At 70.6% G+C, this 55,169-nt stretch carries 59 protein-coding genes and 1 riboswitch (2 of these 60 only partly in view); of the genes, 11 read left to right on the forward strand and 48 right to left on the reverse strand.

Translation table 11 applies throughout. From position 1 onward, the window contains the following. From EER30_RS08130 to EER30_RS08145, 4 genes are all read right to left on the reverse strand, one after another. Positions 1 to 681, reverse strand: partial view of an ATP-binding cassette domain-containing protein gene (locus EER30_RS08130; protein ID WP_127499731.1) — the 5' portion only. The gene continues 135 nt to the left of window position 1, outside the view; only the first 681 of its 816 coding nucleotides appear in the window; it begins with the start codon at positions 679 to 681; the stop codon falls past the left edge of the window. A 158-nt stretch (positions 682 to 839) separates the two neighbouring features. Then, positions 840 to 1,946, reverse strand: coding sequence for a sugar ABC transporter substrate-binding protein (locus tag EER30_RS08135; RefSeq protein WP_127499732.1), 1,107 nt, complete (start codon positions 1,944 to 1,946; stop codon positions 840 to 842). Positions 1,947 to 2,330: 384 nt separating this feature from the next. Continuing rightward, a complete protein-coding gene (gene ybaK, locus EER30_RS08140; protein WP_127499733.1) occupies positions 2,331 to 2,816 on the reverse strand; it encodes a Cys-tRNA(Pro) deacylase in 486 nt (161 codons plus the stop codon). A gap of 70 nt (positions 2,817 to 2,886) precedes the next feature. Next, positions 2,887 to 4,062, reverse strand: coding sequence for a class I SAM-dependent methyltransferase (locus tag EER30_RS08145; protein ID WP_127499734.1), 1,176 nt, complete (start codon positions 4,060 to 4,062; stop codon positions 2,887 to 2,889). A 227-nt stretch (positions 4,063 to 4,289) separates the two neighbouring features. On the opposite strand from EER30_RS08145, the gene groES reads away from it, so the two are divergent. Further along, positions 4,290 to 4,604, forward strand: coding sequence for a co-chaperone GroES (gene groES, locus EER30_RS08150; RefSeq protein ID WP_082771855.1), 315 nt, complete (start codon positions 4,290 to 4,292; stop codon positions 4,602 to 4,604). A gap of 72 nt (positions 4,605 to 4,676) precedes the next feature. Further along, entirely contained in the window at positions 4,677 to 6,323 is a 1,647-nt protein-coding gene (gene groL, locus EER30_RS08155; RefSeq protein ID WP_127499735.1) for a chaperonin GroEL, read from the forward strand. A gap of 54 nt (positions 6,324 to 6,377) precedes the next feature. Here groL and EER30_RS08160 read toward each other — a convergent pair whose 3' ends face one another. From EER30_RS08160 to EER30_RS08215, 12 genes are all read right to left on the reverse strand, one after another. After that, entirely contained in the window at positions 6,378 to 8,153 is a 1,776-nt protein-coding gene (locus EER30_RS08160; RefSeq protein WP_127499736.1) for an ABC transporter ATP-binding protein, read from the reverse strand. After that, on the reverse strand, positions 8,150 to 9,841 hold the full coding sequence (locus EER30_RS08165; protein ID WP_127499737.1) for an ABC transporter transmembrane domain-containing protein: 1,692 nt from the start codon (positions 9,839 to 9,841) through the stop codon (positions 8,150 to 8,152). Before EER30_RS08165 ends, EER30_RS08160 begins: the two co-directional genes overlap by 4 nt. 75 nt (positions 9,842 to 9,916) lie before the next feature. Next, positions 9,917 to 10,171, reverse strand: coding sequence for a hypothetical protein (locus tag EER30_RS08170; RefSeq protein WP_127499738.1), 255 nt, complete (start codon positions 10,169 to 10,171; stop codon positions 9,917 to 9,919). A gap of 9 nt (positions 10,172 to 10,180) precedes the next feature. After that, complete coding sequence (gene tsaD / locus EER30_RS08175; protein WP_127499739.1) at positions 10,181 to 11,233, reverse strand: tRNA (adenosine(37)-N6)-threonylcarbamoyltransferase complex transferase subunit TsaD; 1,053 nt, start codon at positions 11,231 to 11,233, stop codon at positions 10,181 to 10,183. Continuing rightward, on the reverse strand, positions 11,226 to 11,660 hold the full coding sequence (gene rimI, locus EER30_RS08180) for a ribosomal protein S18-alanine N-acetyltransferase (RefSeq protein ID WP_127499740.1): 435 nt from the start codon (positions 11,658 to 11,660) through the stop codon (positions 11,226 to 11,228). The genes tsaD and rimI overlap by 8 nt, the downstream gene beginning before the upstream one ends. Beyond that, a complete protein-coding gene (gene tsaB / locus EER30_RS08185) occupies positions 11,660 to 12,577 on the reverse strand; it encodes a tRNA (adenosine(37)-N6)-threonylcarbamoyltransferase complex dimerization subunit type 1 TsaB (protein WP_127499741.1) in 918 nt (305 codons plus the stop codon). The genes rimI and tsaB overlap by 1 nt, the downstream gene beginning before the upstream one ends. 84 nt (positions 12,578 to 12,661) lie before the next feature. Then, entirely contained in the window at positions 12,662 to 13,336 is a 675-nt protein-coding gene (gene ung, locus EER30_RS08190; RefSeq protein ID WP_127500231.1) for a uracil-DNA glycosylase, read from the reverse strand. 27 nt (positions 13,337 to 13,363) lie between these two features. Then, a complete protein-coding gene (gene tsaE, locus EER30_RS08195) occupies positions 13,364 to 13,876 on the reverse strand; it encodes a tRNA (adenosine(37)-N6)-threonylcarbamoyltransferase complex ATPase subunit type 1 TsaE (protein WP_127499742.1) in 513 nt (170 codons plus the stop codon). Then, entirely contained in the window at positions 13,873 to 14,949 is a 1,077-nt protein-coding gene (locus tag EER30_RS08200) for an alpha/beta fold hydrolase (protein WP_127499743.1), read from the reverse strand. Before EER30_RS08200 ends, tsaE begins: the two co-directional genes overlap by 4 nt. Next, positions 14,946 to 16,073, reverse strand: coding sequence for an alanine racemase (gene alr, locus EER30_RS08205; RefSeq protein ID WP_127499744.1), 1,128 nt, complete (start codon positions 16,071 to 16,073; stop codon positions 14,946 to 14,948). Before alr ends, EER30_RS08200 begins: the two co-directional genes overlap by 4 nt. Positions 16,074 to 16,118: 45 nt before the next feature. After that, on the reverse strand, positions 16,119 to 17,576 hold the full coding sequence (locus tag EER30_RS08210) for an NAD(P)H-hydrate dehydratase (protein WP_127499745.1): 1,458 nt from the start codon (positions 17,574 to 17,576) through the stop codon (positions 16,119 to 16,121). An 82-nt stretch (positions 17,577 to 17,658) separates the two neighbouring features. Continuing rightward, positions 17,659 to 18,027 carry a holo-ACP synthase gene (locus tag EER30_RS08215; protein WP_127499746.1) on the reverse strand — a complete coding sequence of 123 codons (369 nt, stop codon included), beginning with the start codon at positions 18,025 to 18,027 and terminating at the stop codon, positions 17,659 to 17,661. A gap of 155 nt (positions 18,028 to 18,182) precedes the next feature. Here EER30_RS08215 and EER30_RS08220 point away from each other — a divergent pair, with 155 nt between their 5' ends. Together EER30_RS08220 and EER30_RS08225 are read left to right on the forward strand one after the other, a co-directional pair. Further along, positions 18,183 to 18,470, forward strand: coding sequence for a hypothetical protein (locus tag EER30_RS08220; RefSeq protein ID WP_127499747.1), 288 nt, complete (start codon positions 18,183 to 18,185; stop codon positions 18,468 to 18,470). Next, positions 18,467 to 19,915 carry an alpha/beta hydrolase gene (locus tag EER30_RS08225; RefSeq protein WP_127499748.1) on the forward strand — a complete coding sequence of 483 codons (1,449 nt, stop codon included), beginning with the start codon at positions 18,467 to 18,469 and terminating at the stop codon, positions 19,913 to 19,915. Before EER30_RS08220 ends, EER30_RS08225 begins: the two co-directional genes overlap by 4 nt. An 8-nt stretch (positions 19,916 to 19,923) precedes the next feature. On the opposite strand, the gene glmS is transcribed toward EER30_RS08225, so the two are convergent. Continuing rightward, the gene (gene glmS, locus EER30_RS08230) at positions 19,924 to 21,807 is read right to left on the reverse strand and encodes a glutamine--fructose-6-phosphate transaminase (isomerizing) (protein WP_127499749.1); all 1,884 of its coding nucleotides are present in this window, start codon (positions 21,805 to 21,807) and stop codon (positions 19,924 to 19,926) included. Between the two features lie 168 nt (positions 21,808 to 21,975). On the opposite strand from glmS, the gene EER30_RS08235 reads away from it, so the two are divergent. Together EER30_RS08235 and EER30_RS08240 are read left to right on the forward strand one after the other, a co-directional pair. Next, complete coding sequence (locus EER30_RS08235; protein ID WP_127499750.1) at positions 21,976 to 22,863, forward strand: MmpS family transport accessory protein; 888 nt, start codon at positions 21,976 to 21,978, stop codon at positions 22,861 to 22,863. Between the two features lie 16 nt (positions 22,864 to 22,879). Beyond that, a complete protein-coding gene (locus tag EER30_RS08240; RefSeq protein WP_127499751.1) occupies positions 22,880 to 24,058 on the forward strand; it encodes a pyridoxal phosphate-dependent aminotransferase in 1,179 nt (392 codons plus the stop codon). A 69-nt stretch (positions 24,059 to 24,127) separates the two neighbouring features. On the opposite strand, the gene glmM is transcribed toward EER30_RS08240, so the two are convergent. The 3 genes from glmM to rplM all read right to left on the reverse strand — a co-directional run bounded on the left by glmM (position 24,128) and on the right by rplM (position 26,571). Next, positions 24,128 to 25,477, reverse strand: coding sequence for a phosphoglucosamine mutase (gene glmM / locus EER30_RS08245; RefSeq protein WP_127499752.1), 1,350 nt, complete (start codon positions 25,475 to 25,477; stop codon positions 24,128 to 24,130). A gap of 132 nt (positions 25,478 to 25,609) precedes the next feature. After that, complete coding sequence (rpsI, locus tag EER30_RS08250) at positions 25,610 to 26,107, reverse strand: 30S ribosomal protein S9 (RefSeq protein WP_127499753.1); 498 nt, start codon at positions 26,105 to 26,107, stop codon at positions 25,610 to 25,612. A 20-nt stretch (positions 26,108 to 26,127) separates the two neighbouring features. Then, on the reverse strand, positions 26,128 to 26,571 hold the full coding sequence (gene rplM / locus EER30_RS08255) for a 50S ribosomal protein L13 (RefSeq protein WP_127499754.1): 444 nt from the start codon (positions 26,569 to 26,571) through the stop codon (positions 26,128 to 26,130). 679 nt (positions 26,572 to 27,250) lie between these two features. On the opposite strand from rplM, the gene EER30_RS08260 reads away from it, so the two are divergent. Further along, positions 27,251 to 28,393, forward strand: a complete 1,143-nt coding sequence (locus EER30_RS08260) for a uroporphyrinogen-III synthase (protein ID WP_127499755.1) — start codon at positions 27,251 to 27,253, stop codon at positions 28,391 to 28,393. A 149-nt stretch (positions 28,394 to 28,542) separates the two neighbouring features. Here the strand turns inward: EER30_RS08260 and EER30_RS08265 are convergent, their stop codons facing one another. Genes EER30_RS08265 through EER30_RS08280 form a run of 4 tightly spaced genes read right to left on the reverse strand, consistent with a single transcriptional unit; the run spans position 28,543 to position 32,911 of the window. After that, entirely contained in the window at positions 28,543 to 29,163 is a 621-nt protein-coding gene (locus EER30_RS08265; protein ID WP_127499756.1) for a GTP-binding protein, read from the reverse strand. Then, the gene (locus EER30_RS08270) at positions 29,144 to 29,506 is read right to left on the reverse strand and encodes a DUF742 domain-containing protein (protein ID WP_127499757.1); all 363 of its coding nucleotides are present in this window, start codon (positions 29,504 to 29,506) and stop codon (positions 29,144 to 29,146) included. Before EER30_RS08270 ends, EER30_RS08265 begins: the two co-directional genes overlap by 20 nt. A 31-nt stretch (positions 29,507 to 29,537) precedes the next feature. Continuing rightward, positions 29,538 to 29,945, reverse strand: a complete 408-nt coding sequence (locus EER30_RS08275) for a roadblock/LC7 domain-containing protein (RefSeq protein ID WP_127499758.1) — start codon at positions 29,943 to 29,945, stop codon at positions 29,538 to 29,540. Beyond that, positions 29,942 to 32,911: a nitrate- and nitrite sensing domain-containing protein gene (locus EER30_RS08280; protein ID WP_240669885.1), complete on the reverse strand. Its 2,970-nt coding sequence runs from the start codon at positions 32,909 to 32,911 to the stop codon at positions 29,942 to 29,944. Before EER30_RS08280 ends, EER30_RS08275 begins: the two co-directional genes overlap by 4 nt. A 416-nt stretch (positions 32,912 to 33,327) precedes the next feature. On the opposite strand from EER30_RS08280, the gene EER30_RS08285 reads away from it, so the two are divergent. The 3 genes from EER30_RS08285 (at position 33,328) to EER30_RS08295 (ending at position 36,533) form a co-directional block, all read left to right on the forward strand. Next, positions 33,328 to 34,485: an ABC transporter substrate-binding protein gene (locus EER30_RS08285; protein ID WP_240669886.1), complete on the forward strand. Its 1,158-nt coding sequence runs from the start codon at positions 33,328 to 33,330 to the stop codon at positions 34,483 to 34,485. Next, positions 34,482 to 35,231: an ABC transporter ATP-binding protein gene (locus EER30_RS08290; RefSeq protein ID WP_127499760.1), complete on the forward strand. Its 750-nt coding sequence runs from the start codon at positions 34,482 to 34,484 to the stop codon at positions 35,229 to 35,231. The genes EER30_RS08285 and EER30_RS08290 overlap by 4 nt, the downstream gene beginning before the upstream one ends. Before the next feature lie 93 nt (positions 35,232 to 35,324). Beyond that, complete coding sequence (locus EER30_RS08295) at positions 35,325 to 36,533, forward strand: hypothetical protein (RefSeq protein WP_127499761.1); 1,209 nt, start codon at positions 35,325 to 35,327, stop codon at positions 36,531 to 36,533. A 41-nt stretch (positions 36,534 to 36,574) separates the two neighbouring features. On the opposite strand, the gene thiC is transcribed toward EER30_RS08295, so the two are convergent. The 9 genes from thiC to EER30_RS08340 form a co-directional block, all read right to left on the reverse strand. Beyond that, entirely contained in the window at positions 36,575 to 38,095 is a 1,521-nt protein-coding gene (gene thiC, locus EER30_RS08300) for a phosphomethylpyrimidine synthase ThiC (protein WP_127499762.1), read from the reverse strand. Positions 38,096 to 38,162: 67 nt separating this feature from the next. Continuing rightward, positions 38,163 to 38,924, reverse strand: coding sequence for a bifunctional hydroxymethylpyrimidine kinase/phosphomethylpyrimidine kinase (thiD, locus tag EER30_RS08305; RefSeq protein ID WP_127499763.1), 762 nt, complete (start codon positions 38,922 to 38,924; stop codon positions 38,163 to 38,165). Then, the gene (locus tag EER30_RS08310) at positions 38,921 to 39,493 is read right to left on the reverse strand and encodes a thiamine phosphate synthase (RefSeq protein ID WP_127499764.1); all 573 of its coding nucleotides are present in this window, start codon (positions 39,491 to 39,493) and stop codon (positions 38,921 to 38,923) included. Before EER30_RS08310 ends, thiD begins: the two co-directional genes overlap by 4 nt. Further along, complete coding sequence (locus EER30_RS08315; protein ID WP_127499765.1) at positions 39,487 to 40,269, reverse strand: thiazole synthase; 783 nt, start codon at positions 40,267 to 40,269, stop codon at positions 39,487 to 39,489. The genes EER30_RS08310 and EER30_RS08315 overlap by 7 nt, the downstream gene beginning before the upstream one ends. Before the next feature lie 2 nt (positions 40,270 to 40,271). Then, complete coding sequence (gene thiS, locus EER30_RS08320) at positions 40,272 to 40,472, reverse strand: sulfur carrier protein ThiS (protein ID WP_127499766.1); 201 nt, start codon at positions 40,470 to 40,472, stop codon at positions 40,272 to 40,274. Then, complete coding sequence (gene thiO, locus EER30_RS08325) at positions 40,469 to 41,476, reverse strand: glycine oxidase ThiO (protein WP_240669887.1); 1,008 nt, start codon at positions 41,474 to 41,476, stop codon at positions 40,469 to 40,471. The genes thiS and thiO overlap by 4 nt, the downstream gene beginning before the upstream one ends. Beyond that, the gene (locus tag EER30_RS08330) at positions 41,473 to 42,114 is read right to left on the reverse strand and encodes a thiamine phosphate synthase (protein WP_240669888.1); all 642 of its coding nucleotides are present in this window, start codon (positions 42,112 to 42,114) and stop codon (positions 41,473 to 41,475) included. The genes thiO and EER30_RS08330 overlap by 4 nt, the downstream gene beginning before the upstream one ends. Beyond that, positions 42,108 to 42,219: riboswitch (TPP riboswitch) on the reverse strand. It overlaps the preceding gene by 7 nt. Positions 42,220 to 42,251: 32 nt before the next feature. Continuing rightward, a complete protein-coding gene (locus EER30_RS08335) occupies positions 42,252 to 43,898 on the reverse strand; it encodes an ABC-F family ATP-binding cassette domain-containing protein (protein WP_127499767.1) in 1,647 nt (548 codons plus the stop codon). Positions 43,899 to 43,930: 32 nt separating this feature from the next. Further along, positions 43,931 to 44,545 (reverse strand): class I SAM-dependent methyltransferase, encoded by a 615-nt coding sequence (locus tag EER30_RS08340; protein ID WP_127499768.1) that lies wholly within the window; start codon positions 44,543 to 44,545, stop codon positions 43,931 to 43,933. 96 nt (positions 44,546 to 44,641) lie between these two features. Between EER30_RS08340 and EER30_RS08345 the strand changes: the two genes are divergently transcribed. Then, on the forward strand, positions 44,642 to 45,424 hold the full coding sequence (locus EER30_RS08345) for a hypothetical protein (RefSeq protein WP_127499769.1): 783 nt from the start codon (positions 44,642 to 44,644) through the stop codon (positions 45,422 to 45,424). Here EER30_RS08345 and truA read toward each other — a convergent pair. The 15 genes from truA to rpmD all read right to left on the reverse strand — a co-directional run. Continuing rightward, positions 45,402 to 46,214 carry a tRNA pseudouridine(38-40) synthase TruA gene (gene truA, locus EER30_RS08350; RefSeq protein WP_127499770.1) on the reverse strand — a complete coding sequence of 271 codons (813 nt, stop codon included), beginning with the start codon at positions 46,212 to 46,214 and terminating at the stop codon, positions 45,402 to 45,404. The two genes, EER30_RS08345 and truA, sit on opposite strands and share 23 nt — an antisense overlap. A 134-nt stretch (positions 46,215 to 46,348) precedes the next feature. Continuing rightward, complete coding sequence (gene rplQ / locus EER30_RS08355) at positions 46,349 to 46,885, reverse strand: 50S ribosomal protein L17 (protein WP_127499771.1); 537 nt, start codon at positions 46,883 to 46,885, stop codon at positions 46,349 to 46,351. Positions 46,886 to 46,918: 33 nt separating this feature from the next. Further along, on the reverse strand, positions 46,919 to 47,941 hold the full coding sequence (locus EER30_RS08360; protein WP_127499772.1) for a DNA-directed RNA polymerase subunit alpha: 1,023 nt from the start codon (positions 47,939 to 47,941) through the stop codon (positions 46,919 to 46,921). A gap of 83 nt (positions 47,942 to 48,024) precedes the next feature. After that, positions 48,025 to 48,651 carry a 30S ribosomal protein S4 gene (gene rpsD / locus EER30_RS08365; protein WP_127499773.1) on the reverse strand — a complete coding sequence of 209 codons (627 nt, stop codon included), beginning with the start codon at positions 48,649 to 48,651 and terminating at the stop codon, positions 48,025 to 48,027. Between the two features lie 15 nt (positions 48,652 to 48,666). Continuing rightward, positions 48,667 to 49,074: a 30S ribosomal protein S11 gene (gene rpsK, locus EER30_RS08370; protein ID WP_014440747.1), complete on the reverse strand. Its 408-nt coding sequence runs from the start codon at positions 49,072 to 49,074 to the stop codon at positions 48,667 to 48,669. A 17-nt stretch (positions 49,075 to 49,091) separates the two neighbouring features. Next, positions 49,092 to 49,472 (reverse strand): 30S ribosomal protein S13, encoded by a 381-nt coding sequence (gene rpsM / locus EER30_RS08375; protein ID WP_127499774.1) that lies wholly within the window; start codon positions 49,470 to 49,472, stop codon positions 49,092 to 49,094. A gap of 150 nt (positions 49,473 to 49,622) precedes the next feature. Then, positions 49,623 to 49,739 (reverse strand): 50S ribosomal protein L36, encoded by a 117-nt coding sequence (gene rpmJ / locus EER30_RS08380; protein ID WP_015619018.1) that lies wholly within the window; start codon positions 49,737 to 49,739, stop codon positions 49,623 to 49,625. A gap of 49 nt (positions 49,740 to 49,788) precedes the next feature. Then, positions 49,789 to 50,010 carry a translation initiation factor IF-1 gene (infA, locus tag EER30_RS08385; RefSeq protein WP_007073013.1) on the reverse strand — a complete coding sequence of 74 codons (222 nt, stop codon included), beginning with the start codon at positions 50,008 to 50,010 and terminating at the stop codon, positions 49,789 to 49,791. A gap of 236 nt (positions 50,011 to 50,246) precedes the next feature. Further along, a complete protein-coding gene (locus EER30_RS08390) occupies positions 50,247 to 50,870 on the reverse strand; it encodes a DUF1707 SHOCT-like domain-containing protein (RefSeq protein WP_240669889.1) in 624 nt (207 codons plus the stop codon). 40 nt (positions 50,871 to 50,910) lie between these two features. Continuing rightward, positions 50,911 to 51,363, reverse strand: a complete 453-nt coding sequence (locus EER30_RS08395; RefSeq protein WP_240669890.1) for a DUF1707 SHOCT-like domain-containing protein — start codon at positions 51,361 to 51,363, stop codon at positions 50,911 to 50,913. A gap of 55 nt (positions 51,364 to 51,418) precedes the next feature. After that, the gene (gene map / locus EER30_RS08400; protein WP_127499775.1) at positions 51,419 to 52,252 is read right to left on the reverse strand and encodes a type I methionyl aminopeptidase; all 834 of its coding nucleotides are present in this window, start codon (positions 52,250 to 52,252) and stop codon (positions 51,419 to 51,421) included. A 1-nt stretch (position 52,253) separates the two neighbouring features. Continuing rightward, positions 52,254 to 52,907: an adenylate kinase gene (locus EER30_RS08405; RefSeq protein ID WP_020513606.1), complete on the reverse strand. Its 654-nt coding sequence runs from the start codon at positions 52,905 to 52,907 to the stop codon at positions 52,254 to 52,256. A 68-nt stretch (positions 52,908 to 52,975) separates the two neighbouring features. Continuing rightward, complete coding sequence (gene secY, locus EER30_RS08410) at positions 52,976 to 54,322, reverse strand: preprotein translocase subunit SecY (protein WP_127500237.1); 1,347 nt, start codon at positions 54,320 to 54,322, stop codon at positions 52,976 to 52,978. A gap of 241 nt (positions 54,323 to 54,563) precedes the next feature. Then, complete coding sequence (rplO, locus tag EER30_RS08415) at positions 54,564 to 55,013, reverse strand: 50S ribosomal protein L15 (protein ID WP_127499776.1); 450 nt, start codon at positions 55,011 to 55,013, stop codon at positions 54,564 to 54,566. Continuing rightward, on the reverse strand, positions 55,013 to 55,169 hold the 3' portion of the coding sequence (gene rpmD / locus EER30_RS08420) for a 50S ribosomal protein L30 (RefSeq protein WP_127499777.1). It continues 26 nt past the right edge of the window; 157 of the gene's 183 nt are visible here — the last part of the coding sequence; the start codon falls outside the window, past its right edge; its stop codon occupies positions 55,013 to 55,015. Before rpmD ends, rplO begins: the two co-directional genes overlap by 1 nt.

Raw genomic sequence — 55,169 nt, forward strand, 5'->3', positions numbered from 1 at the left:
CTTCACCTGGGCCGCCATGCGACCGAGGTAAAGAGCGGCGATGCGGTCGGAGACCGCGAACACGTCGTTCATGTTGTGCGAGATCAGCACGACGCCCAGGCCGTTGTCGGCCAGGCGACGCACCAGCTCGAGGACCTGAGCGGTCTGCGCCACACCGAGGGCGGCGGTCGGCTCGTCCAGGATGACGACCTTGGAGTTCCAGAGCACGGCCTTGGCGATCGCCACGGTCTGCCGCTGCCCACCGGAGAGGCTGGCGACGAGCTGCCGCAGCGACTTCACGGTGCGCACCGAAAGGCTGGCGAGCGTGTCACCGGCCATCTGCTCCATCGTCGGCTCGTCGAGCACGATGCCGCGCTTCTTCTCCCGGCCGAGGAACATGTTCTGGACGATGTCCAGGTTGTCGCAGAGCGCGAGGTCCTGGTAGACGACCTCGATGCCGAGGGCGCTGGCGTCGCGGGGGCCGTGGATGGCGACCTGGTTGCCGTCGTACGTGATCGTGCCCGAGTCGATCGTGTAGATACCACTGATGCACTTGACCAGCGTCGACTTGCCGGCGCCGTTGTCGCCGACGAGGGCGGTGACCTCGCCGGGGTAAACACTCAAACCGACGTCGTGCAGAACCTGCACGGCGCCGAAGCCCTTGTTGATTCCGCTGAGCTCCAAGAGGGGTGTCGCGGCCACGGTGGTTCTCCTTCGCTTAGTGACCGGGTTTGCCGCCCATGGCGAGGCCAGGGCGGCGGAATGGGGGGTCCCGACTCCGGCGCCGTTCACCTCCCCTTGCGGAGAGGTGAACGGCGCCGTCGTCATTTCGGGTCTAACCCGCCATCAGTTGAGGAATCTCAGATTCCCGCGTCGGTGCAGGCCTTGGCGAAGTCGGCGGTGCAGACCTCCGCCTTGGTCACGAAGCCATCAGCGATGACGTCCTTGACGTTGGCCTTGGTGATCGACTGGGGCTCCAGCAGCACCGAGGGGACGTCCTTGCCCGACTCCGGGTCCTTGGTGACGCCGGTGGCCGTGGTCGGCTTCTCACCCTTGGCCAGCGCGATCGCCAGCTGCGAGGCCGCGTCGGCCTCCTTCTTGATCGCCTTGTAGACCGTCATGCACTGGTCGCCGACGAGGATGTTCTGCAGACCCTGAACGGTCGCGTCCTGGCCGGTGACCGGGACCTGGCCGTTCAGCTTGTTGCGCTTGAGCACCGAGATGACCGCGTTGCCGAGGCCGTCGTTCGCCGCGAGAACACCCTTGATGTTCTTGTTCGCGGTCAGCATCTGCTCGAAGATCGTGCCGGCCTGCGCGTTGTCCCAGTCCGGAACCGGCTGGTTCGGGCCCTTGACGAAGGTGCCGTCGGCGTACTTCGGGTTCAGGACGCCGTCGTAGCCCTCGGCGAACAGCGTCGCGTTGTTGTCGGTCGGGGAGCCGTTGAGCTCGGCGACGACCGGCTTGACGTACTTCTTGTCGGCCAGGCACTGCACGAGGCCCTCGCCCTGCAGCTTCCCGACCGCCACGTTGTCGAACGACACGTAGTAGTTGGCGCCGCCGCCCAGGGTCAGACGGTCGTAGTCGATCGTCGCGATACCGGCCTTCTGGGCCTTCTCGAGGACGGCCTTACCGGTGCCGGAGTCCAGGTTGACGATGACCAGAACCTTGACGCCGCTGGCGATCATGCCGTCGGCGATCGTCTGGAACTGGGTCTTGTCACCCTGCGCGTTCTGGATCTCGGCCGGAACACCGGCCGCCTTGAACGCCTCGCTGAGGAACTTCTGGTCAGCCGTCGCCCAGCGCGCCGAGCTCTTGGTGTCGGGGAGGATGACACCGACCTTGCCGGCGGACGCGGTGCTGCCCGTGCCACTGCCGGAGTCGTTACCACTGTCGTCGCCGCCACAGGCGGCCATGCTGCCGGTCGCCAGGAGGCCAACCGCGGCAAGGGCGAACAGTCCCTTACGCATTCCTAGTGTCCTTTCGGGTAAATCCGGGCATTCGATCGGATTCGATGGTGTGCGCTGCGGGAGTGTCGCTCCCCGAGACGCCGAGTGATCAAGGTGATCGAGTAATCAGGAGCTAGTTTGTTGTGTCCGGCAACGTATTCCCGTCGAAGCCGGTTACACAAGCGATGTCGCCGGGCTATCTCGTAACCGGGCATAACAATCCGGCAACACAGCGGTGATAGGGGCAGAAAGCCCCTCGGCTCGCCCACCCGATCGATCGCTGACGTGGTTCACCTTGTGACGCTAAGTCACTTCGCCGTCCGATTCGCCCGGTTCAGGGGAGAAAGGCCACCTCGCCGAGTAACGTTGTCGTAACGGCTTGCTGCGGTTCGGCAGTATCGCCGGTTATGTCCGGATGGTGGCGGTCACGGCCTCGGTGAGACGGATCAGGTCGCCCGGAGCAAGGGCCACCTGAAGGCCCCGGCGACCCGCCGAGACATACATCACGTCGAGCCCGAGCGCCGAGTCGTCGACCACTGTGGCCAGTCGCTTGCGCTGCCCCAGCGGGCTGATCCCGCCGCGCACGTAACCGCTGCTCCGCTCGGCGGCGGCCCGGTCGGCGAGAGCGCCCCGCTTGCCCCCGGCGGCCTGCGCGAGCGCCTTGAGGTCGAGATCGCCGGTCACCGGCACCACGCCCACGACAAGCACGCCGTCGACCTCGGCGATCAAGGTCTTGAAGACCCGTTCGGCCCCCACCCCCAGGGCCTGCGCCACGAGCGCGCCGTAGTTGGGAGCGTCGGGCGAGACGTCGTAGGGGTGCAGCGTGTGCGCGACCTTCTGCGCGTTCAGCAGCGCGGTGGCCGGCGTGCCGGCGGCGGCTTTCTTAGCCATGCCGCGAACGGTACCGAAGGGCAGAGCTGCCCTCCGTGCCCCCACGGCCTTCCCCACGTGCCCCAGCGGCTCACGGCTTGACGAGGATGACGGTGGGCACTCCGGCCACCCGGGTCAGCACCAGCGAGGCCGCGGCCGAGCCGGACAGTCTCAAGTCGCGCCGCAACTGCTCGGGTTCGAGCGCCGAACCGCGCTTGCGGATCTCCAGGCGGCCCACGCCGCGCTCGCGCAGCAGGGCGCGCAACCGCTTGAGCGAGAACGGCAGCACGTCGGTGATCTCGAGGCGACGGGCGAATGGGGTGTCGACGGACTCGCCGGAGTAGACGTAGGCGATCTCGGGGTCGGCCAGGTGGCCGCCGACGGTCTCGGCGAACTCGGCGACCAGGTGGGAACGGACCACCGCGGGGTCCGGGTCGTAGAGATAGCCGGCCACCGCGCCGACCTGCCCCTTCCGCGTGCCCGATCCGGTCAGTTCGTTGTCCGTTCTGTCGCTCAAGAGCGTCGCGCGGCGCGGCACCTCGGCGAGCGGGCCGCACCAGAACGCCGCCTCGACGAGATCGCCGCCGACGCTGACCCACTCCCCCTCGGCGCCCGGTGGCAGCAACTCGTGGTCGATTCCCGGGGCCAGTTTGAGTACGGTCCTCGGCACGCGCTCGGGCAGAGCGGCGATGAAGTCCCAGGGCGGGGAGTACGACCGAGGGTCGAAGACACGGCCTCGGCCGGCCCGCCGCCGTGCAGGATCGGCGAAGACGGCGTCGTAGTCCTCGACACGTACGGTCGTGGCGTCAGCGCACTCGACCGTGACCCGGTCGGCCAGGCCCAGCGCCTCCACGTTCGCCGCGGCGATCTCGGCGGTGGCCGGGTCGGCGTCGACGGCGTACACCCGGATGCCGGCGCGGGCCGCCGCGAGCGCGTCGGAGCCGAGGCCGCAGCCGAGGTCGGCCAGGGTCGTCACACCGGCCGCGGCGAGGCGGGCGGCACGGCGGACCGCCACGACCGCCCGGGTGGCCTGTTCGAGGCCGGCGCGGGTGAAGAACATCCGCTCGGCGTCCGGGCCGAACTTGGCGGCCGCGCGACGCCGCAGATCGACCTGGGTGAGCGCGGCGGCGGCCAGGGCGGGCGGGACCCCGGCGGAACGCAGCGCACTCGCGGCGGCCAGGGGGTCGCCCCCGGTCAGCGCACCGGCGGCGGCCAGGGCATTCACCCCTTCGGGCGTACGCAGGAGGGCGGTCGGCTCAGCGGTCACGCAGGCATTCTCCACGGCGTGCGAGAGTTGGCACTCTGGTTGACGGAGTGCTAGTTCCGGCCTAATCTCCGATTAGCACTCTCAACATGAGGGTGCCAGCTGTGAGCCCATCCGGGCCCGCGGCTTGGCACCAGGCGGACCGGCACCCGCGACGACGGCCCCGCCCGGTGGCATGAGGCATGAGCCCGGCCAGATTCTCTGGTCGGCAAACCTGTACCCAGGAGGGTATGCCCGTGACTACCGCGACCAAGGTTGCGATCAAGCCGCTCGAGGACCGCATCGTGGTCCAGGCGAACGAGGCTGAGACGACCACGGCGTCGGGCATCGTGATCCCCGACACCGCCAAGGAGAAGCCGCAGGAGGGCACCGTCCTCGCTGTGGGCCCCGGCCGCATCGACGACAAGGGCAACCGCATCCCGGTTGACGTGAAGGTCGGCGAGACGGTCCTCTACTCGAAGTACGGCGGCACCGAGGTCAAGTACGCCGGCGAGGAGTACCTGGTGCTCTCCGCCCGCGACGTCCTCGCGGTCATCGAGAAGTGACCTACTGACAGTGCTTTCCGCCCTGGCCCGCCACGTGTGGGTCAGGGCGGTGGTGCGTGAAGGGACCTAATAATGGCGAAGATTCTCAGCTTCTCTGACGACGCCCGCCACCTGCTCGAGCACGGCGTCAACACGCTCGCCGACACGGTCAAGGTCACCCTCGGCCCGCGCGGCCGCAACGTCGTCCTGGACAAGAAGTTCGGCGCGCCCACGATCACCAACGACGGCGTCACCATCGCCAAGGAGATCGAGCTCACCGACCCGTACCAGAACCTCGGCGCCCAGCTGGTCAAGGAGGTGGCGACCAAGACCAACGACGTCGCCGGCGACGGGACCACCACCGCGACGGTGCTCGCCCAGGCGCTGGTGCGCGAGGGCCTGCGCAACGTCACCGCGGGTGCCAACCCGATCGGCCTCAAGCGCGGCATGGACCAGGCCGCCGAGGTCGTCTCCAAGGCGCTGCTGGCCAAGGCCGTCGAGGTCGCCGACCACAAGGCGATCGCGAACGTGGCCACCATCTCGGCCCAGGACTCGGCCATCGGCGAGCTCATCGCCGAGGCGATGGACCGGGTCGGCCGCGACGGCGTCATCACCGTCGAGGAGGGCTCGGCGATGCTGACCGAGCTCGACGTGACCGAGGGCCTGCAGTTCGACAAGGGCTTCATCTCCCCGAACTTCGTGACCGACGCCGAGTCGCAGGAGGCCGTCCTCGAGGACGCGCACATCCTGATCACGACCCAGAAGATCTCCAGCATCGAAGAAATGCTCCCGCTGCTGGAGAAGGTCCTGCAGTCGGGCAAGCCGCTGCTGATCATCGCCGAGGACGTCGAGGGCCAGGCCCTGTCCACGCTGGTGGTCAACGCGATCCGCAAGACCCTCAAGGTCGTCGCGGTCAAGGCCCCCGGCTTCGGTGACCGCCGCAAGGCGATGCTGCAGGACATGGCGATCGCCACCGGTGGCGAGCTGATCGCCCCCGAGCTCGGCTACAAGCTCGACCAGGTCACCCTCGACATGCTGGGCTCCGCCCGGCGCATCGTGGTCGACAAGGAGAACACCACGATCGTCGACGGCGGCGGCAAGTCCGCCGACATCACCGACCGGGTCTCTCAGATCCGCAAGGAGATCGAGGCCTCTGACTCCGACTGGGACCGCGAGAAGCTCCAGGAGCGCCTCGCGAAGCTCGGCGGCGGCATCGCGGTGATCAAGGTCGGCGCCGCGACCGAGGTCGAGATGAAGGAGCGCAAGCACCGCATCGAGGACGCCATCGCGGCGACCAAGGCCGCGGTCGAGGAGGGCACCGTCCCCGGCGGCGGCGCCGCCCTCGCCCAGGTGGCCACGGAGCTCGACGGCGGTCTGGGCCTCACCGGCGAGGAGGCGATCGGCGTCTCGATCGTCCGCAAGGCGCTGGTGGAGCCGCTGCGCTGGATCGCGCAGAACGCCGGACACGACGGCTACGTCGTGGTGGGCAAGGTCGCCGAGCTGGGCTGGGGCCACGGCCTCAACGCGGCCACCGACGAATACGTCGACCTGGCCGCCGCCGGCATCATCGACCCGGTCAAGGTGACCCGCAACGCGGTCTCCAACGCCGTGTCGATCGCCGGTCTGCTGCTGACCACGGAAAGCCTCGTGGTCGACAAGCCGGCCGAGCCGGAGCCGGCCGCGGGTGGCCACGGGCACAGCCACGGTGGCCACGGCCACCAGCACGGCCCGGGCTTCTGATCCACTGAAACACCGCGAAGGGCGCGCTCCTCGGAGCGCGCCCTTTCGCTTGCGTCAGCGGCCGCCGTGGTCGGCCGGTTCGGGTATGCGCTCGCCGTGCCAGGACCGCCAGAGGGCCGCGTAGGGGCCGCCGGCGGCGACCAGGTCGTCGTGGGAGCCGAGTTCGGTGATGCGGCCGTCCTCGACCACGGCGACGCGGTCGGCGTCGTGGGCCGAGAAGAGGCGGTGGGCGATCGCGACGACCGTGCGGCCGTGCAGCACGGCGGCCAGCGACCGCTCCAGATCACGGGCCGCGCGGGGGTCGAGCAGGGAGGTCGCCTCGTCGAGGACCAGGGTGTGCGGGTCGGCCAGGACCAGCCGGGCCAGGGCGAGCTGCTGGGCCTGGGCGGCCGACAGGGGGTGGCCGCCGACGCCGACGATCGTGCCGAGCCCGTCGGGCAGGGATTCGGCCCAGTCGAGGGCGTGCACGGCGGACAGGGCTGTGCGAACCTCGTCGTCGCCGGCGCCTGGGCGCACCATCGCCACGTTGTCGCGCACCGTGCCGATGAAGACGTGATGTTCCTGGGTCACCAGGGCCACCTCGGTACGCAGGCGGTCGAGTGGCAGGTCGTGCAGCGGTGCCCCGCCCACGGTGATCGTCCCGCGGGTCGGCTCGTGCACGCCGGCGAGCAACCGGCCGAGCGTCGACTTGCCCACGCCGGACGGCCCGACGACAGCCAGGCGCTCCCCCGGTTCGAGCGTCAGGTCGATGCCGTGCAGCACCTCACGACCGGGCACATAGGAGAAGCGGACGTCGCGTACCTCGATGCGGGCCCCGGCCGGATCCGCCCCGGCGACTGCCGGCTCCTCGCCGGGTTCGGCCGCGACGCCGAGCAGGCGGGCCAGCGACGCGGCGCCGATCTGCACCTCGTCGAGCCAGCCGAGCAGCCGGTCGAGCGGGTCGATCAGGAGCTGCACATAGATCACCGCGGCGGTCAGCTGACCGAGCGACACCGTGCCGTGAACGTAGAGCCACCCGCCGATGAGCAGCGTCGCCACCACCGGCAGCACATAGCTCACCTCGATGACGGGGAACCACACCGTACGCAGGAAAAGCGTGTACTTTTCGGCGATCCACGACCGGCGTAGATCGGCGTCGGAGCGGTCGACGCGCTGTTGCTCGCGGCGCAGCGCGTCGACCGTGCGGGCGCCCTCGACCGTCTCGGCGAGCCCGTCGGTCACCGTCGAATAGACCGCGTTCTGCCGCAGGTAGCCGGCGGGGGCCCGCCGCAGGTACCACTTCGTGCCGACCACGATGACCGGCGCCGCGACCAGCAACGGCAGCGCGAGCAGCGGGCCGGTGACGACCAGCGCCCCGACCACCAGCACCACAGTGATCAGCGCGATCATCGTCTCGGGAACGGCGAGGCGCACGCATCGCGACAGCGCGTCGACGTCGCGGGTCGTGCGGGTCAGCAGGTCGCCCGAGCCGGCGCGCTCCACGGTGGACAGCGGCAGCGCGAGCACCCGGTCGACGAACTCTTCGCGCAGCCGGGCCAGCACCTGCTCGCCGAGCCGGGCCGAGGCCAGATAGGCGAACCGCACCAGAATCGCCTGCACCACGACGAAAGCGGCGATGGCGGCGGCCAGCCGGTCGACCACGCCGACACCCTTACCGTGCCGGATCGCCTCGACGAGGTCGCCGAGCAGCCGCGGCCCGACCAGCCCGGCGACGGCCGCGAACACGTGCAGCCCGACCGTGAGGGCGAGCTCGCGCGGGTGCTGGCGGAACAGGTCGCGCGCGTAGCGCCGCACCCTCGGCCCGTCGGCCACCGGCAGCAGGTTGTTCACTGGTCCCCCTCGCGCAGCACCGTGCGGGCGTAGGCCGGCTCGCACGCCAGCAGGTCGCGGTGGGTGCCGTCGGCCACGACCCGGCCGTGCTCGACGAAGAGCACCCGGTCGGTGCGGTCGAGCACCAGCGGGCTGGACGTGCAGATCACCGTCGTGCGGCCCGCGCGGGCCTCGGCCAGGCGGTCGGCGACGCGCGCCTCGGTGTGCGCGTCGACGGCGCTGGTCGGTTCGATCAGGATCAGCGTGCCGGGGTCGGCGATCAGCGCGCGCACGAGCCGCAACCGTTGCTGCTGGCCGCCCGAAAACGTGCGCCCACGCTCGGCGACCTCGCTGTCGAGCCCGCCGGGCAGCGCCTCGACGATGTCGGTCGCCGCGGCCGTGTGCAGTGCCGCCGCCAGCCCGCCGCGGTCGTGCGGGTCGAGATCGGCGCGCATCGGGCCGGTGAACAGGCGGGCGTCGTTGTCGGCCACCAGCACGCGTTCCCGCACGGCGGCGAGCTCGAACGCCCCCAGAGCGATGCCGTCGACGGTGGCGCCCTCGGCGTAGCGGCCGAGACGATCAGCGATGGCGGCCGCCTCGGCGGGCACGGCGGCGACGATCGCGGTGAGCTCGCCGGGCCGGACCGTCACGCCGGACGCGGGGTCGGCCAGCTCGCCGTGGAACCGCTCGGCGGGCACCGGGTCGGCGGGGTCGGGCAGGTCGGTCTCGGACCGCAGCATCTCGACGACGCGACGGGCCGAGACGTGGCCGCGGGTCAGCTTGTCGATCGCCTCGGTGAGCTGGCGCAACGGCGTGACAAGAAAGGCCGCGTACGCGTAGAAGGAGACGAGCTGGCCGACGGTGATGCGGCCGTCGAGCGCGAAATGGGCGCCCAGCCAGGTGACCAGCACCAGGAAGACGCCCGGCAGCAGCACCTGGGCCGCCTCGAGCAGCGACTCGACCCGGGCCGTACGCACCCCGGCGACGCGCAGCCGCTGGGACTCTTCGCGGTAGCGCGCGCCCATCACCGCCTCACCGCCGACGCCCCGCAACACCCGCAGACCGCCGACCAGGTCGGCCGCGCGGCCGGTGAGCAGGCCCTGCTGCTCGCGGGACGCGTGCTGCAGGCGGTGCAGCGGGCGGATCAGCAGGCCGACGATCGCCATCAGCAGCGGCACGCCGAGCACGACCACGAGGCCGAGCGGCACCGAGGCGGTGAGCAGGATGACCGACACGGTGACCACCGCGACCAGCGAACCGGTGCCGCGGGCCGTGATGTCGATCGCCGAGCCGATCTGGCGGATGTCGGACGTGCCGATCGCGACGAACTCACCGGTGTCGAGACGACGGGAGAGCGCCGAACCGAGACGGCCGGCCTGACGAACCGTGACCTGGACGGTGGTGAACATGCCGCCCAGGAAGTTGACGACCGCGAACCGGTGACGCAGGACGCCGGACACGGCCTGCCCGACGCCGGCGGCGAGCAGCACGAGGCTCCACATCAGCAGGTCGTGGCGGTTGTGGGCGGTGGCCGCGTCGATCGCCCGGCCGACGATCGCGGGGACGAAGGCCTGGCCGAGCATCCAGAGGACGGCGAACGCGATGGCCGCGTACACCGACCTCCAATAGCGACGGACGAGCCATCGAAGATAGGCGACGGCCGATCGCTTGTCTGGGGTGCCGGGGTCGGGGCCGGGGAGATTTCGCATCAGGGCCCCGACGTTACGGGCGGGGTCCGACAGTCCGCGAAGGGTTTTCCCCGGGCCGTGACCCGGCTCACGAACCTAGCGGTCGACCGGGGTGAAGTCCCAGACGTGCGGCGCGCGGGCGATCAGCTTGGGCGGCGGCGCGGGCAGGTTCTCGGGGCTGTGGCGCCACTTCGAGATGACCACGATGCGGTTGTCGGTCGACGAGAAGACCTCGCTCGACACGTGTTGCGGCAACACCTCGACGCGCGGCACCGCCACGTCACAGACCCAGGCCAGCAGCTCGTCGAAGCCGCTGAGCGAGGCCCGAATCTCCCACATCCGCGCGATCATGTTCGCTTCCTACCCCGCCACGCTGACCGCGGTCAATGACATCGCGGAATCGGCCGGCAGATCGAGACGACTCGGGGCGACCCCGGCCGCGACCAGACGCGAGCCGAGCGCCGCGACCATGGCGCCGTTGTCGGTGCACAACTGCGGACGGGGCACACGCACCTCGATGCCGTGCTTGGCGGCACGCTCCTCGGCCAGCACACGCAGGCGAGAGTTGGCCGCGACGCCACCGCCGATCACCAGGGTGCGTACGCCGTTGGTGCGGCACGCCTCGATCGCCTTGGCCGTGAGCACGTCGCACACCGCCTCCTGGAACGAGGCGGACACGTCGGCGATCGGCACCGGCTCGCCGTCGCGCTCGTGTGCCTCGACCCAGCGGGCCACCGCGGTCTTCAGACCCGAGAAGGAGAAGTCGAAACGGTGGGCGGCAAGGTCTTTCGGCGCGGTCAGTCCACGAGGGAAGGCGATGGCCTTGCGGTCGCCGTCCCTCGCCGTACGGTCGATGATCGGACCCCCGGGGAAGCCCAGGCCAAGCAGACGTGCGACCTTGTCGAACGCCTCGCCGGCGGCGTCGTCGATCGTGGCGCCGAGCGGCGTGACCCCGTTGGTGAGGTCGTCGACCAGCAGCAGCGAGGAGTGCCCGCCGGAGACGAGCATCGCGACCGCCGGCTCGGGCAGAGGGCCGTGCTCGAGGGTGTCGACGGCCACGTGGGCGGCGAGGTGGTTGACGCCGTACAGGGGCTTCTCGGCGGCCAAGGCGTACCCCTTGGCCGCGGCGACGCCGACGAGCAGGGCGCCCGCGAGGCCGGGGCCACTGGTGACGGCGATCGCGTCGATGTCGGCCAGGGTGACCTTGGCCTCGTCGAGGGCGCGCTGCATGGTCGGCACGAGCGCCTCGAGGTGCGCGCGGCTGGCGACCTCGGGCACGACGCCCCCGAACCGTGCGTGCTGATCCACACTGGACGCGAGCGCGTCGGCCAGCAGGGTGTGGCCGCGCACGATGCCGATGCCGGTCTCGTCGCAGGAGGTCTCGATGCCGAGGACCAGGGGTTCGTCAGGCATTGCGCATCATCACCAGGGCGTCCGTGTTGCTCGGTTGGTAGTAGCCGCGCCGGATCCCGACGGGCTCGAAATCGTACGTCGCGTACAGGTGCTGGGCGGGGGCGTTGTCGACCGCGACCTCGAGCAGCGTCTGCTTGATGCCGAGGCGGGCCGACTCGGCCAGCAGCGCCTCGAGCAGCACCCGGCCGGTGCCGCGGCGCTGCCCGTCACGGCGTACGGCGATGTTCTGCACCCACGACTCGTCCTGCGTGGCGGCCAGACCGGCGTAGCCGAGCAGATCGTCGCCCTCGACCGCGACGACGTAGAAGTTACGCTGCGCCAGCTCGTTCCAGAACATGGCGGACGACCACTTCTCGTCGCCGAACAGGTCCTCCTCGATCCGCAGCACCTCGGCGATGTGCCACCAGCGGAACCGCTCGATCATCATCAGGTGAGCACCGGCTTGCGGCCCACGGGTTCGACGGCGTCGGGGCGACGCAGGTAGAGCGGGGTGAGCACCTCGCTGGGCGCGGCGGCGCGGATGCGGTCGGCGGCCAGGGCCACCAGGGCGGCGCCGGGCGGGTAGAGCAGGTGCTCCTCGACCGGGACGCCGAAGACGTCGCCGTATTTGAGCGCGCCCTCGCCGACCGCCCGGTCGACCAGGCCGTGGACCGAGGACAGCCCGGCCGGGTCTCGCTGGACGGGCTCGCGGCCGGTCAGGTCGACGCCGCCGTCGCGGAACGTGGCCTGGCCGATCAGGGCGGCAGCCTCGGCGCGGGCCAGCGCAGCGGCGACCCGGGCGGCGTCGGCGCCGGCCAGCGCGGTGGCGGCTTCGAGCGTCTCGGACTCGGCCAGGGCGGCCGCGTCGGTGGCGGCGCTGTTGCGGGCACGGCTGCGGGTGGCCGTGCCGGCCCGCACGATCGCGGCGGCCACGTCAGCGGGGCGGGTGACGTCGGGGCCGAGAAGGCGTACGCCGTCGAGGTAGGTGGCGAAGTAGACCTCGCGGCGGCGGGCATCGGTCGCGACCAGCACCCGGCCGGGCCCGGCGGCCCGGCCCAGGCCGTCGAGCGAGCAGACGCCGTAGGTGGGGATGCCCAGGGCCTGGCCCATGCTGGCCGCGGTGGCCAGCCCGACCCGCAGGCCGGTGAACGGGCCCGGGCCGAGCCCGGCGACGATGGCGCCGAGCTCGCTCGGACGCACCCCGGCCTCGGCCAGGGTGCCCTCGATCTCGGGCGCGAGTTTCTCCCCGTGCGCGCGGGGGTCGACGGTGCGCCGTTCGGCGACCCCGCGGAGACCGTCGGGGGTCACCTCCACCAAGGCGGCCGTCGACGAAGGGGTTGCGGTGTCCAGAGCCAGTACGAGCACGTAGCCGACCCTAACGCGCCGCCGTCGGCTGCTCGCACAGCATCCACCCAACCGAGCTCGTCCTCGCGCGGATGGTGCCCCGCGTTACTCGGCCTGCTCCGCCCGCGGATCCCAGTTGATCACCGGGCGGCCGCCGTCGGCCAGTGCCTTGTTGGCCGCGCTGAACGGGCGGGAACCACGGAAGCCCTTGGGGTTGAGCGGGCTCGGGTGGCCGGCCTCGAGCACCACGTGCGCCGGGTTGGTGATCAGCGCCGCCTTCTTGCGCGCGTAGCTGCCCCACAGCAGGAAGACGACCCGTTCGTCACGGGCGTTCAACGCGCGGATCGTCGCGTCGGTGAAGTCTTCCCAGCCCTTGCCACCGTGCGACGCGGCCGCGCCGGCCCGTACGGTCAGCACCGCGTTGAGCAGCAGCACCCCCTGCCGTGCCCAACCGGTCAGGTCACCGGCCGTGGGCGGGGCCACCTCGACGTCCTCGGCCAGTTCCTTGAAGACGTTGCGCAGGCTCGGTGGGACCCGTACGCCCTCGCGCACGCTGAAGCTGAGTCCGTGGGCCTGACCCGGGCCGTGGTACGGGTCCTGGCCCAGGATCAGCACCCGCGTCCGCTCGGGCGGGCACAGGCGGTAGGCCGCGAAGAGATCCTCGATCGGCGGATAGATCGTGTGCGCCGCGTACTCCGCGGTGACGAACTCGCCCAACTCGGCCGTGGCCTTCTCGTCGAGAAAACCGGCAAGCTCCGCTCGCCACTCAGCCGGCAGCATCTCCGCCAGATTCACGTTCTCCCCTTCTCACTGCTTGTCGTTGTCATCGCGCTCGTCATTGCCGGACGCCTGCCCGTCGGTGGACAGTGCCCTTACTCGGGTGGCCCAGTCGCCGCCGTGCGGCTCCAGCTCGATCACCCGGGTGTCGTCGTCGAGGCGGTCGATGCGCACTCGCAGATATTCGTCGTTGAGTTGCTCGACCATGCCGGCGCCCCACTCGACCACGGTGACCGCGTCGTCGGCCGAGGCGTCCAGGTCGAGGTCGTCGATCTCGGCCCGCGGGTTGGCGCTGTCACCGAGCCGGTAGGCGTCCGCGTGCACCAGCGGGGGGTGTCCCGGGCCCGCGCGGTGCACCCGGGCGATCACGAAGGTCGGCGAGGTGATCGGGTCGCTCACCCCGAGCCCGGCCCCGATGCCCTGCACCAGCGCGGTCTTGCCCGCGCCGAGCGGCCCGGTGAGCAGCACGAGGTCGCCCGCGCGCAGGAGCGAGGCGAGCCGGCGGCCGAACGCACGGGTGTCGTCGACGGTGGTCAGCTTCACGAGATCTTCTCCAGGAACGGCAGCAGCGCGGCGTCGACCTCGGCCGACTTCTCGAGCATCACCACGTGGCCGCTGTTGTCGACCTTGACCAGCTCGGCCTCGGGGAGGTGCTTGAGGATCTCTTCGGAGTGGGTCACCGGAGTCAGATAGTCCTTGGTGCCGACGATCACCAGCACCGGCACTCCGCGCAGGGCCGACAGCGCGGGGAAGCGGTTGTGGGTGTAGAGCGTGCGCAGATATTTCGTCAGCGTCTCGACCGAGGTCTTGGAGTTCATGCTCTCGACGAAGGTGACCAGCGTCGGACTGGGCTTCGGCTCGCCGAACCCGTACCGCCGGGTCAGCAGCCAGGCCAGGTCGGACGAGGCGACGCGGGCCCGGTCGATCGTGCCGCCGCCGAGGTGGGCCGCCTTGCCCCAGAGCGGGAAGAAGGGCGCGCTGGCCCGGGCGACCAGGGTCGGGATGCCCAGCTTGGTCTTGTCGATCAGGCCGGCCGAGGTCGACATGAGCACCACGCCGGTCACCCGCTCGCCGAACCACTCCGGGTGCTGCTCGGCGAACGCCATGATCGTCATGCCGCCCATCGAGTGGCCGACGAGGATGATGTGGCCGTCGGGCACCGTCGCGTCGAGCACCGCGGCGAGCGACTTGCCGAGGGCCGCGATGTCGTAGTCGCCGGACCTGAGACGGCTCGACCGGCCGTGGCCGGGCTGGTCGTAGAAGACCAGGCGGTGCTCGCCCTGCTCGGCGAGCAACTTGCGCTGGAAGTAGAAGGTGCCCATGTCGAGCGCGAAGCCGTGCACGAAGACGATCGTGGGCTTACCGCTCGGCACCGCCGGCTCGATGATCTCGACGTGCAGCTCGGTGCCGTCGGCCGCGGTGACGGTCTGCTCGTGGTCGAAGGGCTGGTCGCCGAAGGGCTCGTCGACGTAGGGATCGCCGGGCGCGTTGACCGAGCGTCGCACCAGGGCCCGCTCGACGGCGAAGGCCGTCGCCAGCCCGGCCGCGACCACGCCGACCGCGGCACCGACGATGCCGACCTGCTTGGCCCGCCGGGAGCCCTTCACCGGGCTCATCGCACGACCCCGGCGTCGCCGTCGTAGACCCTCGGCACCCGGGTGCTCCCGAAACGGGTGACGATCTCGTAATTGATCGTTCCCACGACCTCGGCCCAGTCGTCGGCGGTCGGGCCGCCGTCGTCACCCGGGCCGAAGAGCGTCGCCACGTCGCCGGACTCGATCGGGTCGTCGCCGACGTCGACGACGACCTGGTCCATGCAGACGCGGCCGGCGATCGTGCGGCGCTTGCCGCCGAGCTGGATCGGGCCGCTGTTGGAGGCCGCGCGCGGCACGCCGTCGGCGTAACCCAGGGGAACGAGGGCCAGCGTCGTCGCGCGCTCGGTCACATAGGCGTGGCCGTAGGAGACCCCCTGACCGGCCGGAACGCGCTTGGTCAGCGCGACCCGGGCACGGGCGGTCATCGCCGGGCGCAGCCCGAACGTCTCGCCCGCGACCGGCGACAGGCCGTAGACCGCGATGCCGGGACGCACCAGGTCGTAGTGGGCGTCGGGGCGGGTCAGGGTGGCCGCCGAGTTGGCGATGTGCCGGTAGCGCGGGGTGACCCCGAACCCCTCCGCGACCGCGAGCCCGTCGGCGAAGGCGGCCAACTGGTGGTCGACGCTCTCATGCTCGGGCGCGTCGGCCGAGACGAAGTGGCTCCAGACGCCCACGATCTCGACCTCGCCGTCGACCTGTGCCTTGGCCGCCGCCTCGAGCAGAGCCGGCCACTCGGCCGCGGTGGCACCGCCGCGCGACAGCCCGGTATCGATCTTGAGATGGACGCGGGCCGTGCGTTCGGCCCGCCGGGCCGCGGTCACCAGCTCGTCGAGCAGTTCGAGGCTGCCCGCGTTGAGGTCGATGCCGGCGGCGACGCCCTCGTGCAACGGCAGACCGGGCGAGTGCAGCCAGGCCAGCACGGGCGCCTCGATGCCCGCCCGGCGCAGGGCCAGGCCCTCGTCGAGGGTCGCCACGCCGAGCCAGGTGGCCCCGCCGGCGAGCGCGGCCCGCGCGGACGGCAGCATGCCGTGGCCGTAGCCGTCGCCCTTGACCACCGCCATGACCTCGGCGGTGGTGCGGGCGCGCAGCAGCGCGACGTTGTCCCGGATCGCGTCCAGATCTACCCGGACCTCGGCCTGCCACATGGTTTCCAGCCTACTTAAGCGTCTGACAACTCTCGTTACGGCAGCTCACCGCAGGTCGCGCACGGTCGCGCGCAGGGCCGCGGCTATGTCGGGGGAGGTGACCGGCCCCTCCTCGGCGGCGCGGCGGCCGGCCAGCCCGTGGGCGTAGGCGGCCATGACCGCGGCTCGCTCGGGCGGCAGCCCGCCGGCCAGCAGCGAGCCCAGCAGGCCCGCCAGCACGTCGCCGCTGCCCGCCGTGGCCAGCGCGGACGTGCCCGTCGGGTTGGCCCACACCTCGCCGCTCGGGGTGGCCACGATCGTACGGTCGCCCTTGAGAAGCACCACCGCTCTCATCCACGAGGCGAGCTTGAGGGCCGCGCCGACCCGGTCGGGGTCGGGCGCCTCGCCGGCCAGCCGCCTGAACTCACCGTCGTGCGGCGTGATCACCAGCGGGGCGTCGCGGCGCAGGTCTTCGGCGTGCTGGCCGTTGATCAGCAGGGTCAGCGCGTCGGCGTCGAGGACCACCGGCAACGAGGTGGCGAGCACGCTGCGCAGGGCCGTGCGGGCCTCGTCGTCGGTGCCGAGCCCGGAGCCGCACACCCACGCCTGCACCCGACCGGCGTCGGCGACCCTGGGCGCCACGACCACCGACGGGTGGGCGCGCACGACCTCGGCGTGGGCGCTTCCCGCGTAACGGATCATGCCGGTCGGGCCGGCCAGCGCCCCGCTCACCGAGAGCAGGGCAGCGCCGGGGTACTGCGCGGAGCCGGTGGCGACACCGAGCACGCCCCGGGTGTATTTGTCGGAGGCCGGGCCGGGGTGGGGCCACCAGTCGGCGATGTCGGCGGCGTCGGGGACGGACACCGCCGGGTCAGCTCGCAGCGCCGGGCCCAGGCCGATGTCGACCAGCTCGACCTGGCCGCAACGGACGGCGGCCGGACCGACCACGTGGGCGGGCTTGAGGCAGCCGAAGGTGACCGTGACGTCGGCGGTGACCGCCGCGCCGGGCACGTCACCGGTGTCGACGGCCACGCCGCTGGGCACGTCGACCGCGACGACCACGGCCCGGGCGCCCGAACGGCCCCGCAGATCGCCCAGCCGGGCCACCACGGCGGCCGCGGGCGGGCGCAGACCGCCGCTCGCGCCGATGCCGACGATGCCGTCGACCACCAGGTCGGCCTGCTCGGGGAGCCCTGACGTGGTGCCGCCGCCGGCCGCGCGCAACGCCCGCAGACCGTCGAGGTGGACCCGATCGGGGCGCATCAGCAGGGCGCACACCTGGGCTCCGCGCCGGGCCAGGGCCGCGCCGGCATAGAGGGTGTCGCCACCGTTGTCGCCGCTGCCCACCAGCAGCACCACGCGGGCGCCGTAGACACCGGCGCCGCCGTTCCCCTCGGAGAGCAGCAGAGCGCAGCGCCGGGCCAGCCCGGCGGCGGCTCGTTGCATGAGCGTGCCCTCGGGCAGCGTCGCCATCAGGGATCGTTCCGCCGCGCGCACATCCGCGACCCGCCATGCCTGCCGCATCGACCCTCCAGCCTTCGCCTGTTGCCGACTGTTCTAGACCTCGGCTACGACAATTTCGCTGCGGCTCTGGTCAGGACGCCGCTCAGGACTCCGCGACCACCATCGCCGACGCGATGCCGCCGTCGTGCGAGAGCGATAGGTGCCACCGGCTGATCCCTCGCTCCACGGCGACCGCCGCGACCGTACCGGAGACGGTGAGCCACGGCCGCCCATCGGGGTCGGCGACGATCTCGCAGTCGTGCCACAGCATGCCGGCGGGCGCGCCGAGCGCCTTGGCCACCGCTTCCTTGGCGGCGAAACGCGCGGCCAGCGACTCGGCCGACCGAGGATTTCCCGACGTGGTCAGTCGCTCACCCTCGGTGAACAGGCGAACCGCCAGCAACGGAGTCCGGTCGAGTGCGCGGGCGAAGCGCTCCACGAGGACCACGTCGATGCCGACTGCCACGATCACCGCCCAACCTTATCGGTAGCCGCCTCTTAGCATCCGGCCGAGCAGCGGACCGGCCCTGTGGACAAGCGGCCGCCCGTCGTCCACAGGCCACCCCACGGGCGGGCCGCGGCCCCTACCTTCGGCGCATCCGATTTCGCCCGGCCTGGAGGTTGCCCATGAACCCCGATCTCGAAGTCGACATCGACGCGCTGCGGCGCGCGGCGGCCGATATCGCGGCCACCGCCGATCGGGTCGGCGCAGCCGCCGGGGAACAACCCCTGCCGCCGGCGATCCCCCGCTGGGCCACCACCGAGGCCGCTCTGCTCGCCGCCGAGGCCGCCCGGCAACAGCTCGCGCTGATCGGTTCCGACCTCCACGAGACCGCCCGTCGTGTCCGGGCCGCTTCGGCCGACTATGAGCTGGCCGACGCCCGCGCCGTCACACGTCTGCGGCTGATCCGATGAGCAGCGCCGTCCACGCCCGCCTGCGGGCCACCGACCCGGCGCGGTGGCGCGCGCTCGCTCTCGCCTGGCGCCGCTGGGCGGCCCTGGCCGGCCGTCTGGCCGCCGAGTTCGGCCCGCGGCTGGCCACTCTCGGCTCGGCCTGGCGCGGCGCCGCCGCCTCGGCCGCGTCCCGCCGGTTTGACGGGCTGCGGCGCCGGCTCGTGCTGTTCCGGCTGCGCTGCTGGCTCGGCGACCAGGTGGCCAGCGAGTTCGCCGCCGCCCTGGGCCGGGCACGAGCGCTGCTGGCCCAGGGCAACCTTCCGGCCGCCGTCTCGGTAGCCGCTGCGGCTGACACCGCGGCGAGCGAGGGTCTGCGACGGCTGGCCGAAATCGTCCCGGCCCCGGCCCGGCTGCCCGGACCCGACTGCACGAGCTCACCGTCCGAGGTGCGCCGATGGTGGGCCGGCGTCCCCGAAGACCAGCGGCACTGGCTGCTGGCAACCGAGCCCGGATGGCTCGCCGGTCTCGACGGTCTGCCCGCCGCCGACCGTGACATAGCCAACCGTCTGCTGCTCGACGACCACCGGGCCTTCGTCGACCGGGCGATCACCGGCGCGACCGGGGGCGAACGCGACCGGCTCCGCGGCCTGCGCGACGGGCTGGCGGCGCTGAGCGACCGGCTGGCCGACGAGTCCGGGCCCCGCGCCTACCTGCTGCGGCTCGACCCGCGCGAGGAGGGCCGGGTGGTCGTGGCGCTCGGCGACCCCGACCGGGCCGCCAGCGTGCTGACCCACGTGCCGGGCATGACGGCCGGCCTGGCCTCGTTCGGCGGCGAGCTGGCCCGGGCCGAGCGGGTCGCCGTCCGCGCCGCCGAGCTGGGCCCGCGGGCCTCGACCAGCGCGGTCCTCTGGCTCGACTACGACGCGCCCGACTTCGTCGGCGAGGCGGCGAGCGCCCGCCGGGCCGAGGCCGCCGCGCCCGCGCTGCGTCAGTTCCAGGAAGGGCTGCGGGCCGGCCACGAGGGCGCGCCCGCCCGGCAGGTCGTGCTGGGCCACAGTTACGGGTCGCTGGTCGTGGGCCGGGCGGCCGCCGGCGAGGGGCTCGCGGCCGACGGCGTCGTCTTCGTCGGTTCGCCCGGGGTGGGGGTCGACTCGGCGCGCGACCTGCGCGTGCCGACCAGCGAGGTGTGGTCGACCACCGCACGCGGCGACGTCATCCAGTACGCCGCCGTCGCACCGGGCGGCCTGGTCCGCGACCTGGCCGTGGCCGGCACCGTGCCCGGGGCCGCGTTGCCGGCCCTCGGACGGCCCGAGCGCGACCTGTGGTTCGGGCACAACCCGAGCGACCCCGGGTTCGGCGCCCGGGTCTTCGCCAGCGCGCCGCTGGGCGGGCACGCCGGCTATTGGGACCCGGGATCGCCGTCCCTCGACACCATGGCCGCCATCACGCTGGGATCAGCGCGATGAGGACGTTCTTATTCGACAGTGACCGACTTGGCGAGGTTGCGGGGCTGGTCGACGTCGTGGCCACGGGCCGAGGCGATCTCGCACGCGAGGATCTGCAGCGGCACTGTGGTCATCAGCGGCGCCAGCAGGGTCGGCGTCGCGGGCACCCGGATCAGGTGGTCGGCGAAGGCGGCGACGTCGTCGTCACCCTCCTCGGCGATCACGATGGTGCGGGCGCCGCGGGCGCGCACCTCCTGGATGTTGGAGACGACCTTGTCCCGCATGACGCCGCGCCCGGCCGGCGACGGCACCACGCAGACCACCGGGGTGCCCTGGTCGATCAGCGCGATCGGCCCGTGCTTGAGCTCCCCGGCCGCGAAGCCCTCGGCGTGCATGTAGGCGAGCTCCTTGAGCTTGAGCGCACCCTCCAGCGCCACCGGGTAACCGACATGCCGCCCGATGAAGAGCACCGTCGAGGCGGTCTTGAGGTCGCGGCCCAGCGCTCGCACGTCCTCCATCGAGTCCAGCAGGCCGCGCAGGCTGTCCGGGGTGCTCTGCAGCTTCTCGACGACCGCGGCGACCTCGTCGGCATACATGACCCCGCGCACCTGGGCCAGGTGCAGGCCGATCAGGTAACAGGCGACGAGCTGGGTGAGGAAGGCCTTGGTCGACGCCACCGCGATCTCGGGGCCGCCGTGGGTGTAGAGCACTGCGTCCGACTCGCGCGGGATCGTCGAGCCGTTCGTGTTGCAGATGGCCAGCACCCGGGCCTTCTGCTCCTTGGCGTGGCGCAGAGCCATCAGCGTGTCCATCGTCTCGCCCGACTGGCTGATCACGATCACCAGCGTCGAGCGGTCGAGGATCGGGTCGCGGTAGCGGAACTCGCTGGCCAGTTCGACCTCGCAGGGCAGGCGCACCCAGTGTTCGATGGCGTATTTGGCGACCATGCCCGCGTTGTAGGACGTGCCGCACGCGATGATGAAGATCTTGTCGACATCGCGCAGGTCCTGGTCGGTGAGCCGCACCTCGTCGAGGACGATCTCGCCACGGTCGGAGAGCCGGCCCAGCAGCGTGTCGGCGATGGCCTGCGGCTGCTCGGCGATCTCCTTGAGCATGAAGTAGTCGTATCCGCCCTTCTCGGCGGCCGAGGCGTCCCAGTCGATGTGGAACTCCTTGCCCTCCTGGGGCGAGCCGTCGAAGCCGGTGATCTCGATGCCGGCCGGCGTGATGAGAACGACCTGGTCCTGGCCGAGCTCGATCGCGTCGCGGGTGTATTCGATGAAGGCCGAGACGTCGCTGGCCAGGAAGTTCTCGCCGTTGCCCCGGCCGACGACCAGGGGCGAGTTGCGGCGGGCGGCGACGACGGCGTCGGGCACCCGCACGTCGATGGCGAGCAGGGTGAAGGCGCCCTCGAGCCGGCGAACCGTGCGGCGCATACCCTCGGCCAGCAGCTCCGGCCCGTCGGCCAGGCCCGACTCGCGCAGCGCCCGCACCTCACCCGCGAGCAGGTGAGCGGCGCACTCGGTGTCGGTGTCGCTGGCGAACTCGACGCCGGTCGCCTCGAGCTCGGCACGCAGACGCGAGAAGTTCTCGATGATGCCGTTGTGGATGACGGCGACATTGCCGTCCTGCGAGACGTGCGGGTGGGCGTTGCGGTCGGTCGGGCCGCCGTGCGTCGCCCACCGGGTGTGCCCGATGCCGGTGGGACCGGCGGCGATGCCGGGATCCGCGGCCTCGGCGAGCGCCTTCTCCAGATTGGCCAGCTTGCCGGCCTTCTTCTGGGTCAGAACGGTGCCGTCTTCCACGACAGCCACACCGGCGGAGTCGTATCCGCGGTATTCCAGCCGGCGCAGTCCGTCAAGAACGATGCTGAGCGCCGGACGACCGCCGACGTATCCCACGATGCCACACATGGCGGTGACTCTAACCGAACTTCGCTCATCCGTCATGCGCATGAACCACCCTTTCGAGCACACGGCTTGCGCAAAACGAGCCGAACGGCCGACCGCGCCCTCGATCGGCTGGCGCCTTTGGCGTACCGTCGGCTACCGCGCTACAACAGCGCGCTCGTTTCGGGAGACATGTTGAGCAATCAGCCCGACAATCGGCAGCCGGACGACGTTTCCGAGCCAACCGCTCCGCTCGGTGGCGCGTCACCGGTCTCGGGTCAGCCCTGGTCGACGCCCTCGGGCGACGCGATGGCCCCGGGGCCCTACCCGCCGTCGTTCACGCCCGGCTACGCCTCGCCGCCGCAGCCGCCGAACCCCGAATACCCGCCGACGTCGCAGTTCCCACCGACGCCGACGACTCAGATGCCTCAGGCGTACAGCGCGCCGCATTCCGCACAGCCCGATTACACGCAACCCGGCTATGTCCCGCCGCAGTACAGCCCACCCGGCTACGGCGCCCCGGGCCCCGCCGGCAAGCCGCCCCGCAAGAGCAGCCTGCCGATCGTGGCGGTGCTGGTGGCGGTCACGCTCCTGCTGTGCGGCGGTGTCGTGACCGCCGGTGTGCTCATCGCGCGCAATGTGGCCGACCGGGCGGAAGAGGCGATCGGCCCGCTCTCCGATCTGCCCTCGGCCGCCCCGGAGATCCCGGCGCTGCCCACCGACCTTCCCGACCTGCCCACCGCCCTGCCGAGCCTGCCCGCCGCGCCCGACCTGGGCGACCTGGGCGGCCGCAAGATCAAGGTGACCTACGAGGTGACCGGCAACGGCAAGGCGTCCCAGATCCTCTACGTGGCGAAGGTCGGCGAGGGGGCCAAGCGGCTGCAGAACGTCGACCTGCCGTGGAAACTCACCGTCGAGATGGAGACCCCGGCTGCGGCTTCGGTTGTCGCGATGCGGGTCGGCACATCGGACGTCTCGATCAGTTGCCGGGCCGTGGTCGACGGCACCGAGGTCAAACAGAGCAAGGTGAGCTCGGGCCCGGTCGCCGTGGCCACCTGCAACCACCTCGCCCTCAACTGAGCGGGAGACGGTCCTGATGAGCGATCCGCTGGTCGAACGGATGCGCCCGTTCGGCACGACGATCTTCACCGAGATGTCCGCGCTGGCGGTCCGCACCGGCTCGATCAACCTGGGCCAGGGGTTCCCCGACACCGACGGGCCGGTCGAGATGCTCCAGGCCGCGGCCCGGGCGTTGCGGGAGGGCGCGAACCAGTACCCGCCACTGCCCGGCATTCCCGTGCTGCGCGCCGCGATCGCCACGCACGAACAGCGGTTCTGGGGCCTGCCGCGCGATCCCGACAGCGAAGTGGTCGTCACCGCGGGGGCCACCGAGGCGGTCGCGGCGGCGATCCTGGCGCTCTGCGAGCCGGGCGACGAGGTTGTCACGTTCGAGCCCTACTACGACTCGTACGCGGCCTCGATCACGCTGGCCGGCGCCGTCCGCCGTCCGGTCACGTTGCGGCCCGGCACCGACGGCCGCTATCGGTTCGACGAGGGTGAGCTGCGGGCCGCGTTCGGGCCGCGCACCCGCCTCGTGCTGCTCAACTCGCCGCACAACCCGACCGGCAAGGTGTTCACCGCCGCCGAACTGGCCCTGATCGCCGATCTCTGCCGGCAGCACGACACGTACGCCGTGACCGACGAGGTCTACGAACACCTGGTCTTCACCGATGCCGCCGAGCCGCATGTGCCGCTCGCGAGCCTGCCGGGCATGCGTGAGCGCACCCTGCGCATATCGTCGGCCGGCAAGACGTTCTCGTGCACAGGCTGGAAGGTCGGCTGGGCCACCGGGCCCGCTCGGCTGGTGTCCGCGGTCACCCGGGTCAAGCAGTTCCTGACCTTTGTGAACGCCGGTCCGTTGCAGCCGGCCGTGGCCGTCGCGCTGGGCCTGCCCGACTCCTATTTCACCGGTTTCCGCGACGAGCTCCAGGCCCGCCGCGACCATCTGACCGCCGGGCTGATCGAGGCGGGCTTCGCCGTTCAGCCGTCCGACGGCACCTATTTCGTGACGGCCGACATCACTCCGCTGGGTGGCACGGACGGCGTCGAGTTCTGCCGGGAACTGCCCGAGCGCTGCGGCGTAGTGGCGGTGCCGACCCAGGTCTTCTACGACAACCAGGCCGCCGGCCGGCACCTGATCCGCTTCGCCTTCTGCAAACGGGAAGCGGTCATCGACGAGGCGGCCCAGCGTCTGTCGAAGCTGGGCCGCGGATAACCGAAGCTGGGCCGCGGACAACCGAAGCCGGGCCGCGGGTAACCCGAAGCTGAACAGCGGATAGGGCTGCTAGGCGGGGCTGGCCGCGCGGACCTCGTCGGCGATGCGCTCGGCGACCTCGCGGGCCTGCTCCTCCGTCTCGGCCTCGACCATGACGCGGACCAGCGGCTCGGTACCCGACGGGCGGAGCAGCACGCGGCCGGTCTCGCCCAGCTCGTTCTCGGCCAGCGCGACGGCGGCCTGGACGGCCGGGGCCGCCGCGCCCGCCTCGCGGTTGCCGACCCGTACGTTGATCAGCACCTGGGGAAGCTTGTGGACGACCGCGGCGAGGTCGGCCAGCGACTTGCCGCTCGCGGCGATCTGGGCCATCAGGTGCAGGCCGGTCAGCACGCCGTCGCCGGTGGTCGCGAAGGCCGGCATCACGATGTGCCCGCTCTGCTCGCCGCCCAGCGCCAGGCCGTCCGCGTCCAGCGCCTCGAGCACGTACCGGTCGCCGACCTTGGTCTCGATCAGCTTGATGCCGGACTGCTTCATGGCGATCCGCAGCCCGAGGTTGCTCATCACGGTCGCGACCAGCGTGTTGTCGGTCAGCGTTCCGGCGTCGCGCATCGCCAGCGCCAGGATCGCCATGATCTGGTCGCCGTCGACGACCTCACCCGAGGCGGTCACGGCCAGGCAGCGGTCGGCGTCGCCGTCGTGGGCCAGGCCCAGGTCGGCACCGGCGGCCAGCACGGCCTCGCGCACCTTGTCGAGGTGCGTGGAGCCGCACTCGTCGTTGATGTTGTAGCCGTCCGGGTCGGCGTGGATCGCGATGACCTCGGCGCCGGCCTCCTCGTAGGCGACCGGGGCCACCTCGCTGGCCGCGCCGTTCGCGCAGTCGACCACGACCTTGATGCCCTCGAGACGGTTCGGCAGGGCGCTGACCAGGTGCTTGATGTAGTGCTCGGCCCCGTCGAGCAGGTCGTTGACCCGGCCGATGCCGGCGCCGGTCGGACGGCCGATCGTGCCGTGCCCGTCCTCGACCGCGCGCTCGATGCGCTCCTCCAGCTCGTCGGGCAGCTTCGTGCCGCCGGCGGCGAAGAGCTTGATGCCGTTGTCGGGCATCGGGTTGTGCGACGCGGACAGCATCACGCCGAGGTCGGCGTTGGTCTGGCTGACCAGGTAGGCCACTGCGGGGGTGGGCAGCACGCCGACCCGCACCACGTTGGCTCCGGCGCTGGTGAGACCGGCGACGACGGCCGCCTCGAGCATCTCGCCGCTGGCCCGCGGGTCACGCCCGACGATCGCCAGTGGAGTGTGGCTGCTGTCGCTCTCCACCAGGACCCGTGCGGCCGCGACCGCCACGCTGAGGGCAAGCTCAGGGGTCAGGTCCCCGTTAGCGAGACCGCGTACGCCGTCGGTGCCGAACAGTCGCCCCATGAAGGTCTTCCTCTCGCCGGCCGCCTTGGACCGGACCGTGTGTGCGTCGTTGAGGGGAGGGAACGCAAACGGCCGGGCAGGTTCCTGAGAAACCCAGGAACACCACCCGGCCGTGTCAGACTCGGCGCAAAATCAGCGCTTCGAGTACTGCGGAGCCTTGCGGGCCTTCTTGAGACCGTACTTCTTGCTCTCCTTGACGCGGGCGTCACGGGTGAGGAAGCCGGCCTTCTTGAGGGCGGGACGGTCGTCGGGCTCGTTCGTGATGAGCGCCCGCGCGATGCCGAGGCGGAGCGCACCGGCCTGGCCGGTGATGCCGCCGCCGCGCAGGTTCGCGATCACGTCGAACTGCTCTTCCTTCTCAGCGGTAACGAGCGGCTCACGGATGAGCTGCTGGTGCACCTTGCTGGGGAAGTAGGCCTCGAGGTCGCGGCCGTTGCAGGTGATCTTGCCGGTGCCGGGCACGAGGCGCACCCGGACGATGGCCTCCTTGCGGCGGCCGACGGTCTGGATCGGACGGTCACCGGGACGCGGGGCGCGGACCGGGGCCGGCGCGGGCGTCTCGACGACGACAACCGTCTCGGCCGGCTCCTCGACGGTCTCGACGACCTCGGGCTCGATGATGTCGGACATGCTGCTGCCTTCTCCCGCGCTCACTGCGCGACCTGGGTGATCTCGAACGGCTTCGGCTGCTGAGCGGCGTGCGGGTGCTCAGCGCCCGGGTAGACCTTCAGCTTCTTGATGATCTGCCGCGCCAGCTTGTTGTGCGGGAGCATGCCCTTGATGGCCATCTCGACGGCCTTCTCGGGGCGCTTGGTGAGCAGCTCCTCGTAGCCGACCTGCTTGAGGCCGCCCGGGTAGCCCGAGTGGCGGTAGGCGACCTTGGTCTGCCGCTTGTTGCCGGTCAGGGCCACCTTGCCAGCGTTGATGATCACAACGAAGTCGCCGGTGTCGACGTGCGGGGCGAAGATCGGCTTGTGCTTGCCGCGCAGGAGAGTGGCGGCGTGAGTGGCCAGGCGGCCCAGAACGACGTCAGAAGCGTCGATAATGTGCCACTGACGCTCGATCTCACCCGGCTTCGGGCTGTACGTACGCACAGAATTACCTTGTCTTGTCGTCGGTCTGGGGTCGCGCGCTGGTCGCAGGCTTTCGCGAACTTTGAGCCTACCCCGGAGGGCTGACTCGCAGCTGTCGCACAACAGCAGGCAACAATACCCGGCCGCGCGGCGCGTGGTCAAAACGTGCTGGTCTGGAAGCTGTGTTCTAGAGCCTAGAGCTACACGATCGGTGGCCCCGCCCAAGACCCACGGACGCGACCTCCAAACATAACCTCAGCCAGCATACCCGGCGGCTCGGACGCGCCCGACAGCGGGACCCGGAGCCCCAACAGACCGTCACCGGGGTCACACACCAGCACCTCTTAGCAGGCTCGAAACAAACGGGACGCAACGGCGAAATTCACCGACGGCACGCTTCGGTCATGGCCAACGGTGCTGACACCTCGACGACGCGGGCCCGTCATGGCTCCCGCGTGCGAGGACGACGCACTATGGAAAAGCCACCGTCAGGGTTGAGGACGGACCTGACGGTGACCGCCGGACCGGCTTCCCGGTCAGGCGAAGAGGAGTTGTGGCGCGCGCCGGGCGGAGGTACGGCGGAGACCGCAGGCGTGACATGGGAGCGGGTCGACGCTGAGGACGGCGGACTCCGAGCGTGCCCTTCGGTGGACCGACCGGCCGCGCCACGACTTCTGAACCCTGATCTCGAGACGGCCGGATGATCGACCGTACGGGGGGACCGCGCCGGACGGTGATCACAGCGGCCGCCCTGGCCGAGCCGGCCGCGTCGCTCTCCGGGTACACGATCGGGGTCACCGCCGACCGCCGCCGCGACGAGCTGGCCACCCTGCTCGAGGGCCGCGGCGCCCGCGTCGTGCTGGCCCCCGCGCTGCGCATAGTCCCGATCGCCGACGACGCCGAGCTCAGGGCCGCGACCCGCGCTTGCCTCGACACCCCGCCCGACATCGTGCTCGTCAACACGGGCATCGGCATGCGCGGCTGGCTCGAGGCCGCCGAAGGCTGGGGTCTGGCCGAACCGCTCCGCGCCGTACTCTCCCGGGCCTATCTGGTCGCCCGCGGCCCCCTGGCGCGCGCGGCCGTCCGCTCGGCCGGGCTGCACGACCAGTGGTCACCCGAGGGCGAGGGCTATGAAGAGGTCGTCGACCACCTCACCGCGCGCGGGATCGCCGGCCTGACCGTCGCCATGCAACTCCACGGCGAACGGCAGCCCGAATACACCGAGGCGCTGGAGAACGCGGGCGCCCGCGTGATCGAGGTTCCGGTCTATCGCTGGGCGCCTCCGATCGACGCCGCGCCCCTGCAGCGCCTGGTCGACCTGATCACGGCCCGGCTGGTCGACGCCGTCACGTTCACCGCCGCCCCGGCCGTGCTGGCCCTGCTGCGGGCCGCGCCCGACGTCGACGCCGTGCTCGACGCCTTCCGCTCCGACGTTCTGGTCGCCTGTGTCGGCCCGGTCACCGCCGCTCCCCTGCGTCGGCACGACGTGCCGATCGTGGCGCCGCCGCGGGCCCGGCTCAGCGCCCTGGTGCGCACGATCGTCGACGAGCTGCCTCAGCGCGCGGTGTCGCTGGAGGTCGCCGGCCACTCGCTGACGCTGCGCGGCCATGCCGCCGTCATCGACGGTGAACTGCGTCCGCTGGCCCCGGCGCCGATGGCCGTGCTGCGAACACTCGCCGCCGCGCCCGGCCGCGTGCTGTCCCGGGCGGCATTGCTGCACGCTCTTCCCCGCGGCGCCGACGAGCATGCCGTCGAGATGGCCGTCGCCCGTCTGCGGGCCGGCCTGAACGCGCCGGGGGTCATCGAGACCGTCGTCAAGCGCGGCTATCGCCTGCCGGTCTGACCGGTTTTTCGAGCGCGCCCACTTACGCAGGCCGCCCGGGTGGGTCGAGCGTTCTGGGCGCGCCAGCGCCCTGCTCGGCCCGCCCGGGCCCTCGGCGGGAGCGACGGTCGGTAACCCACCACCCCGCTACGACATCCGCGGTTGACTTGCTATCCGACCGGGGTCGGTTGTCCACCACTCTGTTCGGCCACCAGGGTCGCCATGGCGTGTTCGACCACGCCGACCAGCACCTGCTTGACCGAGTCGCGGTGCCGGGCGTCGCACATGATGAGCGGGACGTGGGCCGGGATGGCCAGCGCCTCGCGCACCTCGTCCGGCTCGTAGCGCGGCGCGCCGTCGAAGCAGTTCAACGCCACCAGGTACGGCAGGTGGCGGTTCTCGAAGTAGTCGAGCGGGGCGAACGCGTCCGCGATCCGGCGGGTGTCGACCAGCACGGCCGCACCGACGGCGCCGCGGATCAGCTCGTCCCACATGAACCAGAAACGGGTCTGCCCGGGCGTGCCGAAAAGGTAGAGGATCAGATCGTCGGCCATCGTGATGCGGCCGAAGTCCATCGCCACCGTCGTGGTCCCCTTGCCGGGCACCTTGGACGCGTCGTCGATCCCCTGGCCGGCCGAGGTCATGACCGCCTCGGTCGTCAGCGGCTCGATCTCGGAGACCGCGCCGACCAGCGTCGTCTTACCCACGCCGAAGCCTCCGGCGATGACGATCTTCGCCGAGGTGATCTCTTTGGGTTGCGCCCCCGCCCGCTCAGAGCTTGCGAAGTCCACTTAACACCCTTTCCAGCAGATCCATCCGCTCCGTGAACCCAGTCTTGGGAGCGGCGCTGTGCAATGACAGCAGCCCGTCGGCCACCATGTCCGCGACCAGCACCCGCGCCACACCCAGCGGAAGCCGGGTCAGCGCTGAGAGTTCGGCCAGCGATTGCGCCTTCGCCTCGCACAGCACGGCGATGCGGTATTTGTCATGCCCGGCGAACCGAGCCTCTTGCAAACCGGCCTGGCTGGCGACCAGGACCGCCTCGATCGGGATGTCCCGGCGCGGTTCGGTACGTCCGCGGGTGACCGCGTACGGGCGCACCAGGTTGCCTCTCGGGTCCTGCGGCTGTCCCACCTGCGATCACCCCCTTCCGTCGAACCGGCGGCTAATGACTGACTGCTTCACGCGCGGTCGGCGACAGCGAAGCGCCGACCCGCTCGACCAGCAGGGCCATCTCGTAGCCGACCTGTCCCACGTCGCAGCTTCGCGCGGCCAGCACGGCCATCGAGGAGCCGTCGCTGATCGACATGAGGAACAGGTAGCCGCTGTCCATCTCGATGATCGTCTGGTTGACGGCGCCCGCGCTGAACATGCGCGACGCGCCGTCGGTCAGGCTGACCACGCCGGACGTGATGGCGGCCAGCTGGTCGGCCCGGTCCGCGGGCAGGTCACGCGACGCCGCCAGCAGCAGACCGTCGGCGGACACCGCCACGACGTGGGCGATGCCGGCCACGCTGTTGGCGAAGTTGTTGAGCAGCCAGCCCATGTCCTGCATGGTGGGGGGCCTGGTCACTGGTCATTCTCCTTAGCCTGGAAGGCGTCGGCCTCGGCAGTGCCGTCCGTACGCCCGCGTTGCACTCCCCGGTGATACGCGGAAAGCAGACCGCGGACCTCATCGGGGCTGCGACGGTTCTGGTTGCGCGGCCCGGGCTGCACACCGCCGGGCACGAGCTGCGCCTGGGGTACACGCTTGGGGAGGCCCGACCGCGTCGTGCCGGCGTCGACCGGTTCCGCCGCTGCCATCGCCAACTTCCACCCGTCGTCTGCGGCTGTTCTCCATCGATCCTCGGCAGCGGAGCGCTGCTTCGGAACCGACGGTCCATTGTGCCCGGTGCTCGCGGGAGCGGGCGCCGGGGATGCCGGCGCGGGGGCCGGCGAGGTCGGAGCTGGTTTTGCGACTGGGGCCGGCTTCGCGACTGGGACCGGCGGGGCGGCCGGCGCCGGGGCCTCGGCCTTCGATGCCGGCGCTGGGCTGTTGGGCGGCGGGGCGTAGCCGGCGGTCGGCATACCCCACTCCTCCTGGCTCGACTGCTCGTGGTTGCGGAACCAGCTCTGCTGCATCTGCACGAAGATCGGAGCGTCGTTGCGGTCGTCGGCCACCGGGGCGACCGGCGGGGACGGCACCGGCGGCATCGCGGCCAGCGCGGCTCCCCAGTTGCCCCCGGTCGGGGCGGGCGGCGTGGCCGGCATCGGCGCCGGCGTGGGCCGGATCGTCTCGTGAGCCTGGGTGGCGGCGGCGAAGCCGTTCATCGTCGGCGAGGTGTTCGTCGCGTCGATCGTCCGCGAGACGCGGGTCGGCAGCGGAGGCCGGTTCGGCGTCGGCTGCACTTCCGGGTCGGACGGCGGTCGCTGCGACGGGAACATCGGCAGTTGCGGGTGCGCGCTCTGCGGCGGCGGGGTCGGCTCGCGCCACGGCTCCGGCGCGATCGCCGGCAGGGTCGCCGTGGCGGCCCGGCCCGTCTGCGCGTCCCAGCTTCCGCCGTACGGGTTGCCGCCCAGTTCGGGGGTGCGCGGGCCGTGCGTGTCACGCCGGCTCGGCAGCACGACGATGCTGCTGGGCAGGGTGACCTGGGCGACCGTGCCGCCCTCGACGTTGGCCCGCAGCTCGACGCGGATGCCGTAGCGGTCGGCCAGCCGGCCCACGACGGCCAGACCCATCAGGCGGAACGCGGCCACGTCGACGCTCGGCGGCTCGGAGAGGCGACGGTTGAGCTGGTCCATCTGCTCCTCGGACATGCCGAGCCCGCGGTCCTCGACCTGGATCACCACGTAGTCGCGGATGCGACGGCCGTCGGCGACCACGATTGTGGTGGGCGGCGAGAAGCGGGTGGCGTTGTCGAGCAGCTCGGCGACCAGACGCACGACGTCGTTGACGGCGAGCGCGGCGATGGAGATGTCGGTGTCGACCGTGCCGAACTCGATGCGGTTGTAGAGCTCGACCTCGGACTGCGCGGCGCGCAGCGCGTCGACCAGCAGCGCGTCCTCGCGGCGCGGGGCGCTGGAGTCGGCACCCGCCAGCACCAGCAGGTTCTCGTCGTTGCGGCGCATCCGGGTGGCCAGGTGGTCGAGCTCGAAGAGCTGCGCGAGCCTCTTCGGGTCCTCCTCGGTGCGCTCGATCTGGTCGAGCTCGCCGATCATCCGGTCGACCAGCGACTGACTGCGCCGGGCCAGGTTGAGGAACATCGTCGAGACGCTGGTACGCAGGGCCGCCTGCTCGGCCGCGATGCGGACCGCTTCGCGGTGAACGACGTTGAACGCCTGGGCGACCTGGCCGATCTCGTCGCGGTTGGGCAGCTGGATCGGGTCGCGTACCTGGCGTACCAGTTCGTCGGCGCCGCCCTCACCGAGGTTGCGGGCGTCACGCAGCTTGGCCACGGCGTCGGGCAGGTCGCGGTTGGCCACCGCGAGGGCGCCCTCACGCAGCCGGCGCAGCGACATGTTCAGCGAGCGGGCCAGGATGACGGCCAGCACGATCGCGAGGATGAGGACGAGAACGACCGCGGCCGACTCGATCGCGGCCTGGCGTACGACGCCGTCGCGGTCGGCGGACGCCTGCGCGACCACGTCGGACTCGAGCTCGCGCTCGGCCCAGCGCATCAGGTCGACGACCGCGCCGAAGGCCTCGGTGATCTCCTCGGCCCGCACCGAGCCGCTGCTGTCGGCCCGGGCGAGCCGGGTGGCCAGGCTGTCGACCAGGTTGACGGCGTCGCCGCTGACCACGTTGTCGACCAGCGACCGCTGCTGAGCGTCGGCCACCAGAGAGAAGGAGAGCAGCGCCTCCTGCTGGCCGGTCTGGGTCGCGATGAACGCGGTGCGCTGCTCGGCGCTGTTGTCCTTGATGACCCGGGCCGCGTACGAGACCGCTTCCTGGTCGGCGGTGCCGGCCTTGGCGCGGGCGAACGCGGCGATGGCGCGCAACTGGTCGGCGACCTCGCCGTCCCCGGCGAACTGGCTGACCGCCTCGCCGTACGCGACCAGGTCGGTGATCACCACGCTGTAGCGGGACACTGCCTCGGCGACCGCGATGCCGCTTCGGTCACCGACCGCGGTGCGGGTCGCGTCCATGGTGTTGAGGTGGTCGTCGATCCGTACGAGACGGTCGTTGACCGCCTTGGGCGCGTCCTCGATGGCGGCCCGGTTCGCACGGTAGGTCTGGATCTGCGCGTCAGTCGCGCGGACCGCGGCCTGGTAGGTGTCGGGCTTGAGCGTGGGCCGGCCGAGATAGGCGGCGGCAGCCATACGCTCGACGTGCAGAAGCTGGGTGAGACCCGAGATGTCGGTCTCCAGCTTGGTCAGTTCTTCGACCGTTCCGGCCTCGGACGCCCGCTGTCCGACATCGACAAGACGGGTGGTGGCGAGGGCGACAACGGCGACCAACGGAACAACCAGGATGATGGCCAGTTTGGCGCGGATCCGCGCGTCACGCAGACGGGGAAAGACACCACGGCGCGTCACCTGGGTCGAAGATCCGGTGCTCACGACTTCTCCTCCGTGGTCTTGCCCGTGGTTCTTCGCCCGCAGAATCTGGTGCGGCCCGGGAATTTCATCAGAGCGGACATCCCTTTGGGAAGTCTGGAAACACCCGGAAACGACTTCGGTGACCGACTGCAAGCAATCTCGACAGTTCCACAATCGACAAGCAAACTGCTTTGACGTGCGCGAATATATCGACCGCGACATCCCGTGACGACTCGGTCACTCGAAACCCCCAAGATTTCAACCATTATGTGAGACAACTGTCTCGTTTCATCGATGGTGCTCCGCTTGACCAGGCGCTCTCACGTTGGCAAGGTTTGGCGCGATCGAACGGACACGTTGTCCGTGTCGGCGCGCCCGCCGGCGGCCCACGATGCTGCCGGCACTTTCGCCTTCCCGCCCTCTTAGGAGGCTCCGCAGTGCGGCCTTCCCGCATCACCGCGGCAACCGCTGTGGCATCGATGCTCCTCGTCTCCGGTGCGGCCGGCTGCTCCTCGGACGACAGCGACGGTAAGCAGGTGGTGGTCATCGCCGCCGACCTGAACAACTCGTCGCCGGTCGACACCGCGTACGCCCGTGCCCTGCAGCTGCGGATCGAACAGATCAACGCGTCCGGTCAGCTCGGCGACCGCGTGCTGCAGTTGCGCACGACGGACAACCGCAACGATCCGACGGCGTCGCTGCGCAACATCAATTCCTTCGCCGACGACAAGACGGTCGCGGCCGTGGTCACCGGAACCTGCGACGTGTGCGTCGTCGACGCGGCCAAGACGATCAACGACAAGGCCGTGCCGACGATCTCGCTGGCCGCCTCCGACGAGGTGACCAGCCCGGTCGCCGAACGGCAGTACGTCTTCAAGCTGGGCCCGAACTCGGCCGACAGCAGCGCCGCGCTGGTCAACGAGCTAACCCGTGCGCGCATCCCGAACGTCGCGGTGCTCTACACCAGCGACCTTTACGGCAAGGGTGCGAACACGGCGTTCAACCAGGCGCTGGACGGCACCGGCATCGACGTGAAGGGCTCGCGCTCGGTCAAGCCCGGTGCCGCCGACATCGCCCAGGCCGTGGGCACCCTGACCGACAGCGACCCGGGTGCGCTGATCATCCTCACCCCGCCCGACCTGGCCCAGCAGGCCGCCGTCGACGCGAAGGCGGCCGACTACCAGGGCAAGATCTACTTCGACGCGGCCTCGGCGACCGACCTGTTCATCCCGACCGCCGGGGTCGCGGCCATGAACGGCTCCACCCTGGTGTTCACCCAGATCCTGGCGATCGACGACGTGATCGCGACGACGCCGGCCAAGTCGTCCCGCAAGCAGTGGTTCCGCGACTACACGTCCCGGTACGGCAGCTACTCGGGCGTGGCCTCGTTCGCCGCCGACGCCGCCGACCTGGTCGCCGACGCGGTGGCCCGGGTGGGCGCCGACCGCCCGCGCATCCGCGAGATCATCGAGACCTCCCAGGTGGACGGTCTCTCCGGCCCGATCCGGCTCACCCCGGACAACCACTCCGGCCTCATGCCGCAGGCGCTGACCCTGCTGGTAGCCCGGAGCGGCCGGTGGCGGCTGGCCTCATGATCAAGATCGACGGCGTGTCCCGCACGTTCACCGGACGGTCGGGCACGGTCGAGGCGCTGCGCGACGTCAGCCTCGAGGTCGCCGACGGCGAGTTCGTCGCGATCGTCGGCCGTTCCGGCTGCGGCAAGTCGACGCTGTTGCGACTCATCGCGGGCCTGCTCCCGCCGACCGGCGGCCGCGTCGACGTCGGCGGCGAGCGGGTCGTCAAGCCCCGGCGGGACGTCTCCATGATGTTCCAGCGCCCGGCCCTGCTGCCCTGGCGTACGGTGCTCGACAACGTGCTGCTGCCGGTGCAGATCTTCGGCTTCCGCAAGGCGGAGTATCGCGACCGCGCGGAGCAGCTGCTCGCCCTGACCGGCCTGACCGGTTTCGAGAAGCGGCTCCCGCACGAGCTCTCCGGCGGCATGCAGCAGCGGGTCGCCCTCTGCCGGGCCCTGATCGCCCGTCCTCAGGTGATGCTTATGGACGAGCCGTTCTCGGCGCTCGACCCGCTGATCCGCGAGGAGCTGTCGGTCGAGCTGCAGCGCATCCACATGGAGCAGGAGGCGACCACCGTCTTCGTCACCCACTCGATCGACGAGGCGGTGCTGCTGGCCGACCGGGTGGTCGTGCTCAGCCCCCGTCCGGGCCGGGTGCGCGAGATCGTGGACGTCCGCATTCCCCGGCCGAGAACGCTGGGCCGCACCGCGCACTCCGATGAGGTCGCTCGGTGCAGCGCCCTGCTCCATGATCTTCTAATGGCCTGAACCGATCACTCTTCGTATAAATACCTAAGCGGGATTTTAAGAATCCGGTCCCGCTGTTGAGCGCGTAGGCGAGGAAACCGTAACGTGCCGGTCATGGCTTTTCGCACCCGAGCGAAGTTGGTGGGGGCCGCATTCGGCGCCGCGGCGCTGGTTGGGGCGGGTCAGTTGGGCTTGGCCTACGGGCTGGGCGTCCTCGACCTGACCCGTGCCGTAGAGATCACTGCGCGTGACGGCTGGACCGCTGAGCTGGCCTGGGTCGCGTGGTTCGCGATGACCGCGGCCGCCGCTGGTGGCCTGGTCGGTCGCGCCTGGCTCCCCGCGGGGGCCGGCGCGACGACCCGGCTCGTCGCGGGCACGGCGGCCGGCTTCGGGGCGGCGCTGATCGTCCCGCTGACCATGCAACCGGCGCGCAGTGCCCAGGTCGTCGGGGTGGACGCGGTCTTCGTGATCGGTGCCTGCGCGATCCTCGGTGCGGTGGCCGGCGTCCTGGCCGCGTACGCCGCCCTGGGCCGCAACGCCGCACGCTGGAGTCTCGCCACCACGAGCGCCGTGATCTGGCTGCTCGCGCTGGTGTCGGTCGCGCCCACGCTGCGGTCGGGTGACAAGCCTTCCCTCGTACGCCTCGGCGTGCTCGACGCCGGTTTCGTGCCGGACGACCTCGCCGAGCAGGCGTCGCTGGCCACGATGCCGGCGATCGCCCTGATCTGCGGCCTGGTGATCGGCATCGCCGCCCGCCGCAAGCGCCTGTCGATGGCCTCGATCGCCCTGGCCGGGCTGCCCGGGCCGGCGTTGCTGACCCTCGCCTACCTGATCGCCGGTCCCGGGAGCGGGCGCGGACAGGAGCTGCCCTACTGGGCGGCGATGACGGCGACCGGGGCGGGCGTGCTCGGCTCGGTTCTCATCGCCGTGCTGGGCCGCGGGCCGGCCAAGGACGGCGACGCGCCGGAGCGCGCCGCCGCCGAGCACCCGCCTCTGCCCCAACGGGACGCCAAGCCCGACTCGGCCATCGCCAAGGCGGCGAACTCGGTCTCGAACAGTCCGCTGCCCGGCGCGGGGGCGGCGCAGGCGATCACCGGACGGGCCGCGGTCAGTGCCCGGGCCTCGGTCGCGGCTCGCGCCGCCGCCCAGCGCCCGGCTGAGGAGCTGCGCCCGTCGGACACCGGGGTCATCACGATGCCGCCGTTCGACGGCTTCGCCAAGCCCCAGTCGCCCCAGTCGCCGCAGTCGGGGCAACTGCCGCCGCAGCAGCAGCGGCCGGACGGCGAGATCAGCGACTGGGTGAGCGGTCTGGGCCGCGGCTGACAACGCCACGGCCCCGGGCGCCCGCAGGTTGTGGAAACCGTCTACTGCGTACTCAGCGGCACATACACCTTGCCGCCCCCCGCCACGAACTCGGCCGACTTCTGCCCCATCCCCTGCGCCTTCAGTTCATGACTGATCTTCATCGAACAGAACTTGGGCCCGCACATCGAGCAGAAGTGCGCCGTCTTAGCCGGTTCGGCCGGCAGCGTCTCATCGTGATAGGCCCGCGCCGTCCCCGGGTCCAGGGCCAGCTCGAACTGGTCCTCCCACCGGAACTCAAACCGCGCCTTCGACAGCGCGTCATCCCACTCCTGCGCCCCTTGATGCCCTTTAGCCAGGTCAGCCGCGTGCGCCGCGATCTTGTACGCGATCATCCCCGCCTTCACGTCGTCCCTGTTCGGCAGCCCCAGGTGCTCTTTCGGGGTCACATAGCAGAGCATCGCCGTCCCGAACATCCCGATCATCGCCGCCCCGATGGCCGACGTGATGTGGTCGTACGCCGGCGCGATGTCGGTGGTCAGCGGCCCCAGCGTGTAGAACGGCGCCCCGCCGCACAGTGAAACCTGCAGGTCGACGTTCTCCTTGATCTTGTGCATCGGCACGTGGCCGGGCCCTTCGACCATCACCTGCACGTCGTGTTCCCAGGCCAGATGCGTCAGTTCTCCGAGCGTACGCAGCTCCGCGAACTGGGCTTCGTCGTTGGCATCGGCGATCGAGCCGGGCCGCAGCCCGTCGCCGAGCGAGAACGTGATGTCGTATTCCGCGAAGATCCGGCAGAGCTCCTCGAAGTTCGTGTAGAGGAAGTTCTCCTCGTGGTGGGCGAGGCACCAGGCCGCCATGATCGAGCCGCCGCGCGACACGATGCCGGTGACCCGGTCGGCGGCCAATGGCACGTGCGGCAGCAGCACCCCGGCGTGGATCGTCATGTAGTCGACGCCCTGCTCGGCCTGTTCGATGATCGTGTCGCGGAACGCTGACCAGGTCAGCTTCACCGGGTCGCCTTTGACCTTCTCGAGTGCCTGATAGATCGGCACCGTCCCGATCGGCACCGGCGAGTTCCGTACGATCGCCTCGCGGGTCTCGTGGATGCGTGGCCCGGTCGACAGGTCCATCACCGTGTCGGCGCCCCACCGCGTCGCCCAGGTCAGTTTTTCGACCTCTTCGGCGACCGACGACGTCACGGCCGACGTGCCGATGTTCGCGTTGACCTTCACCAGGAACCGCGATCCGATCACCATCGGTTCGGTCTCCGGGTGGTTGTGGTTGGCCGGCAGCACGGCCCGGCCGGCCGCGATCTCGGCGCGCACCAGTTCGGCCGGCACGTTTTCGCGCACGGCCGCGAACTCCATCTCCGGTGTGATCACGCCGGCCCGCGCCGAGGCGAGTTGGGTGCGGCCGCTCACCCAGGGTTTCCGCAGCGGGGGCAGCCCGACCTCGGGGTCGCTGCCCGGACCGGATGTGTCGTAGAGCCGGACGGGGTCGTTGCCGCCGCTGAGTTCGACCGACATGAATGGCACCTGGATGTCGGGGCGCGGGCCCTCGACGTACACCTTGCGTCGCATTTCTCTCCAATTCGGATAAAAGCGGCGTCGGACGGGCGCGAGGGGTCACGAACCGTCCCGCCAAAATTCAGGGGGCGAAGTGGTTCAGCGGTCCAGGCCCGGCGCCCAGCCGCCAATCACGTCCGCCGGTCAGCGCGGCCGCGACATAGCGTTTGGCGTTGCGCACGGCCAGCGGCACCGGATCACCCGCGGCCAGCCGCACCGCGATCGCCGACGAAAAGGTGCAGCCCGACCCGTGGTTGTTGACCGTGGCCACCTGCTCGCCCCGCAACGTCTCGGTTTTCCCGTCGAAGCGCAGCACGTCGATCGCCAGCTCGCTGCCGGTCACCACCGCCGCCCGCGCGCCCTTGTCGACCAGCAGCTCAGCCGCGGCTTCCATCTCGTCGGCCGTCTCGACCCGGCCCGCGACGAGAGCGGCCGCCTCCTGCCGATTCGGGGTCACCACGCACGGGTACGCCACCAGGGGCGCAACCGAAGCCGTCGAGGCGAGCCGCGCCCCCGAGGTCGCCACCAGCACCGGATCGACGACCAGGTTGGGCAGACGATCAGCGCGCTCGACGACCAGCCGGGCGATCGCCGGATCCCCGATCATGCCGACCTTGACCGCGGCCACTTCGAAATCAGCCAGTACGGCGTCAAGCTGCGCCGCCACCACGTCGACCGGAATCGGGTGGATCGCGGTGACACCCAACGTGTTCTGTGCGGTCACCGCCGTGATGACCGAGACGCCGTACGCCCCCAGGGCCGCGAACGTTTTCAGATCGGCCTGAATCCCGGCCCCGCCCCCGGAGTCCGACCCGGCGATCGTCAGCACCACCGGCGGCGTCACGACGCCCCCACCGTGGCGAACGCGTTCGCCAGTTCGGCGGCGACCATCTCGGGGTCGCGAGCCCGCATGACGATTCCCATGACGGCGATGCCCCGGGCCCCGGCCGCCGCGCATTCGGCCGCCCGCGCGGCCCGGTCGACGCCGCCGAGAGCGAGCCACGGGACGTCGCCGGCCAGTTCTGCCGCCGCATTCGGTCCTACCGCGGGCCCGTACCCCGGTTTACTCTCGGTCGGCCAGATCGGAGAGAGCGTCACGTAGTGCTCGATGGACAGATCGGGCACGTCATGACAGGAACGGCCGATCAGGGTCACGTCGCCGTCCGGGAGCGGGTCGCGTTCGGCCAGGTGTACCGCGTCGCCGTCCAGCGGGTCCGGGCCGGCCACGATCAAATGCGGTACGACCGCGCGCAACTCATCGGCCAGGGCGGCCCGTTGCGCACGCGGCAGGTCCCGCTCGCGCAGAATGACCCACGCGGCGCCGCCGCGAACCGCGGCCCGCACCACCTCGACCAGCGGCCCGGCCGTGGCTCGCCGGTCGGTGAGCACGACGAGCCCTTCCGGCGTCACCATTCGGCCCGTCCTTCGTCCGGTGTGGAGGCCACCGCGTGGAAGCGGCGCGGGATGCGGCCGGCCTCGAAGGCGAACCGCCCCGCGAGCACCGCGTGCCGCATCGCCGACGCCATCGTGGCCGGGTTGTCGGAGCGGGTGATCGCGCTGGCGATCAGCACCGCGTCGCAGCCCAGTTCCATCGCGAGCGCCGCGTCCGAGGCCGTGCCGATGCCCGCGTCGAGCACCACCGGCACCTCGACGCTCTGCCGGATCAGGCGGATGTGGTGCGGGTTCGAGATGCCCAGCCCCGAGCCGATCGGCGAACCGGCCGGCATCACCGCGGCGCAGCCCACGTCGGCCAGCCGGCGGGCCAGGATCGGGTCGTCGCTCGTGTACGGCAGCACCGTGAACCCGTCGCCGACCAGGGTCTCGGCCGCCCGAAGCAGTTCGACCCCGTCCGGCAGCAGGGTTCGCTCGTCGCCGATCACCTCGAGCTTGATCAGGTCGGTCTCGAAGGCGTCCCGGGCCAGGTGGGCGGTCTTCACGGCGTCCCCGGCGGTGTAGCAGCCGGCCGTGTTCGGCAGCACCCGCACGCCGAGCCGGTCGAGCATCGGCAGCAGGCCCGGCCCGGCCGCGTCGACCCGGCGCAGCGCCACGGTGACCAGGTCGGTCCCCGACGCGACGATCGCCTCCTCGAGCGCGGCCAGGCTGTTCGCCCCGCCCGTGCCGAGAATGAGCCGTGACTTGTCGAAGAGCTGGGGTTGGGCTCGCCGATGCTGACGCGGTTGCTGCGGCATCGTCAGCCTCCCTGCGCCGCGGTCAGCACCTCGACCGCGTCGCCGTCGGTCAGCGGGGTGGCCGCCCACGTCGACCGCGGCACCACCTCGCCGTTTACCGCGACCGCGACGCCCCGCCGGGCCTCGGTGATCGTCTCGACGAGGGCCTGCACCGACAGCGCCCGATCGCTGTCGAACCCCCGCCCGTTGACCGTCAACCTCATCGGAACCTCCTCGGCGAGAAGCCGGCGAGCAGCGGATCCGCCTCGCCGGTGAGCAGCAGACGGGCGACCAGGTCGGCGGTGACCGGCGCCAGCAGCACCCCGTTGCGGTGGTGACCGGCCGCGACCACGACCCGGTCGTCGAGCCGTCCCAGCAGCGGGGCGTTGTCCGGCGTACCGGGGCGGTGACCGACGGTCGTCTCGGCCAGTTCGAACTCGGCCAGCGCGGGCAACAGATCGATCGCCGCGCGCAGCAGGTCGTGCACGGCACCCGCGGTCACCAGCCGGTCGGTGCGCTCCTCCTGGGTCGCGCCGACCACGACCTCGCCGTCCGCACGCGGCACGACGTAGACCTCACGGCCGTCCACGGTGGCGTCGAGCACGTGCCGCAGCAGCCCGGGTTCGCCGTGCAGCCGCAGCACCTGGCCTTTCACCGGCCGCACCGGCAGCCCGGTCAACGCCGCCGTGCCGCAGCCGGCCGCCACCACTACCGGTCCGTCCAGTTCGGATAGATCCGTGATGCGGCGAGGGACGATCCGGAGTCGAGCGCGGAGAGCGGCTACGACCCGGCGGGGATCGACCTGGCGTTCCTGAAGATCAAGGGCCCCGGCCCGTACGCGGGGGGACAGCGACGATTCCAGCTCGCGCAACTCCGAGGGCCGCAGCCGGGTCAGTTTCCGCCGGTCCCAGACGCGGGACGCCTCGGCCACGTCGTCGGCGGTCATCGCCAGACTCAGCGTTCCCGTCTCGTCATAGCCGACGTCGGCCCCCAGTTCGGCGGCGAACCCGGGCCACAACTCGGCCGACCGTTCTAGCAGCCCGACCAGCGCCGGAGTTTCGAACGCGGACTCCCCGCCCGGCGCGAGCATGCCCGCCGCGACGTGCCAGGCCCCGTCGACCCCGTCGTCGTAGACGGTGACGTCGACGCCCTCGCGCACAAGCCGCCAGGCGATCGACAGCCCGATGATGCCGCCCCCGACAATCGCCACGCCGCTCACGCCGCTCACGCCGGCTCTCCGCGGTTGGCGGCGGTCGTCCCGGCAGTGGTCGCCCGTGCAGTCCAGCGAGCATCGAGTGCCTTCAAGAACTCGACCGTGGCCCCGGCCGGATCGCCGGCCACCGCCGAGATCGCGGCCACGCCGTACGAGTCCAGCAACGCCACGCGTTCCGGTGTGATCCCGGCGATCGCGATCACCGGCGTCCCCGGCACGGCCCGAACCACGGCCGACACGCCCTCGACCCCGATCGGATCGGGCAGCCCGTTCTTCGAGGTCGTGGCGAAGGCCGGCCCGACCCCGAGATAGCCGGCCCCGGCCCGCACCGCGGCGCGCGCATCGGCCGCGTTCCGGCAGGTCGCCCCCAGAATCGCGGCCGGCCCGAGAGCCCGCCGCGCCGCCGCCACCGGCAGATCGTCGGCCCCGACGTGCACCCCGTCGGCCCCGGCCGCGAGCGCCACCCCGACCCGATCATCGACCAGGCACAACGCGCCGGCCGGGCGGCACAGCGCAAGGGCGGCCATCGTCAGGGCGTACGCCTCGCGGTCGTTGCTCTTGACTCTGACCTGGACGGCCACCGGCCCAAGACCGAGCACGCCGCGCACGACGTCGATCGAGTCGGTGACGATATGCAAACGCGGAAACGACAACGGACGCTCCTCCCTGCGCCGGCATGATCCGGATCAGGTTCGACGGTCGGAGGCCGCGACAGCCTCCCTCTCAGCCCGGTGCACCGGACTCCCGTGGGTGTTGTTCCCGGACCATATCCCGTCCGGGCGCCGAAAAACTAGCGCACGTCCCAAACTGGTTCGGGCGTCTCGACAACCTCGCCGTCGCCTCGGAACAGCACGAAGCGGTCGAAGGAGCGGGTGAACCACCGGTCGTGGGTGACCGCGATCACCGTGCCCTCGAACTGGCGCAGCCCCTCCTCGAGCGCCTCGGCCGACGCCAGGTCGAGGTTGTCGGTCGGCTCGTCGAGCAGCAACACCGTCGCCCCCGAGAGCTCCAGCAGCAGCACCAGGAACCGCGCCTGCTGACCGCCCGAAAGCGTGCCGAACCGCTGATCCCCCTGAGCCGCCAGCTCGTATCGGTTGAGCGCCTTCATCGCCCCGGCGCGGTCCACACCGGACCTATGTTCGTCGCCCCGCCACAGAATCTCGACCAGCGTGCGTTCGAGCAGCTCGGGCCGGTCGTGGGTCTGCGAGAAGTGCCCCGGCCGCACCCGGGCGCCGAGCCGTGCCACGCCGGTATGGGCCACGTGGGCCAGCGGAGCACCGTCGACCGGCTTGTTCTCGGCCTCAGGATCGCTGCCGCCCGCCGCGAGCAGCCGCAGGAAGTGCGACTTGCCGGTGCCGTTAGCTCCCAGCACGGCGACCCGGTCTCCGTACCAGATCTCCAGGTCGAACGGGAACGTCAGGTTCTCCATCTCGAGCTGTTCACAGATCACCGCCCGCTTGGCCGTGCGACCGCCGCGCAGGTTCATGCGCACCGACTGGTCCTTGGGCGGCAGCGGGGGCGGTCCGGCCTCCTCGAACTTACGCAGCCGGGTCTGGGCGGCCTGATAGCGCGAGGCCAGGCCGTCGTTGAAGGTCGCCTTCTGCTTGAGCGTGAACACCAGATCCTTCAGCTTCTGGTGCTCCTCCTCCCAGCGACGGTGGTTCTCCTCCATGCGGTCGTGCCGGTTCACCCGCGCCTCGTGCCACGACGCGAAGCCGCCCGGATGGGTCCACGCACCGCCGCCCTCGACGGTGACCACCCGGCCGGCCGTCTGGGCCAGCAATTCACGGTCGTGCGAGACGTAGAGCACGGATTTCGGCGACTCGCGCAGCCGCGTCTCGAGCCAGCGCTTGCCGGGCACGTCGAGGAAGTTGTCAGGCTCGTCGAGCAGCAGCACCTCGTCGTCGCCGCGCAGCAGCAGGTCGAGCGCGAACCTCTTCTGCTGACCGCCCGAGAGCGTCCGCACCGGCCGGTCGCGAACCTCGTCCCACGACTTGCCGAGAATCGCCACGGCCACGGTGTCGAAGAGCACCTCGGTGTCGTAGCCCCCGACCTCACCCCAATGGGCCAGAGCATTCGCGTACGCCAATTGGCTGCGCTCGGTCTCGTCAAGCGCGGCGGTCGCCTTCGCCAGCCGCTCGCCGGCCTGCCGCAGGTCGGGTTTCACCAGCGAGATAGCCAGATCAGCGAGCGTACGATCGTCGCCGATCATGCCGATGAACTGGCGCATCACCCCGAGGCCGCCGGAGCGCGCGACGGTGCCCTCGGGCAGCGCGAGGTCCCCCGCCACCATGCGTAGCAGCGTCGTCTTGCCCGCGCCGTTCGGCCCGACCAGCGCGACCTTGGCCCCCTCGCCGACCCGGAACGCGACGTCGGCGAAGAGCCGGCGCCCGTCGGGCAGCACGAATCCGGCCCCGGCGACATCCACGTAACCCATGGCCGCCATCATCCCGGCCACCGAGAAGAAACTCAGCTGGTTTTCGCGGCGACTTTCAGCACTCGGAAGCCCTTCTGGCTGGCCACCCGCTCGACTTCCCAGCCGTTCTCGACCAGCCAGGCGTGCAGAGAGTCACCGCCCAGATGCCGGTTGATCACCAGCCAGGCCACCCCTTCCGGCGTCAGGCGGGGCAGCCAGCGCTCCATGATCGCGCGCAACTCGGCCTTGCCGACGTGGGTGGGCGGGTTGCTCCAGATCTCGTCGAACGTGACACCGGCGGGCACCTCGTCGGGCGCCTCGACGCGTACCCGGCCGGCCAGCCCCAGCGTCGCGGCGTTCAGGGCGGTCAGCTCGCGGGCGCGCGAGTTCACGTCGACCGCGTGCACGACGGCCCCCGGCGCCTCGCTGGCCAGCACGCAGGCGATCGGCCCGTAGCCGCAGCCGAGGTCGAGGAACGTGCCGGTCACCCCGGCCGTGGGCAGGTCGGCCTTGCGCAGCAGTACGGCGGTGCCGGGGTCGAGCCGGCCCGCGCTGAACACGCCGGACGCGACGGTCAGCCGGTAGTCCCGGCCGGCGACGTTGAACTCGATCTCGCCGCGCACCTCGGGCGCGGCCGGCTCGGCGCTGAAGTAATGATCGGCGGTCACCCGACCAGTCTGCCGCCGGGCCGCGCGGCGACGTTCGGCGGGGTGCCGCACATTCTGTGCGTTCATCGATCACGGTGCGCTTTTAGCGTGGTCGCCATGCGGTTCGGCACCCCCTTTCGTCCAGCCCACCGCGCGACCGCCGACGGCGGCCTGGTGCTCCTGGTTCGCGGCATCGGACCGGGTGGACTGCACCGGCCGCCGCCGGCGCCACCCCCCGAGCGCGGTCATCGGCGACGGGCGACGGTCGAGCCGCAACGGGCCGCGCAGTGGCTCACCCGCGGCCTGGCCGGAGCGATCCTGCTCGGCCTCGCCGTCATGATCGGGTTCCTGGTGCTGGCCTCGGATCGCCACCAGCGGACTTCGGTGCCCCTGGCTCCCGATCAGCCGCCGTCGCTGGGCGAGCTCTTCCCCGGCGACGAGATTCGTCCGGCGGGCGCCACGGGGGCCTACCGGGTCGAGATGCGCCACTTCGACGCCGACTGCCGCACGGCCACCACCGGCGAGCTCGGTTCGGTGCTGGCCGGCCACGGGTGCCGCGAGGTGGTGCGCGCGGGCCTCACCGCCCCGTACGGCGGCTATCGCGTCACCGCCGGGGTCTTCGCCCTCCCCGACGCCGCGGCGGCCACTGAGGTCCAGAGCCTCGTACGCGGCCTCGTCGAGAGCAACGACGGCGGCTTCACGACGGTCCCCGCGGGCGGCGGCGACCCGGCGACCGCCCGCGTGGGCTGGCGCACCCGCGACAACCTGCTGCTCTACTGCGTGATCACGCGCCCGGGCGGCGAACTGGTGCCGGGCGACGACCCGTACGCCGAGCGCATCAACTCCGAACTCGTCGACACCTACCTCGGCGGTGTCGTCAGGCCCGCAGCCGACGGGTAGCCTCGGCCCGCGCCGCGTAGTCGCCCTCGTCCGGGTAGCCGACCGCGATCAGCGTGAGCCCGTGCGCCGGGGCCACCGTGACCGAGCTCGACCGCTCCGACAGCGCCAGCAGCGTCGACGGCCACCCCGGATCGCGCCGCCCGTCCCCCACGGTCAGCAACGCGCCGACGAGGCTGCGCACCATCGACTGGCAGAACGCGTCGGCCTGCACGGTGGCCACCACGATCCCGTCCGGGTCACGCCGCCAGTCGAGCCGCGTGATGGCCCGCACGGTCGTGGCGTGCTCTTTCCGCTTGCAGTAGGCCGCGTAGTCGTGCTCGCCGGTCAACCCCGCGGAGGCCACGTTCAGCCGGCCGACGTCCAGCGGCCGCACCCAGCCGATCGTGTCGTTGCGGCGCAACGGTTCCGGCCCCCACACGGTGTCGGCGACCCGGTATTCGTAGCGCCGGAAGGTCGCCGAGAACCGGGCGTCGAAGGTGGACGGCACCGGCGTGAAAGCCCGCACTCGCGCGTCGCCCGGCATCAGCGCGGCCAGCCGCCGCAGCAGCGACGACTCCAGCTCGGCGAAGGTTTCGACCGGCAGGTCCACATGGCACACCTGCCCGGTGGCGTGCACCCCGGCGTCGGTGCGCCCGGCGACCGTCAGGCCCAACGGCACATCCGCACCCACCAGACGGGCGAGCGCCTCGACCAGAACACCGGCGACCGTTCGCCGTCCGGGTTGGATCGCCCACCCCGAGAAATCCGCGCCGTCGTAGGAGACGTCCAGACGCAGGCGGATCGATTCCATGACCGCAACTCTCTCTTCGGCCGTGACCAACGACGGCGGCCCGGGACACGCGCTGGTCCCGGACAAGACAGGACTCGTACATAAAAAGAACCGGCCCGGCACCCAAGCGTGGGTACCGGGCCGGTCAGTAGGACTTACTTGGTGGCGTCGTCGCCTTCGGCCTTGTCGCCGGAAGCGCTCACCGGCGGCTCGGAGTCCTGGTCCGCGACGGCGGCCGGAGCCTCGGTCTCGGGGGCCAGAGCCTCGACCTTGTCCTGCTGGGCGGCGGCCTTGCGGGCCGCCTTCTTCGCCGGCGCGGTGGTCGCCGCGACCTGCAGCTCCTCGACCAGCTCGATGACGGCCATGGGAGCGGCGTCACCCTTGCGCGGGCCGGTCTTGGTGATCCGGGTGTAGCCACCCGGCCGGTTGCCGTAACGGGGAGCGATCTGCTCGAACAGGGCGTACACGACGTCCTTGTCCTTCACCGTGGCCAGCACCCGGCGACGGTTGTGCAGGTCGCCGCGCTTGGCCTTGGTGATGAGCTGCTCAGCCAGGGGGCGCAGCCGGCGGGCCTTGGCCTCAGTGGTCTTGATCTTCCCGTGCCGGAAAAGCTCGGTGGCCAGGTTGGCCAGGATGAGCTTCTCGTGCGCCGGGCTGCCGCCGAGGCGGGCTCCCTTGGTGGGCGTGGGCATTCCAAATGCTCCTTGTTAAAGGCGGCCGGGCTATTAGAGCTGCTCGGTCTCGCGGTAATCGTCGGTGTCGTAGTCCACGTCGCCGAACGAGTCCACGACGTGCGCGGGGTCGAAGGACGGCGCGCTGTCCTTGAGGCCCAGGCCCATTCCGGCGAGCTTCATCTTGACCTCGTCGATCGACTTCTGACCGAAATTCCTTATATCCAGAAGGTCGGCCTCCGTCCGCCCGATCAGTTCGCCCACGCTGTTGATGCCCTCGCGCTTGAGGCAGTTGTACGACCGGACCGTGAGGTCCAGCTCCTCGATCGGCAGGGCCAGGTCGGCAGCGAGCTGCGCGTCCTGCGGGGACGGACCGATGTCGATGCCCTCGGCGGTCTCGTCCAGCTCACGGCAGAGCCCGAAGAGCTCGACCAGCGTGGAGCCGGCCGACGCCAGGGCGGTGCGCGGCGAGATGGACGCCTTGGACTCGACGTCGATGATCAGGCGGTCGAAGTCGGTACGCTGCTCGACTCGGGTCGCCTCGACGCGGTAGGTCACCTTCATGACCGGCGAGTAGATCGAGTCGACCGGGATGCGGCCGATCTCGGCGCCGGCGCTCTTGTTCTGCGCCGCCGTGACATAGCCACGGCCCCGCTCGACGGTGAGCTCCATGTCGAGCCGGCCCTTGCTGTTGAGCGTGGCCAGCTTGAGGTCGGGGTTGTGCACGGACACGCCGGCGGGGGGCTGGATGTCACCGGCGGTGACGTCGCCCGGGCCCTGCTTGCGCAGGTACATGCTGACCGGCTCGTCGTGCTCGGAGCTGACGGTCAGCTCCTTGACGTTCATGACCAGCTCGACCACGTCCTCCTTGACACCGGGGATGGTGGTGAACTCGTGCAGAACGCCGTCGATCTTGATGCTCGTGACCGCCGCGCCGGGGATGGACGACAGCAGGGTACGCCGGAGGGAGTTGCCGAGGGTGTACCCGAAGCCCGGCTCCAGAGGCTCGATGGTGAACCGGGAGCGGGTCTCGCTGATCGATTCCTCGGACAGGGAGGGCCGCTGGCTGATGAGCACTTAACTTCTTCTTTCTGTCAGGCCACCCACTATTTGATGGCCGTCTGTCGGGTGCCGGCCACTGCGGCCGGCACCCGCAAGCCCTACTTGGAGTAGAGCTCGACGATCAGCTGCTCCTGGACCTGGGTGTCGATGACAGCCCGGGCCGGGAGCGAGTGAACGAGAACCTTCATCTCGCTCGGGATGGGCTCGAGCCACGCCGGAACGGGCCGCTGACCGGCCTGAGCCTGGGCGACGACGAAGGGGGTCATCTCCTTCGACTTCTCCCGCGTGGTCACGATGTCGTGCTCCTTGACGCGGTACGACGGGATGTCGACCTTCACGCCGTTGACCAGGAAGTGGCCGTGCTTGACCAGCTGCCGGGCCATGTCGCGGGACTGGGCGAGCCCGGCCCGGTAGACGACGTTGTCGAGACGCGACTCGAGGATCTGCAGCAGCACCTCACCGGTCTTGCCGGGCTTGGTGACAGCCTCCTCGTAGTAACCGCGGAACTGCTTCTCGAGCACGCCGTAGACGCGGCGGGCCTTCTGCTTCTCGCGGTGCTGGAGCAGGTACTCGGTCTCCTTGGTCCGGCCACGGCCGTGCTGGCCGGGCGGGAAGGGACGCGACTCGAACGGGCACTTCGGCCCGTCGCACTTGCTGCCCTTGAGGAACAACTTCATCTTCTCGCGGCGGCAGCGCTTGCAGTCCGCCCCTGTGTAACGAGCCATGCTTCGATCTCTCCCTTAGACCCGGCGGCGCTTCGGCGGACGGCATCCGTTGTGCGGCTGCGGCGTGACGTCACTGATCTGTCCGACCTCGAGGCCGGCGGCCTGCAGCGAACGGATCGCGGTCTCGCGGCCGGAGCCGGGACCCTTGACGAACACGTCGACCTTGCGCATGCCGTGCTCCATCGCCCGGCGAGCGGCGGCCTCGGCGGCCAGCTGCGCGGCGAACGGAGTCGACTTGCGGGAGCCCTTGAAGCCCACCTGACCCGACGAGGCCCAGGAGATGACAGCACCGGTCGGGTCGGTGATCGACACGATGGTGTTGTTGAAGGTGCTCTTGATGTGCGCCTGCCCGTGGGCGACGTTCTTGCGTTCCTTGCGCCGGACCTTCTTGACTGCGGCCCCAGCGCGTGCCTTCGGTGGCATAAGTCAGTGCGCTCCTATTACTTCCGACCGGGCTTCTTCTTACCGGCGACCGTGCGCTTCGGACCCTTGCGGGTACGAGCATTCGTACGGGTCCGCTGTCCACGCACGGGCAGGCCCCGGCGGTGGCGGATGCCGGCGTAGGAGCCGATCTCAACCTTGCGGCGGATGTCCGCGGCGACCTCGCGGCGAAGGTCGCCTTCAACCTTGAAGTTGGACTCGATGTAGTCGCGGAGCTGGACCAGCTCCTCGTCCGTGAGGTCCTTGGCACGCTTGTTCAGGTCAATCGCGGTGGCGGTCAGTGCCTCAACGGCACGCGTGCGACCGATCCCGTAGATGTAGGTGAGCGCGATCTCCATCCGCTTTTCGCGGGGCAGATCGACGCCGACGAGACGAGCCATATGCGGGCGTACTCCTCGAAATCGTTCGGAGGTCTGCGCTCATCCCACCCCGTCTGCCCGGACGGGCCCCGGCCTCCGCACCGGGGGTGTCGCCACGAGACGTGGCGGGGACGAGCTCTTCGTGATGCCGGATCTGGCAGCTTGGGGCGATCAGCCCTGGCGCTGCTTGTGGCGCGCGTCGGTCTTGCAAATGACCATGACGCGGCCGTGCCGCCGGATGACCCGGCAGTTGTTGCAGATCCGCTTGACGCTCGGCTTGACCTTCACGGTTTGCCTTAACTCTCAGTCGGACGGGAAATAACCCCGCGTCCCGCGCTCACTTGTAGCGGTAGACGATTCGCCCACGGGTGAGGTCGTACGGCGAGAGTTCGACGACGACTCTGTCCTCGGGAAGGATGCGGATGTAGTGCTGCCGCATCTTGCCGGAGATGTGTGCAAGAACCTTGTGACCATTGGCGAGCTCAACGCGGAACATGGCGTTCGGCAGGGGCTCGATCACGCGGCCCTCGATCTCGATGGCTCCGTCTTTCTTAGGCATGTCCTCCGCTACCTGACACTGGGAATCGGGGCTGGCAAGCAACGTCTTACCCGTGGTCGTGAACGACCTCGGACCAGCCGCGGCACCCGCCGCCCTCGAAGCGCTGAGGACATGCGGGAGTGGACGCTGCGCGCCAGCTAGCCAGTGTACGCGCGCCGTCGCGGCGACACCAAACCGAGGTCGCCGTTACCCGAGGTCGGGTGTGTCGCAGCCTTCAGAAACGGACATAGAGGCGGTTAAGTAGCGGGTTTACGCGGTTTGGGCGGCAGATCGCCGCGGGCCACCGCCTCGGCGACGAACGCCTTGCGCTGTTCCTTGGTCGGCTTGGCCGGCAGCTTCCCCGCGGCGATCGCCCGGGCCTGCAGCGCCTTGCGGTCGCGCTTGTGCTCGCGCAGCCGGCGCCGGTGCTCGGCCTCCTCGGCGTGGCGGCGCGGCTCGTCCTTGGCCAGCCCGGCGAGCGTGCGCACCAGCAGCACCACGCCCCACGGCCCGAAGACCCAGACCGGCCAGTAGAAATCGGCGTCACCGTCGGCCAGCCACGAGATCGCCCAGATCACCGTGAAGAACACAACAGCCTTCGCGTACGGCACCCAGATGTGCCCGAGCCACGCGGTGCGCACCGAATGACCGTCGGCCGTCGCGACGGGCGTGGCGGCCGGCTCGGCGGGCACGATCGGGGCCGCGTTCGGCAGATCGGTCAGCAGACGGTCGAGATCGGCGTAGGTCTTCGCCTCGTACGCCCCTTGGAGGCGCTCGTCATATTCGGTGAGGGTCAGGCGGCCCTCCTCGAGCGCCGCGCGCAGCTGATCACCGACCTGACGACGGTCCTCGTCGGCAGCCCGCATCTGCTCTCGCCCCATGCCTTCGAGCATGACACTCCCCCGCACTAGCCGACGCGGCTCAGCGGCCCCGCCCGAACCGCCGCCCGAAGAACCCGAGGATGAGCGGGATGAGCATCCAGACCGGCCAGAAATAGAGCAGCTCGCCCGACGCGATGCTGGTCACCAGCCAGATCAGGGTGCAGACCAGCACGACCCCCGCGTAGGGCCCGACCCACTGCATGTCGTTCGCCCGGCGCGGGTCGGAGCCGGCCGCCGCCGTCGGTGGGGGCGGCGCCGTGGCCGGTTGCACCTGGGAGCGCTGGACCGGAATCGTGCCGGGCAGGTCGTCGAGCAACCCGTCCAGGTCGGCGTAGGTCTTCGCGGCATAGGCACGCTGCAGTCGCTCGTCGTACTCGTGCAGGTCGAGACGGCCCTCGTCGAGCGCTGTCTTGAGCTGGTCGGCCACGGCCTTGCGGTCGGCGTCACCGGCCCGCACGCCTCCGAAGGACTGCTCTTGAGGATCCCGGCTCATGCGTCCCAGCATGCCCGAGAGAATCACTCATCGGTAGGGCTGACTCAGCGTCCGCTCAGGGCTGGCGCGAGGTCACCAGATCGCCGAGCCGGGCCCGGCCGCCGTCGACCGCGGTCGTCACCCACACGCCGTCCTCCAAGAGGCACATCGTGTGCTCGACGTGCGCGGCGAAGGAGCCGTCGCGGGTCACCACGGTCCAGCCGTCAGCGAGCTCGGCCGTACGCGGCGAGCCCATCGTGATCATCGGCTCGATGGCCAGGCAGAGGCCGGGCACCAGGCGCGGACCCTTGCCGGGCTTGCCGTGGTTGAGCACGTGCGGGTCCTGGTGCATCTCGGTGCCGATGCCGTGCCCGCCGTACCCGTCGACGATGCCGTAGCGGCCCGCCTTACGGACCGTCTTCTCGACGTTGAACGAGATGTCGGTGAGGCGGCCCCGGCCGTTCGCCGCGCCCCGTGCCGCGGCGGCGATACCGGCCCACATCGCGTCCTCGGCGACCTCGGCCATCTTGAGCAGCGCCGGGTCGGTCTCGCCGACGCCGACGGTGATGGCCGAGTCGCCGTGCCAGTCGTCCAGGATCGCGCCGCAGTCGAGCGAGATGAGGTCGCCCTCGCGCAGCACCTGGGACGTGCTGGGGATGCCGTGCACGACCTGCTCGTTGACCGAGGCGCAGATCGACGCGGGGAAACCGTGGTAGCCCTTGAACGACGGAATCGCCCCGGCGTCCCGGATGACCTTTTCGGCGATCGCGTCGAGGTCGCCCGTCGAGACACCCGGTGCAACAGCGTCGCGCATCGCGTCGAGGGCGGCGGCGACCACGAGGCCGGCTCCGCGCATCTTCTCGATCTGCTCCGGTGACTTCAGCTGAATATCCAGCTGGGCGCGGCGCATTTCAGCCTCCGTAGGACCGCAGGGCGTCGATGGCGCGCACCGTTACGTCCTCGACCGGTCCGGTCGCGTCGATTCCCACCAGCTTGCCCTGAGCGCCGAAGAAGTCGACCAGCGGCGCGGTCTTCTCCGCGTACTCCACCAGCCGGTTGGCGATCGTCTCAGCCTTGTCGTCGTCCCGCTGGAACAGCTCCGACCCGCAGCGGTCGCAGATGTTCTCCTTGCTCGTCGGGTCGAACTCGACGTGCCAGATCTTGCCGCAACCACGGCAGGTCCGGCGGCCCGAGAGCCGCCGGATGACCTCGTCGTCGTCGACCACGAGCTCCATCACCAGATCGAGCGCGGTGCCCAGGTCGGCGAGGAGCTTGTCGAGGGCGGACGCCTGCGGGACCGTACGCGGGAAGCCGTCGAGCAGGAAGCCGTCACCGGCGTCCGGCTCGGCCAGCCGGTCCCGGACCATGTTGATGGTCACTTCGTCCGGAACCAGCTGTCCCGCGTCCATGTAGCGCTTGGCCTCGACCCCCAGGGGCGTGCCCTGGGAGACGTTGGCCCGGAAGATGTCACCCGTGGAGATCTTCGGTACGGCGAGATGGGCAGCGATGAACTCAGCCTGGGTCCCCTTGCCGGCCCCCGGAGGGCCCACCAGAACCAGCCGCACCTACATCGCCTCGCTTAGGTGAGTTGTTGACATCCTCGACGCGAGAGCCCCCCGGCTCCGCGTCGCCACTACCGGAGGAACCCTTCGTAGTTCCGCTGCATGAGCTGGCTCTCGATCTGCTTCACCGTCTCCAGACCCACACCCACCATGATCAGCACCGCAGTACCACCGAACGGGAAGTTCTGGTACTGCTGCTGATCGAGCCAGATGAAGAAGAAGTTCGGCAGAACCGAGATCAGACCAAGGTACAGCGCACCCGGGAGCGTGATCCGGCTGAGGATGAAGTCCAGGTAGTCGGCGGTCGGCTTGCCCGGACGGATGCCCGGAACGAATCCACCGTACTTCTTCATGTTGTCCGCGACCTCGGTCGGGTTGAACGTGATCGAGACGTAGAAGTACGTGAAGAAGATGATCAGCAGGAAGTAGACCCCGATGTAGAGCGTGCTCGTGGGGTCGGCCAACCACTTCTGGATCCAGATCTGGTAGCCCTTGAGGTTATTCGGGTCGAAGAACTGCAGGTAAAGCTGCGGCAGGTAGAGCAGCGACGACGCGAAGATGACCGGGACGACACCCGCCTGGTTGACCTTCAACGGGATGTAGGTGGACGTGCCGCCGTACATCCGCCGGCCGATCATGCGCTTGGCGTACTGCACGGGGATGCGCCGCTGCGCCTGCTCGATGAAGACGACGAGGCCGATGATGACCAGAACCAGCAGGATCACCAGGACGAACTTGCCGACACCGCTCGACTCCTTGATCGTCCAGCCCTCGCCGGGAAGGCGGGCGGCGATCGAGGTGAAGATCAGGACCGACATGCCGTTGCCGACGCCGCGGTCGGTGATCAGCTCGCCGAGCCACATCACCACACCGGTACCGGCGGTCATCGTCAGCACCAGCACGGAGAGCGTCAGCCACAGCGGCAACCCGGTGTTCGTCGGGATGATCTGGAGCGTCGGGTCGTTCTGGTCGCAGGCGTTGTTGAAGAGCTGCCCGGTCCGCGCCAGGGCGACGAACGCCGAGGACTGCAGGACCGCCAAGCCGAGTGTGAGATAGCGCGTGTACTGCGTGATCTTCGCCTGGCCGGACTGCCCCTCCTTGCGGAGCTGTTCGAGGCGGGGAATCACCACGGTCAGCAGCTGCAGGATGATGGAGGCTGTGATGTACGGCATGATGCCCAGCGCGAAGACCGAAAGCTGCAGCAGCGCGCCACCTGAGAACAGGTTCAACAGGTTGAGCACGCCGTTGTCGGCGTTCGACGAGTTCACGATGTCGATGCATCGCTGCACGTTGGTGTAGGAGACACCTGGGCTGGGCAACGTAGCCCCGAGCCGGTACAGCGCAATGATAAAGACTGTGAACAGCAGCTTTTTGCGCAGGTCAGGCGTCCGGAACGCACTGGTAAAGGCGGAGAGCAACTTCTTCCTCCTGCGCGAGGTTACCGCCGGGAGCGGCGGATGGGGGAAGGCATCGGTCCGGACGACCGATATCCCTAGCTGGGAACGGACTCTAACAGTCTTATTGGAGCGCGGTGTGTCACGGTAGCCGTCACCGCGCGTAGGCATTTTCCCTGCCGGCAAAAGGCCAGGTCAGACGCCACAAAGGGGATGCTGCCCGAGCGACGCTCTCGCGGCGCCCGGGCAGTCACCCCCACAAGCCTCACAGCTCGGTGGTGGAACCACCGGCTGCGGTGATCTTCTCCTTGGCCGAGTCACTGAACGCGTGCGCCTTGATCGTCAGCGACACGCCGCCCAGCTCACCCGAGCCGAGGACCTTGACCGGCTGGTTCTTGCGAACCGCGCCGGCCTGGAACAGCTCGTCCGGTCCGACCTCGCCGCCGTTCGGGAACAGCTCGGCGAGCCGGTCCAGGTTCACGACCTGGAAGACGACCTTGTTGCGGGGCCGGTTCTTGAGCCCCTTGACCTTCGGCAGACGCATGTGCAGCGGCATCTGGCCGCCCTCGAACGCCGCGGAGACGTTCTTACGGGCGCCGGTGCCCTTGGTGCCCCGGCCGGCGGTCTTGCCCTTCGAGCCCTCACCGCGACCCACACGGGTCTTCGCGGTCTTGGCTCCGGGCGCCGGACGCAGGTGGTGGACCTTGATCGCCATTACTCGACCTCCTCAACAGTCACGAGGTGGTTCACGGCGAAGATCATGCCCCGAATCTCGGGGCGGTCCTCCTTGACCACCACATCGTTGATCCGCTTCAGGCCGAGCGACCGCAGGGAGTCCCGCTGGTTCTGCTTGCGACCGATCCCGGACCGG

This window comes from Actinoplanes solisilvae (genome assembly GCF_003999975.1).
Taxonomy (GTDB): Bacteria; Actinomycetota; Actinomycetes; order Mycobacteriales; family Micromonosporaceae; genus Actinoplanes; species Actinoplanes solisilvae.

Excerpts from the sequence above, each read along its gene's own strand:
- EER30_RS08335 (WP_127499767.1), bottom strand. The coding sequence starts at position 43,898 with ATGGGTTACGTGGATGTCGCCGGGGCCGGATTCGTGCTGCCCGACGGG.
- map (WP_127499775.1), bottom strand. The coding sequence starts at position 52,252 with ATGCGCCGCGCCCAGCTGGATATTCAGCTGAAGTCACCGGAGCAGATC.
- EER30_RS08240 (WP_127499751.1), top strand. The coding sequence starts at position 22,880 with ATGAGCGATCCGCTGGTCGAACGGATGCGCCCGTTCGGCACGACGATC.
- truA (WP_127499770.1), bottom strand. The coding sequence starts at position 46,214 with ATGGAATCGATCCGCCTGCGTCTGGACGTCTCCTACGACGGCGCGGAT.
- EER30_RS08235 (WP_127499750.1), top strand. The coding sequence starts at position 21,976 with ATGTTGAGCAATCAGCCCGACAATCGGCAGCCGGACGACGTTTCCGAG.
- rplQ (WP_127499771.1), bottom strand. The coding sequence starts at position 46,885 with ATGCCCACGCCCACCAAGGGAGCCCGCCTCGGCGGCAGCCCGGCGCAC.
- EER30_RS08310 (WP_127499764.1), bottom strand. The coding sequence starts at position 39,493 with ATGGTGACGCCGGAAGGGCTCGTCGTGCTCACCGACCGGCGAGCCACG.
- EER30_RS08225 (WP_127499748.1), top strand. The coding sequence starts at position 18,467 with ATGAGCAGCGCCGTCCACGCCCGCCTGCGGGCCACCGACCCGGCGCGG.
- ung (WP_127500231.1), bottom strand. The coding sequence starts at position 13,336 with ATGCTGCCGGCTGAGTGGCGAGCGGAGCTTGCCGGTTTTCTCGACGAG.
- EER30_RS08395 (WP_240669890.1), bottom strand. The coding sequence starts at position 51,363 with ATGAGCCGGGATCCTCAAGAGCAGTCCTTCGGAGGCGTGCGGGCCGGT.
- glmS (WP_127499749.1), bottom strand. The coding sequence starts at position 21,807 with ATGTGTGGCATCGTGGGATACGTCGGCGGTCGTCCGGCGCTCAGCATC.
- EER30_RS08165 (WP_127499737.1), bottom strand. The coding sequence starts at position 9,841 with ATGCGAAATCTCCCCGGCCCCGACCCCGGCACCCCAGACAAGCGATCG.
- EER30_RS08200 (WP_127499743.1), bottom strand. The coding sequence starts at position 14,949 with ATGAGCCCGGTGAAGGGCTCCCGGCGGGCCAAGCAGGTCGGCATCGTC.
- rplO (WP_127499776.1), bottom strand. The coding sequence starts at position 55,013 with ATGGCGATCAAGGTCCACCACCTGCGTCCGGCGCCCGGAGCCAAGACC.
- infA (WP_007073013.1), bottom strand. The coding sequence starts at position 50,010 with ATGCCTAAGAAAGACGGAGCCATCGAGATCGAGGGCCGCGTGATCGAG.
- tsaD (WP_127499739.1), bottom strand. The coding sequence starts at position 11,233 with ATGCCTGACGAACCCCTGGTCCTCGGCATCGAGACCTCCTGCGACGAG.
- EER30_RS08290 (WP_127499760.1), top strand. The coding sequence starts at position 34,482 with ATGATCAAGATCGACGGCGTGTCCCGCACGTTCACCGGACGGTCGGGC.
- thiS (WP_127499766.1), bottom strand. The coding sequence starts at position 40,472 with ATGAGGTTGACGGTCAACGGGCGGGGGTTCGACAGCGATCGGGCGCTG.
- groL (WP_127499735.1), top strand. The coding sequence starts at position 4,677 with ATGGCGAAGATTCTCAGCTTCTCTGACGACGCCCGCCACCTGCTCGAG.
- EER30_RS08315 (WP_127499765.1), bottom strand. The coding sequence starts at position 40,269 with ATGCCGCAGCAACCGCGTCAGCATCGGCGAGCCCAACCCCAGCTCTTC.
- EER30_RS08295 (WP_127499761.1), top strand. The coding sequence starts at position 35,325 with ATGGCTTTTCGCACCCGAGCGAAGTTGGTGGGGGCCGCATTCGGCGCC.
- EER30_RS08210 (WP_127499745.1), bottom strand. The coding sequence starts at position 17,576 with ATGCGGCAGGCATGGCGGGTCGCGGATGTGCGCGCGGCGGAACGATCC.
- groES (WP_082771855.1), top strand. The coding sequence starts at position 4,290 with ATGCCCGTGACTACCGCGACCAAGGTTGCGATCAAGCCGCTCGAGGAC.
- rpsD (WP_127499773.1), bottom strand. The coding sequence starts at position 48,651 with ATGGCTCGTTACACAGGGGCGGACTGCAAGCGCTGCCGCCGCGAGAAG.
- glmM (WP_127499752.1), bottom strand. The coding sequence starts at position 25,477 with ATGGGGCGACTGTTCGGCACCGACGGCGTACGCGGTCTCGCTAACGGG.
- alr (WP_127499744.1), bottom strand. The coding sequence starts at position 16,073 with ATGTGGCAGGCCGAGGTCCGGGTAGATCTGGACGCGATCCGGGACAAC.
- EER30_RS08345 (WP_127499769.1), top strand. The coding sequence starts at position 44,642 with ATGCGGTTCGGCACCCCCTTTCGTCCAGCCCACCGCGCGACCGCCGAC.
- thiC (WP_127499762.1), bottom strand. The coding sequence starts at position 38,095 with ATGCGACGCAAGGTGTACGTCGAGGGCCCGCGCCCCGACATCCAGGTG.
- EER30_RS08135 (WP_127499732.1), bottom strand. The coding sequence starts at position 1,946 with ATGCGTAAGGGACTGTTCGCCCTTGCCGCGGTTGGCCTCCTGGCGACC.
- rpsM (WP_127499774.1), bottom strand. The coding sequence starts at position 49,472 with ATGGCTCGTCTCGTCGGCGTCGATCTGCCCCGCGAAAAGCGGATGGAG.
- EER30_RS08170 (WP_127499738.1), bottom strand. The coding sequence starts at position 10,171 with ATGATCGCGCGGATGTGGGAGATTCGGGCCTCGCTCAGCGGCTTCGAC.
- rpsI (WP_127499753.1), bottom strand. The coding sequence starts at position 26,107 with ATGTCCGACATCATCGAGCCCGAGGTCGTCGAGACCGTCGAGGAGCCG.
- EER30_RS08390 (WP_240669889.1), bottom strand. The coding sequence starts at position 50,870 with ATGGGGCGAGAGCAGATGCGGGCTGCCGACGAGGACCGTCGTCAGGTC.
- EER30_RS08260 (WP_127499755.1), top strand. The coding sequence starts at position 27,251 with ATGATCGACCGTACGGGGGGACCGCGCCGGACGGTGATCACAGCGGCC.
- ybaK (WP_127499733.1), bottom strand. The coding sequence starts at position 2,816 with ATGGCTAAGAAAGCCGCCGCCGGCACGCCGGCCACCGCGCTGCTGAAC.
- EER30_RS08220 (WP_127499747.1), top strand. The coding sequence starts at position 18,183 with ATGAACCCCGATCTCGAAGTCGACATCGACGCGCTGCGGCGCGCGGCG.
- rimI (WP_127499740.1), bottom strand. The coding sequence starts at position 11,660 with ATGATGATCGAGCGGTTCCGCTGGTGGCACATCGCCGAGGTGCTGCGG.
- rpsK (WP_014440747.1), bottom strand. The coding sequence starts at position 49,074 with ATGCCACCGAAGGCACGCGCTGGGGCCGCAGTCAAGAAGGTCCGGCGC.